Source organism: Bradyrhizobium diversitatis, from assembly GCF_016031635.1.
GTDB lineage: Bacteria > Pseudomonadota > Alphaproteobacteria > Rhizobiales > Xanthobacteraceae > Bradyrhizobium > Bradyrhizobium diversitatis.
Genome location: NZ_JACEGD010000015.1, coordinates 1 through 57671 on the forward strand (window position 1 = coordinate 1; position 57671 = coordinate 57671).

The window sequence follows — 57671 nt, forward strand, 5'->3', positions numbered from 1 at the left end:
GCTGCTGAGGTCGGCAAGGCCAACAGAAGCGGCCCACGCGGCTGTCGATCTCAACCCTCGTTCACCCAGACAATAGGCCAGCATCAGCCGAAGTAACGACACCGCATCTGGAATTTGGCGCCGCCGCACGAAAGCCTTCGTCTGGCGCGCGCTTATCTCAAGCTGCGCAGCCCCGCCGAGCTGCGTAACCACTCTCGTCCAGTCCTCGTTCAGAAGCGATTCGTCTGCCATCCCGCTTTGGAATCACGTGTGATTCCAACACTCAAGAATAAACTTAACGCCTATGCGGTCTTCCCTGCGCCCTCTTTCATTTTGAGGGTGAGGCATCGACGCAAAGCTCGGGCCAAACGCGCCGCGAGGATGCGAAGCTGCGTCTGCGATGGAAGATGCGAGCAAAAGAAACGATGGTGCCGACCGCGCATTCCGTCATTGCGAGCGCAGCGAAGCAATCCAGGGTCTCTCCGCGGTGGGATTCTGGATTGCTTCGCTGCGCTCGCAATGACGATGTTGGGACAGCTGCGCACGAGAACACCGCGCTCGTGCCCCGGACGCAGCGCAGCGTCTCTTCGACGATGCGCTGCAGAGCCGGGGCCCATGCATCGGCGAGTGCTATGGCCTGCTGGGTCCCGGCTCTGCGCCGCAACGCTAAGGGCGTTGCAGCGCGTCCGGGACACTGGACTCACTTATAGATACCGCGACAGCTCGGCCTTGAACTGCCCGTACACCGCATCCTCGATCTGGCTGCGTGTGATGCCGATGTCGCGCAGGGCGCGGTCGTCGAGCTCGCTCAGCGTCTTGACGGCGGAGCGACGCTCCAGGCGATCGAACAGTGCATGCACGGCGTTGGCGAGCGCGCTGAAAAATCCGCCCGTCGAGGATGGGCGTAAACTCCGCCCGGCAGTTTGCGATATCGTGGTCATTTTTCTTCTCCGGCCTGTCGTCCGCGCGGCGAAGCCAATGCCGTTGGCGCGGACGCTTGTGGGCGCCTGTACCTCATTTGCCGTCGAATTGCTCGCGCTCTTCTCGGCTCAATCGCGGGTCTTGATGGAACTTAAATGCTCCGGTACATACCTCGGAGCAAGCAAAACATTGCTCTCGGTGCAATAATGTCCAAGTTCGAGTACGTGAAGCTTGCCGATGCCATTGCGGCCGATATCACTAACGGCACGTTAAGGCCCGGCGACCGGCTGCCGCCGCAGCGCAATTTTGCCTATGACCGTGGCATCGCGGTCTCGACCGCGAGCCGGGTTTATACGGAATTGCTCCGCCGCGGCCTCGTGGTCGGCGAGGTCGGCCGCGGCACCTTCATCTCCGGCGACATCAGGCGCCAGGTCGAGACGATGCGCGAGCCGGCCGAGGCACGCATCAATTTCGAGGTCAATTACCCGCTGCTGCCCCAGCAATGGGCGATGATCGCCAAGAGCCTTGCGGGGCTCGAGCGCATCGACGCGCTCGAATCCGCGCTGCGCGTTTCGACCAGCACCGGCACCAGGAGCGCGCGCGTTGCTGCCGCCGCCTATCTCGCGCGCAAGGATTTTACGCCGCAGGCGGACCAGATCTTCTTCACCGCCAACGGCAAGCAATCGCTCGCGGCCGCGCTTGCGGCGCTCGTTCCAACCGGCGGCCGCTGCGGCGTCGAGGCGCTGACCTATCCATACGTCAAGAGCATCGCCGCGCGGTTAGGTGTGACGCTAGTCCCGATTCCGATGGACGAGCACGGCGTGCGGCCGGATGCGATCCAGAAGGCGCATCGCGAGGCGCACCTGTCGGCGCTGTATCTCCAGCCCATCATCCAGAATCCGCTCGGCGTCACCATGAACGCGACGCGGCGCGCCGACATCATGCGCGTCGCCGAAAAGCTCGATCTTCCCATCATCGAGGACACCGTCTACGGCTTCCTCGCCGACGATACGCCGCTGGCCGCGCTCGGGCCGGACCGCTGCATCGTGATCGACAGCCTGTCCAAGAAGGTCGCGCCCGGCCTCGCGCTCGGCATCCTGGTCGCGCCGCCCCACTTGCGCGAAAGCGTCATGAGCGCGGTCCGCACCGGGGGGTGGATCGCCTCCGGACACGCGCTGGCGGCCGGGCAGCGGCTGATGGCCGACGGCACCGTCGCCGAGCTGACGCGCCTGAAGCGCATCGACGCGGCGCGCCGCCAGCAGACCGCCGCAAGACTTCTGGCCGGCTACCAGCTCGCCGCGGACGCGCGCTCCTATCATCTCTGGCTGACACTGCCGCCGCACTGGCGCTCGCAGACCTTCGTCGCCGCGGCGGCAAGGCGCGGCATCGCGCTGACGCCGTCCTCGACCTTCGCGATCGCGCATGGTCATGCACCAAACGCGGTGCGGCTCGCCCTCGCCCCGCCGTCGCCCGAGCAGCTCGATTCCGGCCTGCGCACGATCGCCTCGCTGCTCGGCACCAAGGAAGAGGATTTCGACTCGACGGAGTAGCGATCCGCCCAGAGCGTTTTCAAGCGAAGTGGCTACCGGTTCGCGTGAAGAAAACGCGTCAAAACAAGAATCCAGAGCCCCGTTCCGATTCCATCGGAACGGGAAAGGCTTTCTAAGGCAGCACGGACCGTGGTAACTGATCGAAACTGTAGCTCCGCGGCTTGTTGCGCCACACGAAGCCGCCGACCTGCCAGGCGAACAGCGCCGCGAAGCCGAGGATGAACAGCGCGCCGGCGAACTCGCCGATCAGAAGCGCGCGGATCAACAGCCCCGCCATCGCCACCGTCAGCACCGCCAGGAAAGCCAGCGCCGCCACATAGGTCTTGCGGCCCAAGCCGGCGGTCAATTCGGCCCGGCTGCCGGCCTGCGCCATCCGCGCATGCAGCGCGAGAATGAAATCGCGGAAGCCGCTGTCCTGCGGCGCCATCAGCGCCGCGGTCTGCCAGCTCGTCGAGAGGATCGCGATGCGCCCGCCGCCGGTGCGGCTGACATCGGCACGGAAGCGGTGCTGCTGCATCGAGACCGGCCGGAACGACAGCCGGATCGCCGAGATCTCGTCGTAGCGCCACAGGCCGGAGCGTCCGGCGATGTGCCAGGACAAACCCTCCTCCGTCAGCTCGAAACGATGCGCCGACCCGATCAGCGAGGCCTTGTAGGCGTAGCTCGTGGCCGCATCGGCTTCGGCTCCCGGCATATCGATCACAGGTCCTATTCGCGATTCGCTTGCGCGATCGCCCTCGCCCATCCTACAAGCGAGGCATGGCTGAGACGACGTTTTTTCCGCGCCGCCTGATTCTCGGCGCCGCTATGATCTCCGGCGTGCTGCTCGCGCTCGCGGTCCACATGCTGGGCGCGCGCTATGGCCTCGATCTCGGCGGCCTCTGGCGCTCCGACACGCATGAGTTCATGCCGACGGGCGCGGCGATCGCCTGGTGGCTGATCGCGACCGTCGGCTTCTCCGGCGGCTATTTCACGGCGAGCCTGATGCAGAGCGCCGTCTCCGGACAGATCCCGCAGCGGATGCGGCAATTCCTGATCGCGGTCGGCGTGCTCTTGCTTGCGGGAGCGGGCCAGGCGGCCTCTGCGCCGAGCCCGATCCCGACCGTCTCGGGCGTGCTGGCCGGGCTCGCCGCGCTCTGCCTCGGTGCCGTGATGGCGTTTTGCGGCGCGCATTTCGCGCTGCGCCGCGGCTGACCCCTTACGCCGATGCGCGCAGTCGCGGGCGGTCGAGCATCATTGCCACGTCCGACGCCGGCCGCGGCTCGCTGAACAGATAACCCTGCGCCTGAGTGCAGCCTTCGCGCCGGAGCAGCTCGAGCTGCACGTCGTTCTCGACGCCTTCCGCCGTAGTGACGATGCCAAGGCTGCGGCCGAGGCCGGTCACCGCACGGATGATCGCCATGGAATCTTCGCGCGTCGCCAGCTCCGACACGAAGGAGCGGTCGATCTTGATCTTGTCGAACGGGAAGCTCCGCAGATAGCTCAGCGACGAATAGCCGGTGCCGAAATCGTCGAGCGAGATCCGCACGCCCATGGCGCGCAGCTCATGGAGGGTCGCGAGCGTCGCCTCGCTGTTCTGGAGCAGCACCGATTCGGTGATCTCGAGCTCGAGACGGCGCGCATCAATTCCCGAGGCGGCCAATGCGTCGGTCACGGACGCGATCAGGTTCGGGCTCTTGAACTGCACCGGCGACAAATTGACGGCGACATCGACGTCGTCGGGCCAAGTGACTGCGTCGGTGCAGGCGGAGCGCAGCACGAACTCACCGAGCTGAACGATGAGCCCGGTCTCCTCGGCGAGCGGAATGAAGTTGATGGGCGCGATCAGCCCGCGCTGCGGATGGTTCCAGCGCAACAGCGCCTCGAAGGCAACGACGCGACCGCTGGCGACGTCACGGATCGGCTGATAATAGACCTGAAACTCGTCGCGTTGCAGCGCCGCGCGCAGATCCATTTCCAGGAGGCGCCGCGCTTGAGCGCGCGCATCCATGCCGGTCTCGAAGAAGCGATAGGTGCCGCGGCCATCCGCCTTGGCGCGGTAGAGCGCAAGATCAGCGTTCTTCAGGAGCTCGTCCGGATTGCTGCCGTCCTGCGGCGACAGCGAGATGCCGATCGAGACGCCGATCACGATCTGATGGTCGTCGATCTCGTAAGGCGCCGAGATCACCTCGACGAGGCGCCCGGCAAGGGACCTCGCAGCGGTCTCCTCGGACCGCCCGATCTGGACCACCGCGAACTCGTCGCCACCCAGCCGCGCCACGGTGTCGTGCTCGCCGACGGTGGCCTTCAGCCTGCGGCCGACCTCCTTGAGCAGCGCATCGCCGATGGGATGGCCGAGCGAGTCGTTGATGTCCTTGAAGTGATCGAGATCGAGACAAAGCACGGCGAGCTGGTCGCCCGATTTGGTCCGACGCAGTCCCTGCTCGAGCTCTTCGTGAAACAGCACCCGGTTCGGCAGGCTGGTCAGCGCATCATGGCGGGCCATGTGCGAGATCTTGGCCTGTGCCTCCAGCCATTCGGTGATGTCCTCGAAGGTCGCAACCCAGCCGCCGCCCTGCATCGGCTGGTTGACGACCCGGATGGAGCGGCCGAACCGGCTGACGACGTCGGTCGTGGTGCGGCCCTCGCGTGCGTCGGCGACGAGGCGCGCGAAGAATTCATCGGCGTCGCCCTGCCACTGGCCCTTTGCCTGCTCTTCCCTGAGCACGTCGACCAGTAGCCGACCGGTGAGCAGGATGTCGGTACGACGGAGCATCGCGGCGTAGCGCTCGTTGAACAGGATGATCTTGCCGTCGGCGTCGAACATGCACAGCCCCTGCGACATGTTCTCGAGAGCGCTGTCCAACACGATCTGCTGGCGGCCCAATTCACCCTTGGCGCGGCGGTCGAGCAGCGCGGCCACGAGCGCAATGGCGATGATCGCGACCGCAGCGCCGGCGGTGAGGAAGGACAGCGAGGCCGGTGGAATGGAGAGCCCGCTGATCGCGAGCGTCGGGTCCGGCGTCAGCAGCACTGCGCCCATCGCGGTGAAGTGATGCGCGACGATGGCGACCGTGAGCAAGGCAGTCGCGCTCAGGGCATGACGAATGTCGTCGCCTCGGGCTGCCACGAACAGCGCGAGCGCTGCGAAGATGATGCCGAACAGCACCGAGGCGGCAACCGTGCTTCCGATCCAATCCACCCGTGCCGGCATCTCCAGGGCCGCCATGCCGGTGTAATGCATCGCCGCGACACCCGTGCCGACGATGGCGCCGCCGAGAACGATCCACACCGGGCGCGAGGACGCTACGGCGATGCTCAGCCCCACGAAGGTCACGGAGATCGCAAGCATCAACGAGAGAATTGTCACCGGGATGTTGTAGGCGCCGGCGCCGCCCGGCCCGTAGGCAAGCATCGCGATGAAATGCGTCGCCCAGATGCCACATCCGCTGACGGCCGCATCCAGGGCGATCCAGGCCAGACGCCCGGGGCCGTGCGTGGCGCGTGCGCGCTGAAACAGGCTGATCGCAGCCGCGCTGGCGAGCAGACACACTGCGCCGCCAAGCGCGACGAGTCGCCAATCATGCTCGTCGGTTAGACAGTAGAGAACTTGATACATTACCGGCCCCTATCGACTCGCACTTGAGCCGACAGTGGTGGACGATCGGTAACCGGCTACAAGCCTGTTCGGGGATTGGTGAATGGAAGATGTCTGTGATCGCTCACATTGTTGATCCTCGCGCCGGCGCACCGAGGCCGATCATCCCGGCTGGATGCCCCGCTTTCGCGGGGCATGACAGCGGATGAAGCGAGAAACAACGCGCCGCGCGGGCCACCGTGCGGCGCTTGTCAGCTGGACGCCCTCAGCTCGCCGCGCGCAGATTCACCTTGCTCTCGGCGAGCGTCGTCAGCTTCTTGTCGGTCGCCTTCTCCTCCTCCAGCGTCTTGGCGAGGATGCTGGCGCAGTCGTTGCGGCCGAGCTGCTTGGCCCAGGCGATCAGGCTGCCGTAGCGCACGATCTCGTAGTGTTCGGCGGCCTGCGCCGCGTTGATCAGTGCCGCGTCGAGCACCGCCTTGTCGGCGACTTCGCCGGCGGTCTCGTCGGCTTCCTCGATGATGCCGTCGATGGCCGGGCAGTCGACCGCCTTCACGGCGACGCCGTGCATCTTGAACACTTCCTCAAGTCGAGCGACGTGCTGCTTGGTTTCCTCGAGGTGCGTCAAAAAGCCCTGTTTCAGCTGCGGATCGGTGGCCTTGCTTGCCATCTTCGGCAGCGCCTTGGTGAGCTGCTGCTCGGCGTAATAGATGTCCTGAAGCTGATGCACGAACAGGTCGTTCATGGTTTTGATGTCTTTTGTGAACAGTCCCATCGTTCCGATCCTCTCGGGGTTTCGGGAACATGGAGGCGCCGGCTTGCACGAAAAGCCGCATATTCCACCATGTTCGATTGCTGATGAAGCCTAACGAGCACGCGGCATCGACGTTCCAGGAAGCGCCGAAGCCGCTTGCGCTGGAACAATGCGGACGGCGCCAGGATTTGAAATCATGTCGGCGCCCCAAACGCGCGAGCGGAGCCGGTTTCACGACTCATATGCTTAACGCGCATCCGATGTGAACCGCGTATGACAAAAGTGGCCGTCCAATGCAGAACCTATTGTTGTCAAGGGCTGCACAAGCCGCTGATTTTGCCTTAAATGAGCTTGATCATGCCTAGCGATCGATGCCTGTCTTTGGCCATGATCGCGTCCGACCGGCCAATGCCTGGCCCGGTCGGTCTTTGCCCCCCGCCGGGAGGATGAATGCACGGACTGCTGCCCGCGCTGAAACGCGGCTTCAAGAGATGGATCGGCTGGCGACGGCTCGGAATTGCCGCGAGCATCTTCATCATCGCCTTCGCGATCACCACGCTGGTGCGGACCCTCAAGGGCATCGATACCGGCGTCATCCTGACTGCGTTGACCGAGATTCCCCGCGGCAGTATCGGCCTGGCGGCGATCTGCGTCTTCTTCGCGTTCTGCACGCTGACCTTCTACGACTTTTTTGCGCTGCGAACGATCGGCAAGAAGCACGTGCCCTATCGCATCGCGGCGCTCTCCAGCTTCACGTCCTATTCGATCGGACACAACATCGGCGCGACGGTATTCACCGGCGGCGCGATCCGTTTCCGGATCTATTCGGACTACGGGCTCAACGCGATCGACGTCGCCAAGATCTGCTTCCTGTCGGGCCTGACCTTCTGGCTCGGTAACATCTTCGTGCTTTCGATCGGCATGGCCATCCATCCGGATGCGGCCTCCTCGATGGATCAGCTCCCCTCCTCGCTCAACCGGTTGATCGCCCTCGGCGGCCTCGCATCGATCGGCGCCTATCTGGTCTGGCTCTGCATGGGCGAGAAGCGCCGCGAGCTCGGCCAGAAAGGCTGGAAGGTGGTGCTGCCCTCCGCACCGCTGACCCTGGTGCAGATCCTGATCGGCGTCGTCGATCTCGGCTTCTGCGCCACGGCAATGTACCTCTTGATGCCGGCCAATCCGCCGATCGACTTCATGTCGCTCGCGGTCGTGTTCATCCTGGCGACCCTGATCGGCTTTGCCAGCCACGCCCCCGGCTCGATCGGCGTGTTCGATGCCGCCATGCTGGTGGCGCTGCCCCAGTTCGGCCGCGAGGAACTTCTCGCCACGCTGCTGGTGTTCCGTATTCTCTATTTCGTGATCCCGTTCGGCCTTGCCATCTCGATCATGGGCACGCGCGAGCTCTGGATGAACGTGGTCGAGCCCTGGCAGGAGCGGCGGCGGCTGGCGGAGGCCTGCGCGCAGGCCAATCTGCCCAAGCAGGTGACACCGATGGAGCGGGAGCGGTTGCTGCGGCAGGCCAACAAGCGCTAAGGCAGCCGGCGCAGACAAAGGTTGCGGGCGGCGGAGCAATGCTCTCTTATTTCCGCCTCAACTTTGCCGTTGAAGACCCGGGCCATGATCCCTTTATCCCTTCGCACTCTCGCCGCGGGCGCTCTGCTGCTTTCCGGGCTTTTGACTGCCTTGCCGTCCGAGCGCGCCGCCGCACAGGATGCCGGCGCCATGCAGATCGATTGGGAGGTGCGTAACCGCTTCCGGCTGTTTCGCGAGGAGCGCGACTTCCTGCTCCACGTCGAGAACGCGCGCAACCGCAGCATCCTCGCCGCCGAGCAATCGCTGGAGCTGCAGAGCGAAGGCCGCGGCTGGGCCCGCAACATGGTCAACCGGCTCTGCATCGACCTCCAGGGCCGGGTCAACCAGCCCTGTACCCGCGACAACGTCAAAGAGAACTACATCACCCCGATCGACCATCCGGTGACGGTACGTCTGACCGGCGCGGTGCCGGTCGGCGCCACCTGCGCCTGGTCGTTCGACGACGGCGACGGTCCGCAACAATCGACCTTCGACTGCGCCGAGCCGATCAATCTGCGCGTCCGCTACGGCAGGCAGACGGTCGCGACCGTCGATGTCTCCGCCGGCTCCGATCCGACCCAGCGCCTCCAGACCGAGATCCGTGTCCGCGACATTTTCGTCGCCGGCCTCGGGGACAGCATCGCCTCCGGCGAGGGCAATCCGGACCGGCCGCTGGCACTCTCGGACGAAGGATTTTGCTTCCGCTCCTATCTCGGTACCGCAGGCGCACAGTACTACCGGCCGAGCCGCCACGGCTTCAAGGGCGGCCGCGCCTGCGAGGCGCCGGATACGCTCGCCAACTGGCAGCGCTACAGTGCGCTCTGGTTCAACGCGCCCTGCCACCGCTCGCTCTATAGTTACCAGGCCCGCACCGCGCTGGCGCTCGCGGTGCGCTACACCCACATCGCCGTGACCTTCCTGCCGCTCGCCTGCACCGGCGCCAGCATTGCCGACGGGCTGCTTGGCTCGCAGCGCGCCCGCGAATGCCCGCCCGGCAAGACCGGCGTCTGCAACACCAGCGTGAACGCGCAGGTCGCCGAGCTGCGCGAAGCGCTCACCGCGGCAAAGAAGCGCCAGCCCGATCGGACGCTCGATCTCGTGCTGCTTTCGGTCGGCGCCAACGACGTCTACTTCTCCGGCCTCGTCGCCGACGTCATCGTCGATACCGCGACCGAGCGGACGCTATTCCGCCGCTCCGGCGTGATGGCGAGCGTCGATGATTCCCGCGATGCGCTGACGCGGGAGCTGCCGCAAAGCTTCGTCAAGCTGCGCGAGGCGTTGAAGCCGCTCGTCGGCGGCGACCTCTCACGCGTCGTCTACGTCTCCTATGCCAATCCTGCGCTCGCCGACGGCGGCGTTCCCTGCCGCGGCGGCCGCGCCGGCTTCGACATCCATCCGTCCTTCAACGCCGATCCGCAGCGCCTCGCCCGCGTCTCCACCTTCGTCGACACCGAATTCCTGCCGCAGCTGAAAGGGCTCGCCACCTGCACCCGCGGTGCGCTGTGCCGCGATCCCGAAGCCGACCGCATGACCTTCGTCGATGCGCACCAGGCCACGTTCGCCGATCATGGCTTCTGCGCCCATTCGGGCAATGACCCCGAATTCGACCGGGCCTGCTTTGCCGAGAACGGGCAAAGCTTCAATCCGGACATTGTCAGCGCAGCGAGCCAGCCCATGCTGTGCGGCCGCGGCGCCTCGGAATATCGCGCCTACCTGCCCCGCGCGCGCTGGATCCGCGACGCCAATGACAGCTATTTCGCGGCGATGACCTATCCGCAGGGCCTGCCGGCCGCGAGCCAGCCGACCGACATTCACGACGCGACCTGGGGCGTGCTCTCCGCCGTCTACGGCGGCGCGGTGCATCCGAGCGCCGAAGGCCACGCCGCGATGGCGGATGCCGCGCTGCCGGCCGCGAGCGCCGTGCTGGGGCTCGATGCCGTACCGCCGAACGTGACGCGGGGATTCCTGCCGCAGCTATTGCCAAGCGCACAGCAGTAGCAAAGACGACGGTATTGTAGCCCGGATGAACCAAAGCGACATCCGTGACAACTCTCTCCCCGCAGATCGCTTCGCTCATGCGGGCTACGCTGCCGCTACACCCGTCATTGCGAGCGCAGCGAAGCAATCCAGATTCTCTCCGCGGAAGGACACTGGATTGCTTCGTCGCAAGAGCTCCTCGCAATGACGAGCCCGTGACGCGCATTCTCACTCTCTCACAATCGCTCCCCCAAACCCGCCGTTCCATCGATCCAAAGACGGCATCGATCGATACTCCCTTGAACTTGGACACTTTGCCGCGCGCGCCTCTAGGACTCGCCTCGAGGAAATGTTCGAGTTCTAAGGAGGCGCATGATGAGCGCAGTGTTGTCCGCAGCGGACGTGAGGCGGTCTCGCGTCAGGCTGTTCATCGTGACCATGTTGTTCCTGGTCACCACGGTCAACTATGCTGACCGCGCCACTCTCTCGATCGCAGGCCCTGCGCTCTCCAAGGAGTTGCATCTCGATCCCGTCGCCATGGGCTGGATCTTCTCGGCCTTCGGCTGGTCCTATGTGATCGCGCAGGTCCCGGGCGGCTGGCTGCTCGACCGCTACGGCTCGCGCCTCGTATACGCCTTCAGCATCATCATCTGGTCGCTGTTCACGCTGATGCAGGGCTGGGTCGGCTTCCTCAGCGCCGGCGCGGCCGTCGTCGTGCTGTTTGCGCTACGCCTCCTCGTCGGCGTCGCGGAAGCACCGTCGTTTCCTGCCAATGCCCGCATCGTCGCGGCGTGGTTTCCCGGCAACGAGCGCGGCACCGCGTCGGCCTTCTTCAATTCGGGACAGTACTTCGCGACTGTGATCTTCGCGCCGCTGATGGGCTGGATCGCGCACGCCTATGGCTGGCGCTTCGTGTTCTTCGTGATGGGGGCGCTCGGCATCGTCATGGGTCTCGCCTGGATCAAGACCATCTATGGTCCGAAGGAGCATCCTTCGATCAACGAGGCCGAGTTCGACTACATCAGGAACGGCGGTGCGCTGGTCGATCTCGATGCGCCCAGGAACGATCTGAGGCAGGAGCGCGCAGCGCAATCCGGCTCCGGGTGGGACCACATCCGCCAGTTGCTCTCAAACCGCATGATGCTCGGCGTCTATCTCGGCCAGTACTGCATCAACACGCTGACCTATTTCTTCTTGACCTGGTTCCCGGTCTACCTCGTCAAGGAGCGCGGGCTGTCGATCCTGCAAGCCGGTTTCGTCGCGACGCTTCCTGCGCTGTGCGGCTTCATCGGCGGCGTGCTCGGCGGCATCATCTCCGATGCGATCCTGCGCGGGACCGGCTCGCTGACCATGGCGCGAAAGATCCCGATCGTCGGCGGCATGCTGCTGTCGATGTCGATCATCGCCTGCAACTATGTCGACGGACAGGCGCTCGTGGTCGGCTTCATGGCGCTTGCCTTCTTCGGCAAGGGCATCGGCGCGCTCGGCTGGGCCGTCGTCTCCGACACGTCGCCGAAGGAGGCCGGCGGCGTCTCCGGCGGCCTGTTCAACACCTTCGGCAATCTCTCCTCGATCACCACTCCGATCGTGATCGGCTACATCCTGGCCGCGACCGGCTCGTTCAACGGCGCGCTGGTGTTCGTCGGCCTCAACGCGCTGGTGGCGGCGTTCGCCTATCTCGTCATCGTCGGCAAGATCGAGCGGGTGGTGCTCAAAGGTTCCTCCTGAGGGCTCTCACGGGAGCTTGACCAGGCAACTTGCGGCGGCTCACCAGCCGCCGTCTTTGTATTGGGGGTGATCGATGCTAGAAGTGCCGGGGAAACGCCTTATCCATCTAAGGCATGTATCGATGTTCGACCTCAACCAACTCCGCTGCTTCGTCACCGTGGCGGAGGAGCTGCATTTCGGCCGCGCCGCCGCGCGACTGAACATGACGCAGCCGCCGCTGTCCCGGCAGATCCAGGTGCTCGAACACATCATCGATGCGTCGCTGCTCGAACGCACCAGCCGCTCGGTGCGCCTCACCCCTGCCGGGCGCAGCTTCCTGCCGGAGGCGCGGCGCATCCTCAAGCTTGCGGAAAGCGCCTCGCAAGTCGCCCGCCGCATCGCGCTCGGCAAGATCGGCTCGCTCAAGATCGGCTTCACCGCGGCCGCCGCCTACGGCTTCCTGCCCGAGCTCGTCGCCGCCTGCCGCGCCAAGCTGCCCGAAGTCGATTTTTCGTTGAAGGAGATGGTGTCCGGCGACCAGTTCGAGGCGCTGACCTCCGGCCAGATCGATGCCGGCCTGCTGAGGCCGCCGATCGCGCGTCCCGAGCTTGCCAGCCGCCGCGTCGTCGCAGAGCCGCTGCTCGCGGCGATCCCGAGGAAGCATCCGCTGGCGAACGCCGACAGCATCGCCATCAAGGATTTCGACGACCAGCCCTTCGTGATGTACTCGCCCTATGAGAGCCGCTACTTCCACGACCTCCTGGTGGCGCAGTTCACCCGCGCCGACGTGCTGCCGCGCTACGTCCAGCATCTCAGCCAGATCCACTCGATCCTCGCGATGGTGCGCGCCGGCCTCGGGCTTGCCATCGTGCCGGCCGCCGCCGCGAACCTGAAGATCTCCGACGTGCGGCTGCGGCCGCTGAAGCTGCGCAGCCGCGTGCCCGTCGAACTGTTCATGGTCTGGCGGCGCGAGGACGAGAATCCGCTGCTGGCGGCGCTGGTCAAAACCGCCGGCGAATTATCCTCCGCGGAGCTGCCGGAGGATTGATGCTCAAGCCGCATCGGTCGATATAGGATTTGGCTTGGACGCGCATCGAACGGTCTCCTAAACCACGGCGCATGGACGCGCAGGCTTTGCGTCCTCCGCAACACGCACGAAGGGAGCAGCGCCCGTGAGCAAGATGACCCCGCAGGACATGGCCCGAAAGATCGGATCCGGCCTCCTGTCCTTCCCCGTCACGCCGTTCAGGGCGGACTACTCCTTCGACGAGGCGACCTACCGCGCCAACATGGACTGGCTGTGCGGCTACGACGTTGCCGGCCTGTTCGCCGCCGGCGGCACCGGCGAGTTCTTCTCACTAACGCCATCTGAGGTCCCGCAGATCGTCAAGGTCGCCGTCGAGGAGACCAAGGGGCGCGTGCCCGTGCTTGCCGGCACCGGCTACGGCACCGCGATCGCGCGCGAGATCGCCATCGGTGCGGAAAAGGCCGGCGCCGACGGCCTCCTGCTGCTGCCGCCCTATCTCACCCATTCCGAGCAGGACGGCCTCGCTGCCCATGTCGAGGCGGTCTGTGCCGCCGTGAAGATCGGCGTCATCGTCTACAACCGCGACAACGCCATCCTCCAGCCCGACACGCTTGCGCGCCTCGCCGAGCGCTGCCCGAACCTGGTCGGCTACAAGGACGGCATCGGCGACATCGAGCTGATGACCCGCGTCTACACCAGGCTCGGCGACCGCCTCACCTATATCGGCGGCCTGCCGACCGCGGAGACGTTCGCGCTGCCCTATCTCGACATGGGCGTGACGACCTATTCCTCCGCGGTGTTCAACTTCGTGCCGGAGTTCGCCACCAGCTTCTACGCCGCGGTGCGCAGGCGCGACCATGAGACCATCCATGCCGGCCTGAAGAACTTCATCCTGCCGCTGATCGCAATCCGCAACCGCAGGAAGGGCTATGCGGTCTCGATCATCAAGGCCGGAATGAAGGTGATCGGCCGCGATTCCGGCCCGGTCCGGCCGCCGCTGACCGACCTCACCGAGCAGGAGATGGCGGAGCTGACCGCACTGGTGAAGAATCTGCCCGCCATCCGATCGACACAACAGGCGGCAGAATAATCCGATAGACGGGGGAGGAGCGCGCGATGGCCCGGATCGATATCTCTGGCGCACCTGTCGTCACCGCGATGCAGGTGATCCCGGTCGCGGGCCGCGACAGCATGCTCCTCAACCTCAGCGGCGCGCATGCGCCGTTCTTCACCCGCAACATCGTCATCCTCACCGACAATTCCGGTCACACCGGCGTCGGCGAGGTGCCGGGCGGACAGAAGATATGGCAGACGCTGCAGGATGCCCGCGATCTCGTCATCGGCAAGACCGTCGGCGCGATGAACAACATCCTCGCCGACGTCCGCACCGCCTTCGCTGAGCGCGACGCCGGCGGCCGCGGCAAGCAGACCTTCGACCTGCGCGTGATGATCCACGCGGTCACGGCGATCGAATCCGCACTGCTTGATTTGCTGGGCCAGCATCTCGGCCTTCCGGTCGCAGCCCTGCTCGGCGAAGGCCAGCAGCGCAAGAGCGTCGAGACGCTCGGCTATCTGTTCTTCGTCGGCGATCGGCGCAAGTCGAAGCTCGACTATGTCGCGGGCGAGAGCGGCAAGGCGGAATGGTTCAACCTGCGCCACCAGGAGGCGCTGACGCCCGAGACCGTGGTGCGGCTCGCGGAAGCGACCCACGACCACTACGGCTTCGCCGACTTCAAGCTCAAGGGCGGCGTGCTCCGCGGCGAGCAGGAGATCGAGGCCGTCACCGCGATTGCCAAGCGCTTCCCGAACGCGCGCGTCACGCTGGACCCGAACGGCGCCTGGTCGCTGGACGAGGCCGTCAGGCTCTGCAAGGGCATGCACGGCATCCTCGCCTATGCCGAGGATCCCTGCGGCGCCGAGGCCGGCTTCTCCGGCCGCGAGATCATGGCCGAGTTCCGCCGCGCCACGGGGCTGCCGACGGCGACCAACATGATCGCCACCGATTGGCGGCAGCTCTCCCATGCGCTCCGCCTGGGCGCGGTGGACATCCCCCTCGCCGATCCCCATTTCTGGACCATGCAAGGCTCTGTGCGCGTGGCCCAGACCTGCCGCGACAACGGCCTGACCTGGGGCTCGCACTCCAACAATCACTTTGACATCTCGCTCGCCATGTTCACTCATGTCGGCGCCGCCGCCCCCGGCAAGGTCACCGCGATCGATACCCACTGGATCTGGCAGGACGGCCAGGCGCTGACGAAAGAGCCGCTCCAGATCAGGGGCGGCAAGATTGCAGTGCCCGATCGTCCCGGCCTCGGCATCGAAATCGACCGTGCCGCCATCGAGGCTGCGCATGAGCTCTACAAGAAGCATGGACTCGGCGCCCGGGATGACGCTATGGCCATGCAGGATCTGATCCCGGGCTGGACCTTCGACGACAAGCGTCCGTGCCTCGTGCGATAAGAAACGTCAGGCATGATCCCGGGAAAGTGGACACCGGTTTTCCGATAGGATCATGTCCCTTGAACATGGAGGAAAAGATGACAGCGATCCTGAAGAACTTCATCGGCGGCGAATGGGTCGACGGCTCCGGCGTCACCAGGAACATCAACCCCTCCAACACCAACGACCTCGTCGGCGAATACGCCAAGGCCGACAAGGCGCAGACCGAGAAGGCGATCGCCGCCGCGAAGGCCGCCTTCCCGGCCTGGGCGCGCTCGACCCCGCAGGAGCGCTATGACGCGCTGAACAAGATTTCGCTCGAAATTCTATCCCGCAAGGAAGAGCTCGGCCGCCTGCTCGCCCGCGAGGAAGGCAAGACCTTGCCGGAAGGCATCGGCGAGGTCGCCCGCGCCGGCCAGATCTTCGCGTTCTTCGCCGGCGAAGCGCTGCGCCTGATCGGCGAGAAGGGCGCCTCCGTCCGTCCCGGCCTCGACGTCGAGCTCACCCGCGAGCCGGTCGGCGTCGTCGGCATGATCACGCCCTGGAATTTTCCGATCGCGATTCCCGCCTGGAAGATCGCGCCGGCGCTCTGCTACGGCAACACCGTCGTGTTCAAGCCGGCCGAGCTGGTGCCCGGGTCTGGCCATGCGCTCGCCGAGATCATCACCCGCTCCGGGATTCCGGCCGGCGTGTTCAACCTCGTGGTCGGCTCCGGCTCCGTGGTCGGCCAGACGCTGCTCGAGCATCCCGACGTCGCCGCGATCTCCTTCACCGGCTCGGTGCAAACGGGGCGCAAGATCGCGCAGGCCTGCGTGCTGTCGAACCCCATGAAGAAATTCCAGCTCGAGATGGGCGGCAAGAATCCGCTGGTCGTGCTCGACGACGCCGACCTCAAGACCGCCGTCGAGGTTGCCGTCAACGGCGCCTATTTCTCCACCGGCCAGCGCTGCACCGCCTCCTCCCGCCTGATCGTCACCGACGGCATCCACGACCGCTTCGTTGCGGCGATGGCCGAGCGGCTGAAGGGCCTGTCGGTGGACGACGCGCTCAAGGCCGGCGTGCACATCGGCCCCGTCGTCGACCAGAGCCAGCTCGACCAGGACCTGCGCTACATCAAGATCGGCCAGGACGAGGGCGCCAAGCTCGCCTTCGGCGGCGAGCTGCTCAAGCGCGAGAACCCCGGTCACTATCTGCAGCCGGCGCTGTTCACCGAAGCCAGCAACAACATGCGCATCGCGCGTGAGGAGATTTTCGGCCCCGTCGCCGCCGTCATCCGCGCCAAGAACTACGAGGAGGCGCTGGCGATCTCCAACGACACCGAGTTCGGCCTCGCCTCCGGCATCTGCACCACCAGCCTGAAATACGCTTCGCACTACAAGCGCAACAGCGAGTCCGGCATGGTGATGGTCAATCTGCCGACCGCCGGCGTCGACTATCACGTGCCGTTCGGCGGCCGCAAGGGCTCGAGCTACGGCGCCCGCGAGCAGGGCTCCTATGCCCGCGAGTTCTACACGACGGTGAAGACGGCCTATACGTTCCCGGGCTGAGATATCGTAGGGTGGGTTAGCGCAGCGTAACCCACCTCTTCTGCTTCCGCGGACACAGATATTGGTGGGTTACGCTGCGCTAACCCACCCTACAAATCCGGAGTCCTTGCATGGACCAGGACGTCGCAGCGAAAGAGAAGCCCCGCTACATCAAGCTCAACGAGCGCGACAATGTCGCGATCGTGGTCAATGATTTCGGGCTTCCCGCCGGCTCCCGCTTCGCCAGCGGACTGACGTTGCGCGCCTTCGTGCCGCAAGGGCACAAGACGGCGCTGGTCGACATCGCGCAAGGCGCGCCAATCATCCGCTATGGCGAGATCATCGGCTACGCGCTGTCGCCGATCCTCGCCGGCGAATGGGTGGACGAGGCACGCATCCGCATGCCGGAGGCTCCTGCCCTCGACAAGCTCGAGATCTCCACCGCCGTCCCCGCGCCGTTGCCGCCGCTCGAAGGTTTCACCTTCGAGGGTTATCGCAATCCGGACGGCTCGGTCGGCACCAAGAACATCCTTGGCATCTCCTCCTCCGTGCAATGCGTCAAGGGCACGATGGAATATGCGGTCAAGCGCATCCGCGCCGAACTGCTGCCGATGTATCCGAACGTCGACGACGTCGTGCCGCTGACCCATGCCTATGGCTGCGGCGTCGCCATCAATGCGCCCGACGCGGTGGTGCCGATCCGCACCCTGCAGAACCTCGCGCTCAATCCGAATTTCGGCGGCGAGATCCTGGTCGTCGGCCTCGGCTGCGAGAAGCTGGCGCCGGAACGGCTGGTGCCGGAGGGCGTGGGCGATGCCATCGTGCGCATGCAGGACGAAGCCTTCGACGGCTTCGGCGCCATCGTCGATGCGATCATGACCCAGGCCGAGGCCCGGCTGAAGGTGCTCAACGCCCGCAAGCGCGAGACCTGCCCGGCCTCCGATCTCGTCATCGGCCTGCAATGCGGCGGCAGCGACGCCTTCTCCGGCGTCACCGCGAATCCCGCCGTCGGCTTCGCCGCCGACCTCCTGGTGCGCGCCGGCGCCACCGTGATGTTCTCGGAAGTCACCGAGGTGCGTGACGCCATCCAGTTGCTTACCCGGCGCGCGATCAACGAGGATGTCGGCCGCGCGCTGGTGCGCGAGATGGCCTGGTACGATTCCTATCTCGCCCGCGGCGGCGCCGACCGCAGCGCCAACACCACGCCGGGCAACAAGAAGGGCGGCCTCGCCAACATCGTCGAGAAATCACTGGGCTCGATCGTGAAGTCCGGCTCGAGCGCGATCACCGGCGTGCTCTCGCCCGGCGAGAAGGCGACGCAGAAGGGCATGCTGTTCGCGGCAACGCCCGCCTCCGACTTCATCTGCGGCACGCTGCAGCTCGCGTCGGGCATGACGCTGCAAGTGTTCACCACCGGCCGCGGCACGCCCTATGGCCTCGCGGCTGCGCCCGTGATCAAGGTCGCGACGCGCAGCGAGCTCGCGCGGCGCTGGAAGGACCTGATCGACTTCGATTCAGGCAGCATCGCCACCGGAGAGAAGACCATCGAGGAATGCGGCTGGGACCTGTTCCGCCTGATCCTCGATGTCGCCTCCGGCCGCACCAAGCCGTGGTCGGACCGCTGGGGCATCCACAACGATCTCACGCTGTTCAATCCGGCGCCGGTGACCTGAGGCCCCTCACTGACCATCGATCAGGTGCATGTCGCCCAGAGTGACGGGCAGGCTGCGCGTGATGAGATCCGCGATCGCTGCGCGCAACCGTTCTCCTGAAGCCGGACCGCCAAACGTCTCGTTGACCGGTCCGCTCGGGCCGGCAATCCGCACGGTCCCGGTATTGTCGAGCGGCGCAGCCGCCCGCTTCTCGATCACGTCGAACGTCTTGCCGTCGATGACGCGAACTTCGTACAGCGCGTGGATCAGGCCGTAATCGGCCAGCAGCGTCCGGTATTCGGCGAGCCCGACGCCCTCGACGTTGCGTCCATTGCCGAGCTTCGATCTCGCCCGGGTGATGACGATATACGCGTCCAACCCCTGCGGCGCGATATCGCTGCGAACCAATTCCTTGAACGGATCGCCGCGCAGGAGGTTGACGGGCGCAACCGCCGAATCCCTGACGGCAGCGAAGGCCGCGCGCCTGTAATTCACCGGCTGCACGCGAAAGCGTCCGCTCAAGAGCCGCGTCACCTGCTGAACGATCAGCTCGTCCAGTCCCCACGCGCTGATCGAAGCGCTTTGCGCGACGTTGCCGAGCCCGGTCAGGCCGGCTCGCGTGAGGCTCATTTCCTCGCCGATCGCCGAGACGATGCCCACGGTCTTGATCGCCTGGATGCGGCTGGCGCGCGTCTCGAACGCCGCGGCGGCGCCGAGTGCGACGCAGGCTGCAGCGAGGCCAATCCATAGAAATGCAGTGCGGCGCATGGCGGCTCATCGAATCCTGAAATCGAACGAGTAGGATGCTCCAAGGCCGACCGTCGTCTGGTTCGACGATCCCCGCAGCTTCACCAGCGGACTGTCCGCGACGTCGCCGAGCAGCTTCTCGTATTCGACATAGGCGTGGACCTCCCACTGCGGATTGATGCGATAGGAGATCTGGCTGCCGAAGCCGACAGAATGCGCGCCGCCTCTGGCATCGTAGACCGGCAACCCCGATGCCAGGGCTTGCGTGGCGTCGACGCCGAAATAGGGCGCGGTCGCGTTGGTGCTCTTCCAGGTGAAGCGGGGACCGGCCGAGATCGTCAGCCGTTGGATGAGCGGGACGATGACGTCGGCCGAGACGTCGGCCACGGTGCCGGTATGGCCGCCGAAGCCTTGGCGCAGCTCGCTGCGCAGGCGCAGCCAGTCGACCGGATAATATTCGACGAAACCGCCGAGCTCGTAGGCGGTGTCGACATTGCCGAGGCCGGTCAGCTCGGAATATTTGTCGCTCTTGCGCGAGGAGACGTATTTGAACGCAGGCCCGGCGCGAAAATTGCCGACGTCGAGTAGCGCAATGCTGGCGCTGTCGCGCGGACCGCGAAACTGGTCGATCGATCCGGCGCGGCGGATCGTGAAGATCGGGATCGGAAGAAACTTGCTGTTTTTCGATCCGACGAAGTCAGGCGTGTATTCGCCGCCGATGCCGACCATGACGGTCCAGTTTCCAGACGGTGAAGGCAGCATCGGCAGTTCGAACGGTGGTGCTGGCAGCGTGAACGCGCTCTGCGCCGATACAGATTGCGCAGTCGTCAAGATCGCACCGAGCGCGGCGAGACAGGCAGTCGTCCGCCGCGCGGTCGCCGTGAGGCGGAGAGCGGCTTCTTCGAAAAACATCATTGCGGGGTCCCCGGACCGGCCTTGCGGGCCTGGTCGACTCGTGTGGTTCAGAGCCACAGCATGTGGTCCGGCAAAATTGCCCCAAGATTGCAAGGCGAGAGCCGTCGTCCGAGACGTCGCGCGCCAGGCGCCGCCGGATCAACATTGCCCGAACATTGCCGCGCCGCAGCCGCGCCCTCAAATCTTGACGGGCGGTGCCCGCGAACTCTCCCGTTCCTGCCTTTTATTCGCCAAGCTCGCTACCCTAATGGAACCCTAGCGCACGAGCCGAAACGCCAGGCGTCGGCCAGGGAGCGTCACGGTCAGGGTTTTGTTGCCCCAGCAGAGTCAAGGACGACCCGCGTGCGTTCCCTCGTGATCGAAGACGAACCGCAGATCGGCGCCTATATCAGCCGGCTGCTCGGGCAACTGCACGGTATCGTCGACATCATCGGCTCGATTGCGGAGGCCAGCCAAGCGCTGGAGAACTTCAAATATGACCTCGCGATCGTCGACCGGATGCTGCCCGACGGAGATGCACTCCAGGTGGTCACGGCACTGAGCCGGTTGGCTGAACGGCCCGCGATCATCATGCTGACGTCCAAGGACACGAAGGAGGACGTCGTCGACGGCCTCAACGGCGGCGCCGACGACTACCTCGGCAAGCCGTTCGAGCCTCAGGAGCTGATTGCGCGCGTGCGCGCCGTGTTGCGACGGCCCCGGCTGCTCGCGCCCTCCGTGCTCTCGCTCGGCAATGTCGAGCTGCATCTCGGCAGCAACGAAGTCGTGGTCGCCGACAGGAAGATCCTGCTGCGGCGGCGCGAGGCACTGATCCTCGCCGCCCTCCTGATGCGCCGCGACCGCGTCATCACCCGCGCCGCCCTGATCGAGGAGATCTACGGTTTCGACGACGAGATCGAATCCAACACGCTCGAAGCGCAGGTCTCGCGCCTGAGGAAGAAGCTGGCCGCATTCGGCGGCGACGTCGAGATCCGCAGCATGCGGGGCATCGGGTACATCCTGCGGCTGGCGACACCGCGATGAGATCGATCGCCCGGACGTTTGCATTCTCGCTCGGCATCGCCGCCACGGCGATCTTTCTGATCATGGTCGCGATCTTCGTCTCGAGGTACCCGCTGGAGGAGCGCGAATTCAGGGCTTGCCGGGTCGTGGCCGCCGTTCTCGATCGCGCCACTGATATCGATGGGCAAAACCTGACGGTACGTCCGACTCCCGCGCTCGAGGAATTGAAGGCGGACAGCCCGAACCTCTGGTACGTCGTGTCGGTGGGCGATCTCGTCAGCGAGTACGGCAGCGAGCACCGGCCACCGCTTCCGTTCGCGTTCCCCTATCGCGGGCCCGTCGGCCTGTCGGTCTTCAGCACCCCCGACCAGAACAACACGTTTTGTCTCGCCGTTGCGCAACGGGGCTCCTTGCGGCTCACGACGATGGTCGGCGAGCCTCAGGTCCGCTTCGGACGAATGGCCGGGAACTTCCTCGTCAACAGGATTTTTTCGATCATGCTGGTGGCGCTGGCCTTTGCGGCGACCGTCGCCATCGGTTCAGCGCTTGCTGCACGTTTCGTCTCGCGCGGCATCGAACGGGTCGCGCACCGCGCGCTCGCGATCGATCCCTCGGCCCCGCAAGGTTTGATATCGCTGTCCGAAGTCCCCTCCGAGTTGAAGCCCCTGGTCGAGGCGCTGAACCGCGCCTTCGGCGAGATCGATGCCTATATCCGGATGCAGCGCCGCTTTCTCGGCAATGCAGCCCATCAGCTCCGCACGCCACTGACGCTGCTGCGCGCCAAGATCGACGACGTGCCCGATCCGGCCCTGAAGGCCGAGCTGGTGCGCGACGTCCGCCGCCTGACCTCGTTGGTCTCGGCCATGCTTGACCTCGCGCGCCTGCAAAATCACGCGATCGCGAAGCGGCCGATCGATCTTGCCCGGATCACGCTGGATGTGCTGGCCGATTTCAGCCCCTCGGCGCTCGACGCCGGCATCGAACTTGCGCTGGAGCAGGACGGGAAAGGTCCATTCATGGTGCAGGGCGTGGACGCTGCGGTCCGCAGCGCGCTTGCCAATCTCGTCGGCAACGCGCTCATCCATGCCCATGGCGCGCGGCGCATCGTCGCCACGCTCGGCCGCGACCGTATCTCGATTCACGATGACGGCGCAGGCCTGCCCGATGGCGCCCAACACGGGCTGACCGAGCCATTTCAGACCGGCAGCGCCGCGAGTGATGGCGCGGGGCTTGGCCTGTCGATCGTCCGTGAGATCATGGCTGCCCATGGCGGCGAGTTGATCATCTCTTCCGCGCCCGGCCGCGGCACGACGATGAGCCTGCGCTTTCCCGCAGCCACCGCTCCGGTCAAATCTCCGCAGCTTGACCTGCAAGAACATTGAGCTGGTTGTCGTCGTTCCGGGACGCACGACGTGCGAACTCTGGTGCGCGCGCACCTGAGAATCTCGCGCAACACCCCGCGATTCCGGGTTCGACGCTGCCGCGCCGCCCCGGAACGACATCGAAGATTGATGGCGGCTACGTCATGCTGCCCGGCATGAAGCAGCGCACGCGCGGATGACCGTCGACATAGTGCTTCCAGACCATGGTGCGGCCGAACTTGTTCGGCACGGTGATCACGGCACCGTCGGGCACCACGACCCATTCGTCGTCGATCCGCACGCGGTAGCGGCCGCGATCCGACTCCCAATCGACGTCGGCAATGACGTAGCCGTCGGCATCCGAGCAGCACTGCCCGAATTCGCTGTGCAGACTCTCGAACCAGGGTTTTAGCGGCGAGTTGGCGTAGCGGCCGTCGTCGCGCGCCAGCGCCGAAGCCGCGAGCAGCGTCGTCAACCCCAGCAGCGTGGCCGCACCTGATATGGCAGGTCTCATGTCGTCTCCGCGGTCGAAGTGATTGCCGCGAGGCAAACGCTGCCGTCCACCCTCCGCGTGGTACGCGACGGGCGTGGAGACGGCGACTCGCTCCCCCAGCAGCTTTGCCGACAGCTATGCAAATCCGGCGCCAGCGCGCATTCCGGGGAACTACTGGAGCGAAGCCGGCACACGGTCGCCATTCGGCGAACGTGGCCGCGCAGACCGTCGCCCATGCGGGAAATGACCGGGCGTCGAAGCTACCGCCGATCAGGCAGCGCAGTGCTTTGCGGGCCTTACTGCTTCGGTGCCGGCGCCATCATGCCGCCGCCCTTCTTCGTCGCGGGCGCCGACGGCTTCGCTGCGGCGGCTTGCGCAGGCAGATACTTCGCGACGATGGCGGGATCGATCTGGGCGATGTTGGCGTCAGGCAGACGCGTCCAGGTCTCGTCCTTGCCGAGCAGCGCGATGCCGAGATAGCCGCGCAGCGTCAGGGTCTGGCCGTCGGGACTGATCCGCATGTTGGCCTTCCAGATCTGGCCGTCGCGCGGATTGAGCACGTTGCCGCCTTCGTACTTCAATCCTTCACGCTTCATGTTGCGGACGAAGGAGATGCCGAGCACCCGGGCGTTCTTGCGATCGTCGGTGCATTTGCTGCAGACCTCGTTCGGGTCGTCGGTCGGCCGCGGAAAGGTCTTGGCGATCACGCCTTCGAAGACGCCGTTGTGGTCGATGAAGAGGAACCATCCGACCGTCCTGCCGTCTTCCACCTTCTGCCAGAGGCCCGCCGCCGTGGGCTCGGCGCTCTGCGCCGCACACGGGCCCACCGTCGCGAGCGACAATGCCAGCGCGAGAAAGGAGAGCAGCCGAAAGCTGGAAAAAATCCGCATTAGATCACCTTGTTATTCCACGACCGGAATGGCCGCAGACTACGGCGATTTCGCGAACGGTTCCAGCACCAGAAACATGGGGCACCGCCTCCCCGCTACGTTCCCTCAGTTGACACCGAGCTTCTTTTGCAGGCTGGAGGACGACGTCGTGTACTGGAACACGAGCCGCTTCTCCGGATAGACGTAGCGATGGGCTTTTTGCGACATCAGCGCGCCCTCGTGGAAGCCGCACAGGATCAACTTGAGCTTGCCCGGATAGGTGTTGATGTCGCCGATGGCGAAGATGCCTGATACGTTGGTCTCGAACGCGGAGGTCTCGACCGGCACCAGATTGTTCTCCAGCGCAATGCCCCAGTTCGCGACCGGGCCGAGCTTCATGGTCAGCCCGAAGAACGGCAGCATGGTATCGCAGGCGATTTCGCTCACGCTGTTGTCATTGCCCTTGATGGTCGCGCCGGTGAGCTTGCCGTCAGCGCCGGAGAGCGCGGTGACCTGGCCGAGGCGCAGATCCATCTTGCCGCCGGCAACCAGCGCGCGCATCTGCTCGACGCTGTGGGGGGCGGCGCGAAATTCGTCGCGTCGGTGCAACAGCGTGATGCGCTTGGCCAAGGGATGCAGGTTGAGCGTCCAGTCGAGCGCTGAATCGCCGCCGCCGACGATCAGCACGTTCTTGTCGCGGAACGTCTCCATCTTGCGCACGGCGTAATGGACTGAAGTGCCTTCATAGGCCTCGATGCCCGGCACCGGCGGACGCTTGGGCTGGAACGAGCCGCCGCCGGCCGCGATCACCACCACCTTGCATTCGAACACCTTGCCGGCATCGGTGGTGCAGCGGAAGGCGGGATCGCCGATCTTCTCCACGGTCTCGACCATCTCGCCGAGATGGAAGGTTGGGTGAAACGGCTTGATCTGCTCCATCAGCGCGTCGGTGAGTCCCTGCCCGGAGACATGCGGAATGCCGGGAATGTCGTAGATCGGCTTTTCCGGATAGAGCTCGGCACACTGGCCGCCGACCTTGTCGAGGATGTCGACAAAATGCGTCTTCATGTCGAGAAGGCCGAGCTCGAAGGCGGCGAACAGACCGCAAGGGCCGGCGCCAATAATCAGCACATCGGTTTTGATCACGTCGCTCATGTCGTCTCTTTTTTGGTCGTTATCGGTTGGACGGCGCCCGTCGGGCAGAGGTGACCCTGCCTGTCTAGCCAACGGGGATGGAACAGGGAAGGCATAAAAGCGGGAGCGCCCCGCAGCCGCGCCCACTTGCCGGGCCAAAATAACTGGGTTGTAACGAGGTTGGATATGACGGAGATCAATCGGTGAACGCACCAGCCCGCCTCGAATTTACGCCGCGCCTTGAGGACTTTCCGTTTCGCCTCAGCGACAACGTCCGCTTCGGCGATCTCGATCCCAACCAGCACGTCAACAATGCGGTCTACGCCACCTATTTCGAGACCGGCCGTGTCACGCTGATGAAGCTTCCCGAATACGGGCTGACCCCGCCGGGCCTCGCCTGGATCATGGTCCGGCTCGACATGCATTTTCGCGCCGAGTTGCACTGGCCCAATACGATCGAGCTTGGCCTTGGCGTGGTGAAGCTTGGACGGACGTCCGTGACCTTCGAACAGGTCGTGTTCTCGAACGGGACGTGCATTGCGTCAGCGACGTCGGTCGGCGTCCTGCTCGACGAGGCCACGCGGCGACCCGCGCCACTGACCGCAGAGGTGATCGAGAAGCTCAGACCCTGGCACAAGCGCGGCATCGAGGTCGCGGCACCGCGCAGTTGATATAGCGAGGGACGATCAGGCCTGACGTTCCGGCGTTGCCACCACGAGACCGTCGAGCTCGTCGGAAACCTTGATCTGGCAGGACAGGCGCGAATTCGGGCGCACGTCGAAGCCGAAGTCGAGCATGTCCTCTTCCATCGGCGTCGGGCTGCCGACCTTCTCGCGCCAGGCTTCGTCGACATAGACATGGCAGGTCGCGCAGGCGCAGGCCCCGCCGCATTCGGCCTCGATACCGGGAATGCTGTTGCGGATCGCGGCTTCCATCACGGTTGCACCGTTCTCGATTTCTACCGTGCGGGTTTCGCCCTTGTGGTCGACAAAGTGAATCTTGGCCATGTGTGCTCGTACTGCCGCGGTGCTGGGAATGAAGGAGGTCCGGGCTGTCCTATAACGGGTCGGTTAGCCCGGCGCCATAGCGTTTTGATGCGAAGAATGAATCCCGCTTTGCGGGAAGAAAACGCGTCAAAACAAAAGACTAGGGGCCCGTCTCCGACCGTATCGGCTTACGGCTTCAGGATCGCCTCGATGGCGGCGCGGGCCTCGCTCACCGCCTCTTTCAGAGCGGCGAAGGCGTGGGACCGGCCATGGCCGGTCCGGATCGCACACTCCAGGCTGGCTGCGGCATCGGCCACCGCAAAGGCGCCTATCCCGCGCGCCGAACCTTTGAGCTTGTGCGCGAGCGCGCCGGCATCGGCCGGACTCGCAGCCATCGCCGCGAGCAGGCGGCCCGCCTGCTCGGCGAACATCGCCAGCACTTCTCGCTCCAGTGCAATGTCGCTGAGCGTCATCCGGGAGAGGTGATCGAGGTCGAGCGGACTGTCGATTGGTGCAAGCGGGGGCGAAGGCATCCAGTCCATCCGTTGCAGTTCAGGCGTCATGGCGCAGGCCCCTGCATCGCGCGGCGGCCGCCGGTCCGGCGGTCAGGTTCCCCTCAGCCAAGCACGAAAATGGTTAACGAAATGTTCGAGCCGTTTGACGCAGATCCGCCCGCTTGTTGACGGAAAGTTGCCGCAATCTGACGAGTTCGGTGGAGAATTGCATTTATTGCTAAGGCGTTAGAACGCGATCCTGTTAACGATGATTAAGATTGTCTTAATCGCGGGCATTTCATTCGCGACGCTCTGCCAATAGGATGTTGCGGAAATTGGCGGACAAGCCGTCCGGGTGGGGACGGCTCGGAGATCCGCGCAAGCGGCATGATCCGGTCTGTGGGCTTGCGCCGAGCGCAGGGCTCGCGGGGGGGACGCGTACAAGTAACGAGGGCTCGGACTGAACATGGCGAACACTCCGAAAAAGGTCAAAGACCCCACAGAAGTTGCGCTTTCTGCGATCCAGGAAGCCCTGAACATCAGTGACACGGCTGCCGATACCAGCCGCAACGCCACCGCGCGCAACGAAGCGGCGCCCCCGGTGCCGCCCGCGCCCCCGATCTTCGATGAGCCGAGCTTCGAGCCGCGACCGGCCGCCAATGAGCGGGCGACCGTGTTCGATACGGTCGAGGAGCCGCTCTCATCGCGCCGCGCCGCGAATGACGACCGCGAGACCATCGGCCAGCTGCTCCAGGCGCTTCAGAAGGGCCGCCCTGCCCGCAGCGTCTATACCTTCGCCACCATCTTCGCCGCCGTCTGGCTCGCCGCCTGCGCCGCGCTGACCGTCGGCTTCCTGCCCTCGATCCAGGCCGCCCTGGGCCAGAGCGGTGGCGTTCTCGTCATCGCAGGCCTGATCGCGATGGTCTTCGCGCCGATCATGCTGTTCTACTTCCTCGCCAGCCTCGTCTGGCGCGGTCAGGAAATGCGCATGATCGCGCAGGCGATGGCGCAGGTCGCGATCCGCTTCTCCGAGCCCGAAGGCTCGGCCTCCGATTCCATGGTCACGGTCGGCCAGGCCATCCGCCGCGAGGTCGCGGCGATGGGCGACGGCATCGAGCGCGCGATTGCGCGCGCCGGCGAGCTCGAGACGCTGGTCGCCAACGAGGTCGCCGCGCTGGAGCGCGCCTATAGCGACAACGAGGTGCGCATCCGCGCCCTGCTCCAGGACATCGCGCATCAGCGCGACAATCTGGTCGGCCAGGCCGAGCAGGTCCGCAGCGCCATCTCCGGCGTGCAGATCGATCTGCGCCACGACATCGCGCTGATCTCCGATGCGATCGCCTCCCGCGTCGACGAGGTTGCCAAGTCCATCACCGGCGCGCTCGAAGAGCGCGGCGCCCACATCACCAGTGCCTTGAGCAATGCCGGCGACAACATGATCCTGGCGCTCGGCGAGCGCGGCGGCGACCTGCTCGACCGCCTCGAGGAAGCCAGCAACGAGACCACGCGCGCCGTGCTCGACGCCAGCGAGCGGCTGACCACCAGCCTCAACTTCAAGACCGGCCACGTCCACGACGAGTTCGTCGATCTCGCCGACCGCGTCCACGAGATGTTGAACGAACGCATCGACCGCATCACCGGCGAGTTCGAGCAGCGTTCCGCCGCGATCGTCGACGGCATCTCCGAGCGCACCGAGCAGGTGCACGATTCCCTGAAGAATTCGTCGGACTCGCTGCTGCTCGAGCTCGAGCTGCGCTCCAACGACATCTCTGCCAAGATCGACGACGCCGGCAACCGCCTCGCCGGCCACATCATGACGAGCGGCGACAAGGCGAGCGAGGCGCTCGACGCCACCGTCAACACCCTGGTCGCCAAGGTCGTCAGCCAGACCGAGACCGCGCACGATTCGCTGTCGCTGCAGATGAGCGCCTTCGACGAGCTGGTGAGGAACCAGGGCACCGAGCTGGTCGAGAAGTTCGCCCGCGACTCCGGCACGCTGGGCGCGCTGATCACGCGCCACATCTCCGAGTTCGACCGCACCGTGAAGACCTTCGGCGGCGAGATCGTCGAGCGCATGGGCCAGCGCACGCAGGACATCGCCGAGACGCTGAAGACCTATGTCGACAATTTCGATACCCGCTTCACGGCGAACGGCGGCGAGATCACGGCGGTGCTCGACCAGCGCCTCGTGCAATTCGAGACCACGGTCGGCGAACGCGTCAGCAATCTCGACACCTCGCTGAACGGCAAGATCGCCAGCCTCGACGGCACGATCGAGGGCCACATCAGGACCTTCGACGAGCAGCTCGTGGGCCGGGTCGCCGCGCTCGAACAGTCGTTCGACAGCCGCGCGAAGTCCATGACCGAAACCATCGACGGACGCATCAACACGCTGGCGACGTCGCTGACCGACGGTGCCGCGCAGGCGATCCAGTCGATCGACAGCCGCCTCACCTACCTCACGACCTCGCTGACCGACGGCGCATCCCAGACCATCCAGTCGATCGACACGCGGCTGACGCATCTCACGACGACGCTCACCGGCGGCGCGACGCAGGCGCTCGAATCCATCGATTCCCGCCTCACCTACCTGACCACCGCCGTGACCAACGGCGCCTCGCAGGCGGTGCAGTCGATCGACACGCGCCTGACGCTGCTGAGCTCGACGCTCACGGACGGCACCGCGCAGGCGATCGAGGCGGTCGACCGCCGTATCACCGGCGTCACCGAGATCATCGACGGACGCAGCACGCATCTGACCGACACGGTCACGGCGCGCTTCCAGGAGATCCATCAGGCCATCGAGACCAAGGTCGGCTCGGTCGCCAGCGACATCGACGTGCGCGTGGCGCAGTTCGAGGACCTGCTCGGCTCCCGCGTCGAGGCCGTCGCCGGCCGCATCGAGAGCAGCGGACGCCAGGCCAGCGAGGACATGATGTCCCGCGCCGAGATGATCTCGACCGCGATCCGCTCGCATGTCGAGGACGCCGAACGCTCGCTCACCAACCTCGTCGTCAACACCAGCGAGACGATCCAGACCGGCGCGCGCACCGCTCAGCAGTCGCTGCTGACGGTCTCCTCCGACGTCAATGCCCAGCTCAGGATGACCTCGGCCGAGGTCGAGCAGGCGCTGACCGCGGTCGGCACCGGTGCGGCGAACTCGATCCTGACCAGCGCCCGCGAAGCGCAGTCGACGCTGGTCGCGGCATCGGGCGATGCCTCCAACCAGATCAAGGGGCTCGCGACCGACGTCGAACGCACGCTGTCGGCAGCAGGCGCTGCCACCGCAGCCTCGATCCTGGCCGGCGCCCGCGAGGTGCAGACCACCCTCGTCACCGCTTCCTCGGACGCGGCCAACCAGGTCAAGACTCTCACCGCCGACGTGCAGCGTTCGCTCACCATGGCCGGCACCACCACGGCGGAATCGATCACCGCCGGCGCCCGCGATGCGCAGAGCGCGCTGGTCGCGGCTTCGACCGAGACCGCCAACCAGATCAAGGCGCTGTCCTCGGACGTGCAGCGCTCGCTGACGATGGCGGGCACCTCCACCGCCGAGACCATCATGAGCGGCGCCCGCGAGGCCCAGAGCACGCTGGTCACGGCATCCTCGGATGCGGCGAGCCAGGTCAAGTCGCTCGCGGCCGAAATGCATCGTTCGCTCTCGCAGGTCGGCCAGTCGACCGCCGAGACGATCACCACCAGCGCCCGTGACGCCCAGAGCACTCTTCTTGCTGTCTCCGCAGAACAAACCAGCCAGGTCCGTTCGCTCGCGGCCGAGATGCAGCGCGCGCTGGCGACCGCCGGCGGCGCCACCATCGAGGCGCTCACCAGCGGCGTTCGCGAGGCCCAGGGCTCGCTGATCTCCGCCTCGAGCGATGCGGCGAGCCAGATCAAGTCGCTGACGACGGACATCGAGCGCACGCTGACCGCGGTCGGCGCCGACACCGCCTCGACCATCCTCAGCAGCGCGCGTGAGGCGCAGATCTCGCTGACCTCGACCTCGGCCGACGCCGCGAGCCAGATCCGCACGATCTCGACCGAGATCGAGCGCACGCTGAGCGCGGCGGCCGCCAACGCGACCAACGACATCCAGACCAGCGCGCTCAACGCCCAGAACGCGCTCATCTCGGCCTCCAACGAGGCGAGCTCGCGGGTCAAGTCGAGCTCGGCCGACGTCGAGCGCTCGGTGCTCGCCGCCAGCAGCAGCTTCGGCCAGGCCATGACCGGCAAGACCGACGAGATCGTCACCTATGTGCAGCAGCAGGCCGACCGCCTGTCGAACATGATCGACGCCAAGCGCGGCGCGCTTGTCGACGCGATCGGCTCCAAGACCAGCCAGCTCACGCTCGACATCGACCGCGTCACCTCCGATGCGCTGAAGTCGATCGAGACGCGCGGCCAGGCCTTCTCGCAGACCATGATGGGCAACGGCTCGGAAGTCGCCCGCACCATCAACGCAGCGAGCGAGATCGCCACCAGCGCGGTCGGCAAGTCGCTCAAGGACCTCGAGCAGGCCTCGCGTTCCGCGATCGACCAGTCGCGCCAGGTCTCGATCGCGGCCGTCACCGAGATGCAGGAGACCAGCAAGATCCTGCGCACCGACACGGTGGCCCTGTTCGAGCGTCTGCGCGAAGGCAACATCCTGCTCCAGGAGGTGCTGACCGGTGCGCACGACAACCTCAACTCGCTCGAGCGGGCGCTGGTGACGCGCGTCGCCGACTTCGTCTCGGCGATGAACGACGTCACCTCGCGCAATGGCGCGGCGACGCAGAACCTGGAAGAGCAGCTCAACGTCTTCAATAGCAAGACCACGAAGGCGCTGCAGGATCTCGGCGAGCTGTCGATCCAGTTCGACAAGCACGGCCAGGCGCTGGTCGAGGCCGCGCAGGTGGTCGAGCAGAGCAACAAGAACACCACCGCCTCGCTCGCCGAACGCAAGCAGGCGCTGGAATCGCTCGTCACCACCATCGACCTGCGCACTGCCGATCTCGACCAGCGGCTGTCGCGCTTCACCGGACTGCTCGATGAATCCCTTGCGGCCGCCGAAGAGCGCGCTCGCGACATCGCCCGCGTGGTCGCCGAGACCGCCGGCGCAGGCTCGGCCGCGATCACCCGCCAGTTCGAGGCGGTGCGCGCGGCCTCCGAGGAGGAGCACCGCCAGACCATCGAGGCGATGCACGACATCTACCGCCAGACCACGGACGAGGCGGATGCGATGTTCAAGCAGTCGACCGAGAAGTTCACCAACCTCGTCTCCAGCATGAAGCAGATGGCCTTCGAGATGCACAACGAGCTCGAAGCCACCCGCAACGAGCTGCGCCGCGGCGTGCTCGAGATGCCGCAGGAGGCTGCCGAGAGCACCGCGCAGATGCGCAAGGTGATCGTCGACCAGATCGAGGCCCTCGCCGAGCTCAACCGCATCGTGGCCCAGCATGGCCGCGGCCTCGACGTCACCACCGCGGGCCGCGCTTCTGTCGCCGTCCAGCGTCAGGAAGAGCCGATGATGGCGGCCGTCGGCGGCCGAGCTGCCGAGACGCGCATGCGCGACACCGGCAGCGCCTCGACGCTGCCGCCGCCGGACCTCGGCATGCCGGCTCCCTCGCGCCGCACCGAAGCGCCGCCGGTTGCACCTTCCAGCACCGACCAGGGCCGCGACGGCTGGCTGTCGGACCTGCTGAGCCGCACGGACGCCAACCAGGGCGCTCCGACCGGCCGTGAGCCCGCCCGCGGCCGCGCGGCACCCGCGCCGCTGCCGCAGGCCCCGCAGGGTGGCGGCAATCCGCTGGAATCGCTGTCGCTCGACATCGGCCGGCTGATGGACCGAAACCTCGCCGCCGAAATGTGGGACCGCTACCAGCGCGGCGAGAACAGGGCCTTCACCAAGCGCCTCTACACGCCCGCCGGCCAGAAGGCGTTCGACGAGGTCGCCCGCAAGTACCGCGCCGACCGCAACTTCAAGGGCACGGTCGACCGCTACGTCGCCGAGTTCGAGCGCCTGCTCGACGAAGTCGCCCGCGACGGCCGCGGCCCGCAGGAGCTGCGCGGCCACCTGACCTCGGAGACGGGGCTGGTGTACACGCTGCTCGCGCACGCGGCGGGCCGGCTGGGGTGAGCGGAAGCTCGCGAATCGCGAATAGCGAATGAAAACGGAGGCCGTGAGGCCTCCGTTTTTTGTTTGGGACACTCTCACGCGGAGCGCGAGCACACTCTCCAAACCGTCATTGCGAGGAGTTCTTGCGACGAAGCAATCCAGTCTGCCTCTGCGGAGACAACCTGGATTGCTTCGCTTCGCTCGCAATGACGGTGGAGAGAGCGTGCGCCTCTCCTCTCGTCCGATCTCACTCGTCTCTTACCGCCTCGGCACCGGCTTCAGCGGCTCGGGTGGCGGGGCGGGCTGCGATGAATTGCTCGCGCCGAACAGCACGCGGGTCGGGTTGCGGTCGAAATTGTTCACGGCGCGGCTGATGTCGCCGAGGGTGCGGCGGCCGTCGGCCATCAGCGCGCCGGAGCGCTTGTCGAAATCCTCGGCGAGCTCGCGGATCGACTTCACCGCCTGGAACAGTTCGCCGCCGTCCTTGCCGCCGGCGAGCGTGTTGAGGCCGAGCATGAGACTGTCGGCCTTGAGCATGACGCCGTCGACCTTGGCCATCACGGCGTCGATCTTCTCGGAATTGCGCGCCAGCGAGTTGGTGAAGGTCTCGAGGTTCTTCAGCGAGTTCTTCACCGATTCCTGATTGTCGGCGACGATCTTGTTGACGTTCTGCAGCGTGGCGCGGATCGCCTCGGTGACGTCCTGGAGCTTGTTGGGATCGGCGGTGAGCGTCGGGATGCCGTCCTGGTCGAGCGGCGGTGGGGCCGCGGCCTCGTCACCGCCCTTGAGCGAGATCGCGGCGACACCCGTGAGGCCCTGGAATTCGAGGCCGACCAAGGTGTCCTTGCGGATCGGCGCGTTGTTCTCGATCATGGCGAGTGCGACAACCCGCCGCGGGTTGTCCAGCTTCACGGAGACCACCTCGCCCACTCTGATACCGTTGAAGTTGACGCTGCCTCCGTTACGCAGGCCCGCCGCCGGCCCCTCGAACACGACGCGAAGAGGGCTGCGCTGCTTGGTGGTGTGCAGCGACTGGAACCACAGCACGAAGCCGATCGCCGCGGCGATCACCGCCAGCGTGAACGAGCCGATCAATACGTAATTCGCCCGCGTTTCCATCAGGTGCTCCGGCTACTCGACCCAGCTATTCAACCCAGCTACTCATCCCATGACCGCGCGGGCGCGCTTGCCATGAAAGTACTGCCTCAGCCAGGGATGCTGCGAGGCCTGCATGTCGGCGATCGACCCTGCCGCAATGATCTTACCGTTCCCTAAAACGGCGATGCGGTCACATGCGGTGTAAAGGCTGTCGAGATCGTGGGTTACCATGAAAACGGTCAGCCCCAAAGTGCGCTGGAGGGTCCTGACCAGCTCGTCGAAGTCGCCGGCGCCGATGGGGTCGAGGCCCGAGGTCGGCTCGTCCAGGAAGACGAGGTCCGGATCGAGCGACAGCGCGCGTGCCAGCGCCACGCGCTTGATCATGCCGCCGGAGAGCTCGGACGGGAAACGCTCGGCGACTTCGGGCTTGAGCCCGACCATGGTGAGCTTGGCCATGGTGATCTCGTCCATCAGCCGCTGCGAGACGCGCAAATATTCGCGCATCGGAAACTGGATGTTCTGCCCGACGGTGAGCGAAGAAAACAGCGCGCCCTGCTGGAACAGCACGCCCCAGCGCCGCTCGACGTTACGCCGCTGCGACGTGCTGGAGGAATCGAGGTCGACGCCGAACACCTCGATCGAGCCGGCAATTTTCGGCACCAGACCGATGATCGTGCGCGTCAACGCGGATTTGCCCGCACCCGATGGGCCGACAAATCCCAAAATCTCGCCGCGCTTGACGTCGAGATTGAGCCCGTCGAGCACGCGCGTCGTGCCGAACTGCACGGTGATGTCGCGGACGCGGATGATGGGGTCCTGAATCTCGCTTTGAGCTTCTTTTGCCATCGTCACATCCCGATCGAGGCGAAGAAGATGGCGAACACGCCGTCCATGACGATGACGAAGAAGATGCCCTTCACCACCGACGCCGTGGTGTGCTGACCGAGCGATTCCGCGCTGCCCTGCACGGCGAGCCCTTCGACGCAGGCGACGATGCCGATCACCGCGGCCATCACCGGCGCCTTCACCATGCCGACGATGAAATGATCGATCGAGATGGCGTCGCGCAAGCGCAGCAGGAAGGCTTCGGGTTCGACCCCGCCATAGAGCCAGGCAACCAGACCGCCGCCGTAAAGCGCAGCCATCGCGCCGAGGAAAGCGAGGATCGGCAGCGCCAGCACCAGCGCCAGCATGCGCGGCAGCACCAGGACCTCGATCGGATCGAAGCCCATGGTGCGCAGCGCGTCGATCTCCTCGCGCATCTTCATCGAGCCGAGCTCGGCGGTATAGGCGCTGCCGGAGCGGCCCGCGACCATGATCGCGACCAGCAGCACGCCGATCTCGCGCAGCACCAGGACGCCCAGCATGTCGACCACGAAGATGTCGGCGCCGAAGCGGCGGAAATGGAAGATGCCTTGTTGGGCGATGATGCAGCCGATCAGAAAGGTGATCAGCACGATGATCGGCACCGCGCGCCAGCAGACCTGCTCCATGTGGTGCACGGTGGAGGTCAGGCGGAACGAGCGCGGGTGGATCAAGACGCGAATCCCCGCCGCGAGCACCGCGCCGAGCATGTCGACGAGGCCTGTCACGGTCCCGGCTACACCGGCCACGGTCCGGCCGATCTGCTCCAGCATGCCGGAGATGGTGATCGTGCTGCTGTCGACCTCCTGGGTCGCCCGCACCCGCCGCACCTCGTCCACGAGGCTGGAATAATTGGCGGAGAGGCCCGCGATCTGCGCCTCGACAGGGCCCTGGGTCAGGCTGCGGCGCAGCCGCTCGATCAGCCAGGCGCCGAAAGTATCGAGCTTGGCGACCTCGGAGACGTCGATAAAGATGTTTTGCGGGGTGCCTGCGAGCTTCTCGGCGTCGGCCACCATCCGTTCCAGGACCGGCGCGAAGCTCGCGGTCCAGGTCCCGGTAGCGCAAAGTGCCAGCGCGTTGCCCTTTGCAATCCGTTCGAGCTTCGGATCGCTGCTCAAGATATCCGCTCCCGTACCGGGGCGGAGAAAATCAGATTGTTGCGCACGCGCCCTTACCCAGAGAAGGTATCCCCAAGTGGTTAATGTTAGTTCCTACAGGTAACTAGCAGGTTCAGATTTCGCCAGAGTTCAAAATGACTTCCATGAAATTTGCAACCTTGGCGGCGCGAATCGAGCGCTTCCCGATCGCGGGCAGCTTCACGATCAGCCGGGGGGCCAAGACCGAGGCCGTCACGGTCGTGGCGGAGATCGGCCGGGACGGCCTGACCGGCCGCGGCGAGTGCGTGCCCTATGCCCGCTACGGCGAGACGCCCGAGGCGACGCTGGCCGCTATCCAGGCCATGCAGCAGGCCATCGCGGGCGGGCTCACCCGGCAGGCTCTCCAGGCCGACATGCCCCCCGGTGCGGCCCGCAACGCCCTGGATTGCGCCCTGATTGACCTCGATGCCAAGGCGGCAGGCCTGCGTGCCTGGAACCTGCTGAACCGCCCGACGCCCGGAGAGCGCACCACCGCCTACACGATCTCGTTAGCGGCCCCCGAAGCCATGGCCGCAGCGACCGCCAAGGCGGCGCACCGGCCGCTGCTCAAGATCAAGCTCGGCGGCGACGGCGATCCGGAGCGGATCGCAGCGGTGCGCAAGGCCGCCCCCGAATCGGAGCTGATCGTCGACGCCAACGAGGCATGGACCGAAGCCAATCTGGAAGCGAACCTAGCCGCCTGCGCCGCAGCCGGCGTCACCCTGGTGGAGCAGCCGTTGCCGGCAGGCAAGGACGAGGCGCTGGCGCGGATCAGGCGGCCGCTCGCGGTCTGCGCCGACGAGAGCGTGCATGACCGCGCCTCGCTCGCGCCCCTGCGCGAGCGCTACGATGCCGTGAACATCAAGCTCGACAAGACCGGCGGCCTCACCGAGGCGCTTGCCATGGCCGATGCCGCGCAGGCGCTCGGCTTCGAGATCATGATCGGCTGCATGGTCGCGACCTCGCTGTCGATGGCCCCCGCCATGCTGATCACCCCGCAGGCGCGCTTCGTCGATCTCGACGGACCGCTGCTGCTCGCGCGCGACCGCGATCATGGGCTGCGTTATGACGGCAGCCTGGTCTATCCGCCGGACGCCTCGCTCTGGGGATAAGCCGTAACGCGATGCCGCGCCGACCAGATCAGCATGGCTCCGGCAGCGGCCATCGCGGCCATGACGTAATAGACACCATCACCGATGCGGGCATAGAGCGCGCCTGACGCAATCGAAGTCGCCGCGCCCAGGAGCCCGTTGCAGGCGGCGTAATAGCCCTGCCCGCGCGCGATCTGATGCGAAGGTACGCGCTGCACCAGGAGGTTCATGGTGCCGAGGATGGTCAGCCCGAAGCTGAAGCCGTGGCCGAGCTGGGCGATCGCGAGCAGCACGAGCGGCGGCTCGCTCGCGGTGACGATCCAGCGCAGCACGGCGATCAGGCCGCCGATGACCATCAGCGTGGACGGCTGCAGCGAGAAGCGCGGCGACAGCGCGAACACGACGATCTCGGCCATGATGCCCAGCGTCCACAGCACCGCGATGGTCAGCCCGCTGAGGCCTTGGAGCTGCCAGTCGATGGCCGAGAACGTGTAAAAAGCGATGTGACTGCTCTGGATCAGCGCCGCCGATGCGATCACGGCCCAGAAGGCTGCATCGCGCAGCAGCGGCTTGCCGGCATGCCGCTCCGGCGTCCTCCGCCCGGGATCGTCGAGCGGCTGCAGCAGCAGGCTCGCGAGAACCGCGACGACGGCCCAGGCCACGATGACCCAGATCAGGTCGCGCGGCGCAATGACGTCGACGAGATAGCCGCAGGCGAGCGAACCGGCCGCGAACGCCGCCGAGCCCCACAGCCGCAGGGGTCCATAGTCGAGCCCGTAGCGGGCAACGCCGCGCAACGCATAGGCATCGGTCAGCGGCATCGTCGGCGTCCACATCATGCAGGTCAGCGCGTAGATCAGGAACAGCGCCAGCGGCTGCTGCTGCAGGCCGACGGCCGCAAATCCGATCGCGGTGGCCAGCGCCGACACCATGATGGCGGCGCGAATGGCCTGTCGCTTTTCGGCAAACGCGGTCACTTGCGGCAGCGTGGTGAAGCGCGTGATCGCCGGCAGCGCGGCGATGATGCCGATCCAGGCCGCGTCGATGCCGATCGCCTTCAGCCAGACCGGGAAGAACGGCACATGCGTGCCCAGAACCGCAAAGAAGGCCGAATAGAACACGGCGAGGCTCACGGCGAATCGCCGCTTCGTCGCTGCCGCGATGGGGATTTGTGATTCGGACTGCATCAAACCAATTGCGATTCGGTCGATATCGTGGTGATCGTTACAGTAACGCGCACTGATTTGCGCGACGAGATTGTCATGGCCAACGAAGCATTCGCCCTCTCGCCCATGTCTGCCCGCGCGGCCGAGCCGAACGAGCAGGATTACGACGCGATCCGCGAAGCCTTCATGGAGACCGCGCGCGGCCGCTGGTTTCTCGGCGAATACGCCAGGCGCAACCGCAATGCCGACACGAGCATGGTGCTGGATGCGGTCGCAAGGATCGAAGAAACCCTTGCGGCACAGCGGCAACCCGTCGTCGAGGACCGCCTGCCCGAGGCGTTGGTCGAGATCCGCCGCGCCATCCGCGAGGCCGAGACGATCGCGATCGCGGCGTTCGATCCCGCGGCGATCGAGGCCAGCCTCGCGCCGATCCCGCGCGGGGTGCGCATCATCAAGGAGATCTCCTGGCGCTGGCGCGAGATCGGCGCCGACGGGCGAATCTGCGACCTCATTGATTCGCAGCTCGCCTCGATCGAGGCCGCCTGCGGACAGATTTCGACCATCGACCCCCGCGTCGAGCTCAAAGCCGCCTTCGATCTGCTGAGGGATCGTGTCGAGCAGCTTGACGGCGGCGCAACGCCGCAGGCCGCGCCGTCCGCCGACGCTACGCCAGCGCCGGCCGCCGCGCCCGCCGAGACGGCCAGCGAAGCCCCCGTGGCTTTTACGGAAACGCCGCAGGACATCGCAGCAACTCCCGAGCCCGAAGCAGCCGCTGAGAAGGCCGGCACCACCGAAGCGCTCGCCACGGCCGAGCAGGCTGTCGACGCTGCCGCCGTGCCGGAGACGGTTGCCGAAAGCGACATCGCGCCCGACCAGGCCGCAGTTGAGGACGTCGCTGTCGATGAGCCGATCGCCGAACCAGCCGCCTTCGCGGAGGCTGCCGATGCGTTCCCGCCCGATGCCGCCGCGGAAGCCGAGGACGAAGCCATCCTCGAGGCCATCGCGCTGGAGATGGCCGCGCCCGATCCGGAGTTCGACGAGATCGTCGAACCGGTCGAGCTGGCCGCGCCGATGCCGGAACCGATGGCCTCGGACGTCGCAGCGCCCGTTGCCGCCGAGCTTCCGGAGCCGATCGCTTCTGAGCCTGTCGTCGCGGAAGAGCCCGCCGCGGACGCACCGATCGCGATGGACTCACTCGCGCGCCTCACCGACGCGATTGCCGAAGCCGCCGCCGAGGTGATGGAGCAGCAGGCCCCGGCCATGGCAGCCACGGCAACGTTCGCCGCAGCGTCGACCGCGACGCTGCCGATGCCCTCGCCCCTGTCCACGTCCTCACCCGAGCCCTCGCTCGGCGCCACCATCCTCGCCAGCGGCATCCTGCAAAAGCCCCGCGCGCCGGCCAACGACCCACTCGCCCCGATCCGCCGCATGACCCAGGCCGAGAAGATCGCGTTCTTCTCGTAAGGGGGCAAGTTTCTTCCGCGCCGTTCACTCTCGTGGCCCGGACAAGCGAAGCGCAGATCCGGGACCCAGACGCCACGAGTTCTGCTGCACATGGGCCCCGGCTCAGCAGTTGAACCGGACGATGCTTTGCATCGCCGGGGAAGCGCTGCGCTGCGTCCGGGGCACGAGGCGAGCATTGAGGCGCGCGCTCTCTCCGCGCTGCGCTCGCAATGACGCGCTGAGGCAGCGAGCGTCGCTCTGTCGCCGTCATCCTGAGGTGCGAGGCGTACGATGCGCAGCATCGTGCGGCGAGCCTCGAAGGATAGACGGCCCCGATGCAACCGGGCCGTCGCCCTTCGAGGCTTGCTCAGCGCACCTCAGGGTGACGGTGATGGAACGGAGAAACGCATCAGTGTATGTAAGCCCATCAGACGCTGGTCCTCACACCATGCCCTCCACCGAAGACACCCTCATCCTCTGGCGCCCCATCGGTCCCAAAGAGCTCCAGCTGATCCAGCAATCCGGCATGCGCGCGTTCCCGCCGCGCCTGCCTGACCAGCCGATCTTCTATCCGGTGCTGACCGAGGAATACGCCATCAAGATCGCGCGTGACTGGAATGTCCCGGCGAGCGGATCGGGCTTCGTGACCCGTTTCGCAGTCAAGCGCAGCTTCATCGAGAAATACGATGTGCAGGAAGCCGGCGGACGATCGCATCTGGAGTACTGGATTCCGGCCGAGGACCTCGACGCGTTCAATGCCGCAATCGTCGGCCTGATCGAGATCGTCCGCAGCTTTCCCTAACGCCGCGCGATCAGCGGCCGCTTACCCGCAATTCCAGATCGGCCCGATCGGTGTTCGCGTCCAGCACGGACCGAAGCTGCCGCCATTGTAGCGGCCGCCGTTGAAGCCTGGCCGGCCGAAATAGTGCCACTCGCCATCCCAGCGGTAATATTGCGGAACCGGGTCGATGTACCAATGGCGCCGGTCGTTGCGCGCAAGGCGCCGCATCGCGTCCTTCTGCTTGTAGAGCGGAATGCTGTTGCTCAGCGGCTGCCGATAGCCCGGCAGGAAGCCGTAACCCTTCCAGACCGGCTTGGGACGCTTTTGCGCGGCCTCAGCGGGCGCAACAGCCGGCAGCAGACACAGGATGATGGCAACGAATAGACACATGAGGCGCGACATGAATCGACGATAGACGCTCGCCTGCTGGAAGGCCATTCAAATTCGAGTGCTGGATGAATGGAGCCATGCGCACGATCGTCGCACAAGACGATCGCACTCGCCTTGCAGCAAGCGGTGCCTCGATCGAACGCGGCTCCGCTAGCTGATCACGCCCTTGCGGAGCAGGAAGCAGCCATAGCCTCTGCTGTCGCCGACCTGCACGACACCAAAGCCTGCCGCCGCCGCACGATAGAAATCCGCCCGTGACAGCTTGCCGGGAATGACGGGGCGGCCGGTGGCGCGCGCGATCTCCGCCAGCACCGCATGCTGCACCTCGGGCACGCGGTCGGGATCGTCGACCGGCATCATCACGCGCACCGGATCGGGATCGAAATCGTCGAGCGGATAGACCGACATGATGGCTCGGATGGCGACCTCCATGCTCATGCCCGGCAGCTGGATCAGGCGCTGCGACGTCGTGCTTTGCGCGATACGGGTGGCCGGGTGATTGGCATCGACGAATACGAGGTCGTCGCCATGGCCCATGGAGGCGAGCAGCCAGAGAAGGTCGGGCGTCAGGATCGGATCGATCGATTTCAGCATGTGGCGGACTATCCTCCCAATCGATCGCTAACCATAGCAGGTTCCAAGCGTGATTCAGATCACGTACGCGGCCCTGATGATAGGAATCACGGACCACAGGCTCGAACGCGGCCAAGCTTGCTCGCAACCAATCTCGCATCGAGATGAGTGCCAAAGGAGCACGCCATGTTCCGCTTAAAGCCTTTCCTGATGACGGCGAGCCTGCTGGGAAGCCTGTTCGGCTTTGCCTGCGGGCCGGTTTCCGCGCAAGTCGCTCCGGTCGCGCCGGCCCCCACCGCCCTGCAAGGCCCCGAGCAGCGGGTGGCGCTGGTGATCGGCAATGCGAACTACCAGAACGCGCCGCAGCTTGCGAACCCCGACGACGACGCGCAGTCGATGGCGCAGTTCCTGAACTCCGCCGGCTTCGAGGTCGTCGCAGCGACCGATTTGACCCAGAACGACATGCTCCGCGTCGTCCAGGACTTTTCCGCCAAGGTCGCCTCGCGCGGTCCCAACACGGTGGCGATGATCTATTACGCCGGTCACGGCGTGCAGCTCGCCGGCGAGAACTATCTCGTTCCCGTCGACGCCAAGGTCTCCAGCCCGACCGAGCTCCTCAACAATTCGGTGCGCCTCGTCGACGTGATGTCGACGCTGGAGACGATCCCGAGCCGCATGCGCATCGTCATTCTCGATGCCTGCCGCAACAACCCGTTCCCCGAGGTCAACGATGCCGGCCGCGGCCTTGCGATCGTCGATGCGCCGAACGGATCGATCGTCGGCTACTCGACTGCGCCGGGCGCCGAGGCGCTCGACGGCACGGGCGGTCACAGCCCCTATACGCAGGCGTTCCTGAACGTCGCGCGCGAGCCCAATGTGCCGATCGAGCAGCTGTTCAAGCGCGTGCGCCTGCAGGTCAACCAGACCACCAGCGGCGCGCAGATCCCGTGGGAGAGCTCCTCGCTGACGAGTGACTTCACCTTCTTCGGCGACACCGCGGTGGCCGCCAACCGCGCGCCGGTGAAGGCGCCTGTCGTGCAGATGGCCTCCAGCCTGCCGAGCCGTTCGACACGCCAGGCCTATGACTACGTCGTGTCCGAGGGCCGTCCCGAGTACTATCAGGAGTTCATCCGGATGTATCCGCACGACCCGCTGTGCGACCATATCCGCTGGCTGCTCAACAACATCCTGATCTCGCAGGCCTGGCACAAGGCGGTGCTCGCGAACTCGCCGCTTGCCTATAAGAGCTTCTACGACAGCTACGGCAACAGCCCCTATGCGCAGGTCGCGCTGAAGCTGCAGGCGCAGCCGAAGCAGATTCCCCTGATGCAGGCGACCAAGTTCCTGGCGCCGCAGACCATTGTGCCGACCCTCAAGATCGGCAATCTCGGCCAGCCCAAATACGTGCCGCTGATGCAGCAGGGTCATGGTGGGTCGCAGACGGGCGGCAACCTGCCGGTCGTGCAGAAGCCGGTCGACGGCAACGGCAGCGTCCTCGGCAAGCTCGGCAATGGCGGCCAGATCGTCACCCTGCCCGCGCCGAGCAACACGAGCAAGAGCATTGGCGGCATCGGCAAGATCGTGACGCTGCCCGCGACCAACACCAAGCCGGGCGCCGGCAACCGCATTCCCGGCAAGGTCGTGAGCATGCCGGTGAAGATCGGCAAGGGCGGATCGAAGATCGACGCGAAGCCGGTCAATGGTCAGACGCAGAACCGCCCGATCCGCATCACCAACGGCAACACCGGCTTCGTGAAGCCCAACGGCGCCCCGGTGAACAAGGTGCAGGTCCTGAACAATCGTCCGCAGTTCAATGCGATGCCGAACCGCATGGTCAACAGCAACGACAACTTCCGGCAATCGATGAACCAGGCGCCGAACATGAACGGCGGCGGCAACCGTCGCGGCGGCTTCATGCGCTGATCGTACGGAAGGCAGACGCGACAAAGGGGCAGAGCCGCAATGCTCTGCCCCTTCTTCATGTCAGCTCTTGAGCATCGTCATTCCGGGATGCGCCGCAAGGCGCAGGCCCGGAATCCATCGGGCGGCAGAGTCGGCGGAGAAATAGATTCTCAGATGCGCAATTGCGCATCGTAGCTCTCGCTTCGCGTGCCCCGGATGACGGCTAGGCCACCAGCTCGGCGAACAGATCGGCGTCGACGTTCCCGCCGGAGAGCACGATGACGACGTTCTTCCCGGCGACATCGAGGCGTCCCGCGAGCAGCGCGGCAAGGCCCACCGCGCCGCCGGGCTCCACCACGAGCTTGAGTTCGCGATAGGCAAACGCGACGGCCGCGCCGACTTCCTTGTCCGATGCCGTGACGCCGCGCGCGAGCAGCTTGCTGTTGATCGCAAAGGTCATCTCGCCGGGCATCAAGGCCATCAGCGCATCGCAGATGGTGCGGCCCGCCGGTGGATGCGGCTCGCGGTGGCCGGCCGTCAGCGAAATGCCGTGATCGTCGAATGCCTCCGGCTCGGCCACCACGATCTCGGCCTGCGGATAGCGCGCCTTCACGGCGGTCGCGACGCCCGCGATCAGGCCGCCGCCTGAGGCCGGCGCCACCACGATATCAGGGGCGAGACCGAGGCTCGCCATGTCCTCGGCGATCTCGCGGCCGGCGGTGCCCTGCCCTGCGATCACGAAGGGATCGTCATAGGGCTTCACCAGCGTCGCACCGCGCTTCTCGGCAATGCCGCGCGAGATCGCCTCGCGATCGTCCTTGTCGCGATCGTAGAGCACGACCTCGGCGCCGTAGGATCTGGTGCGCTCGCGCTTCGACAGCGGCGCGTCCGCCGGCATCACGATGGTGGCCTGCATGTCGAGGATCTTTGCCGCGGCTGCCACGCCCTGGGCATGGTTGCCCGAGGAGAACGCAACCACGCCACCGGCGCGCTTGTCCTGCGGGATCGAGAACACCTTGTTGAAGGCGCCGCGGAACTTGAACGAGCCGGTGCGCTGGAGCATCTCCGGCTTCAGGAAGACCTTCGCGCCGACACGCTCGTTGAGCACAGGGAAGGACAACAGCGGGGTGCGGATGGCGTAAGGCGCGATCACGCGCGCTGCGGCATCGATGTCGGCGGGGCCGACCGGGAGGAGCTGTTCGGTCATGGCGGAATGGTATCGCGGCCGACGAGGCCCCGGCAAGACACCTCCGCGCGAGGATTCCCAAAACGTTCTCGATCGATCGAGATGGCCTTAGGCGACGAAGCGCGGCTGTTCCGTCACGTTCCCGCCGGGCAGCACCGCGCCAACCGCCCTGATGCTGTCGATAAAGATCCGCGCCGAGGCTTCCCAGGTGTAGTTGGCGGCGAACGCGACGCAGTCCTGCCGACAGACGTCGAGCGCGGCGAAGCAGGCACTGCCCAGATCGTGATCGAGCGCGCCCACCGGCGCATCGCCGATCACGTCGCGGGGGCCTTTCACCGGAAAGGCCGCCACCGGCAGCCCGCTGGCGAGCGCTTCCAGGAGGACGAGGCCGAACGTGTCGGTCTTGCTGGGGAACACGAACACGTCGGCGGCCGCGTAGATGTCCGCCAGCGCCTCGCCCTGCTTCTCGCCGAGGAAGATCGCATCGGGATAGGCCTCCTCCAGCGAGGCCCGCGCCGGGCCGTCACCGACGATGACCTTGGTGCCGGGCAGATCGAGGTCGAGGAAAGCCTCGAGATTCTTCTCCACCGCGACCCGGCCCACCGACAGGAACACCGGTGCCGGCAGGCAGAGATCGATGGCACGGGGATGGAACAGGCCGGTATCGACCCCGCGCGGCCACAGCACGACATTGTCGAAACCGCGGTCGGTCAGCTCGCTGGCCAGCGCCGGGGTTGCCGCCATCACGGCACGGCTGGGCGCATGGAAACGGCGCAGCGCGTGCCAGATCAGCGAGCCCGGCACCGGCACGCGGGCGCGGACATATTCCGGGAAGCGGGTGTGGAAGCTGGTCGTGAACGGCAGCTTGCGCTGGCGGCAATAGCGGCGGACCATCAGTCCGATCGGCCCTTCCGTCGCGATGTGGATGCTGTCCGGACGCGCTTCCTCGATCAACCTTGCGATCCGGGCCGGGCGCGGCATTGCCAGCCGCACGTCGCGATAGCTCGGCATCGCGAAGGTGCGGAACGATTGCGGCGTCAGGAACGCGAATTCGACGCCAACACCTTCAACGCTAAGCCCTTTCGCGGCGTCGGCGAGCTTGGTCAGCGTCCGAACCACACCGTTGACTTGCGGGTGCCAGGCGTCGGTCGCGACCAGGATGCGCATCAGGCGGCCCTTGTCATGCAGCTCTTGCCGCGACCTGCGGGACCGCCGCCGGCCTTTGCAGATGATCCGCCCAGGTGATGATCTCGAAATGGCCGTCGTCATGCTCGACCAGGGCGGTGCAGCTCTCAACCCAGTCGCCGCAATTCATGTAGCGGATGCCGGCCTCGTCGCGGATCACGGCGTAGTGGATGTGGCCGCAGATCACGCCGTCGGCATCGTGGCGCCGCGCCTCGGCGGCGAGCGCCTGCTCGAACGCGCCGATATAGTTGACGGCGTTCTTGACCTTCTGCTTGGCCCATTGCGACAACGACCAATAGGGCACGCCGAACAGGCGGCGGAAGAAGTTGACGAGGCGATTCATCTGGATCGCGAAGTCGTAGGCCTTGTCGCCGAGATGGGCGAGCCAGCGCGCATTCTGCACCACGAGATCGAAGATGTCGCCGTGGATGACGAGATAGCGCTTGCCGTCGGTGCCGGTGTGAACCGTGTTCTCGACGACGTCGATGCCGCCGAAATGCGTGCCGTAATAGTTGCGCAGGAACTCGTCGTGATTGCCGGGGATGTAGATGATCTTGGCGCCCTTGCGCGCCTTGCGCAGCAGCTTCTGGACGAGGTCGTTGTGCGACTGCGGCCAGTGCCAGCTCGATTTCAGCGCCCAGCCATCGACGATATCGCCGACGAGATAGATCGTGTCGGCATCGTGGTAGCGCAGGAAGTCGAGCAGTAGATCGGCTTGAGAACCGCGGGCTCCGAGATGGACGTCGGAGATGAACAAGGTGCGAAAGCGCCGCTCCGGGCTCTCGTCACTCACAGCGTAACTTCCCATGCGCCAGCCTGTAACAATGTCCCGTGACAGGGGGATGACCGATTGAACCTAGAGGCACCTCAGCTACGAATCAAACTTCGCCTCGCCCTCCCCGCGAATATCAGTCGCATGCGACAATCAGGCGACACGGCGCCGCAGAAGGTGATCGTCATGCCCGGGCTTGTCCTGGCTTGTCCCGGGCATCCACGTTCTTCGTGCTGCGTGGCAAGCGTGGATGGCCGGGACAGGCCCGGCCATGACGATGTGGGGCTAGCGTGCCCCCAAAGTGCACCGCCGCGGCGCTCCCGCGCGCGGCAGCCTCAGTAGAACCTGTGGAAATGATGGATCGGCCCATGGCCGTGGCCGACGCTGAAGCGGTCGGCGGCGCCGATCGCGGCGCTGATCCAGGCCTTGGCATTGCGCACGGCGTTTTCCAGATCCTCGCCCCTGGCCAGTCCCGCAGCGATCGCCGAGGACAGCGAGCAGCCGGTGCCATGGGTGTTGCGGGTGGCGATGCGCGGCGCGGCGAGCGCGATCGTGCTGTCCGCACCGACCAGATAGTCGATGCTCTCCGCGCCCTCGCCATGCCCGCCCTTGACCAGGACGGCGCGGCAGCCGAGCGCCAGCAGGCGGCGCCCCTGGCTTTCGATCTCGGCCTCGCTTGCCGCGACCGGCTCGTCGAGCAGAGCCGCGGCCTCCGGCAGGTTGGGCGTGATCACGGCGGCGAGCGGTATCAGCCTGGTGCGCAGGGCGTCGACGGCTTCCGCAGCCAGCAGGCGGTCGCCGGAGGTCGCGACCATGACGGGATCGAGCACGACGTGCCGGGGCGCCCAGCGCGACAGCGCGGCGGCGATGGCATCGATGCTGGCGACCTGCGCCACCATGCCGATCTTCACCGCGCCGATGTCGAGATCGGAGAACACCGCATCGATCTGTCCGGCGACGAACGCGGCCGGCACCGGGTGGATGCCGGTGACGCCGCGCGTGTTCTGCGCCGTCAGCGCCGTGATCACGGAGGCGCCGTAGACGCCGAGCGCGGCAAAGGTCTTCAGGTCCGCCTGGATGCCGGCGCCGCCGCTCGAATCGGAGCCGGCGATGGTGAGTGCGACCGGGGTCGTCATGACGATTTTCCGCGTTTTCGAGCCATGATCCGTCTTAGCAAGCTCGCGCCGAACCCAGCAAGTTCGCTTGCTAAATCCGGCCGGTTTTGGCCTATTAGCCGGAAGAATACGCTTTCGGAGTGCCCGCGATGGTTCCCTTCTTCGTCCAGATCAAATGCAAGCTCGGCCAGTCCTATGTGGTCGCCAACGCGCTCGCCGAAGCCGAGATCGCCTCCGAGATCTACTCCACGGCCGGCCAATACGACCTGCTGGTGAAGTTCTACGTCGACAAGGACACCGACATCGGCCATTTCGTGAACGAGAAGGTGCAGGTGCTGCCGGGCATCCAGGACACCCTCACCATCATCACTTTCAAGGCGTTCGGCACCGGTTAGCTTGAGCTAGCTGTCCAGCTTGCGTTTCGGCGGCGTCGGCCCGTCCACCGGCGGCAGCGATTTGAGGTACTCCGCCATCGCGGCGAGATCCGCGTCCGGCAATTGCGAGATGTTCTTGATCACGCGCGTCATCGCGCCGCCGGCGCTGTCGCCATCCGGCAATTCACCGGTCTTGAGGAAATAGGCGAGATCCTTCGCGCTCCACTCGCCAAGGCGCTTCTGCGTGATGTTGGGCACCCATCCCTCACCTTCCGGATTCGGACCGCCGGCAAAGCGCTGGCCGGCGATGATGCCGCCGAGCGCATTGCGCGGGCTGTGGCACTCGGCGCAATGGCCGAAGCTGTTGACGAGGTAGGCACCGCGATTCCACTGCGGCGACTTGCTGGCGTCGGCGACGAAGGGCTTGCCATCCATGAACAGGAACTTCCAGATGCCGATGTTGCGCCGGATGTCGAAGGGAAAGCTCACCTCGTGATCACGCACCTTGCCTGCAACCGGCGGCAGCGTTTTCAGATAGGCAAAGAGATCGAGCACGTCCTCCCGCCTCGCGTGCTGGTAGGAGGTGTAGGGAAAGGCCGGAAAGTAGTGCTGGCGCGATGGCGAGACCCCGTGCATCACCGCGTTGACGAAATCGGCGTCCGTCCATTTGCCGATGCCGTCGTTCGGATCGGGTGAGATGTTCGGCGCGTAGAACGTTCCGAACGGCGACTTGATCGCGACGCCGCCACCAAGCCTGAGGCGATCGGGCTGATTGGGAACGGCATGGCAGGACGCGCAGCCGCCGGCGTTGAACATCACCTCGCCATTGGCGAGATCGGGCGCGCGGCCCGGGATGGCGCTCGCAGCCGCCACCACCGGCGCACTGAGCCACCAATAAAGGCCGGCAGCGGCGACCGCGACGAGCAGCGCCACCAGAATTGTTCGTTGCAACATGCGCACCTATTCACTCGTTGCGGCGAACTTACGACCGATGTCGTCGCGGCTCCAGCCACGAAGAATTTAGCCCGCCCTGGCCGGAGGCCGGAATAAACTGAAATGCCGGCTGTTGGAAGTTTGGCAGCCCCTTCGGGTTCAACAGGGAGAATCTCATGAACAAGTCCGTCATTGCCGTGTTCGCGCTCGGTGCCGTTGCCTTTGCAGGGTCCGCCAACGCCGAAAAGCTGAAAGCAACGCTCGACGGCAAGGCCGAGGTGCCGGCGACGACCAGCAGCGCCACCGGAACGGCCGATCTCAACTATGATGCCGCCAGCAAGAAACTGTCCTGGACCGTCACCTATTCCGGCCTCTCCGGGCCCGCCACTGCGGCGCATTTCCACGGCCCTGCCGAGGCCGGCAAGAACGCAGGCGTTGCCGTCCCGATCCCGAACGCGGCCTCGAGCCCGGTCAAGGGCGAAGCGACCCTGACCGACGCGCAGGCCGCCGATCTGCTCGGCGGCAAGTACTACATCAACATCCACACCGCGGCGAACCCGGGCGGCGAGATCCGGGGACAGGTGACGAAGTAAGCCTCGAGGCGCTTCGTCGCGCGAAGGCCGGGCGCTGGAGGGGGCGTCCGGCCTTTTCGATTCCGGTGGGGCGTCAAGCCGCGTTCAGCGCCTGCGCGAGGTCGGCGATCAGGTCCGACGGGTTCTCGATGCCGATCGACAGTCGGATCGTGGAATCGAGGACGCCGATCTTGCGGCGGATGTCGGCGGGGACGCCGGAATGGGTCATGGTTGCGGGCAGGCTCGCAAGCGATTCCGTTCCGCCAAGGCTCACCGCCAGCTTGAGGATCTGCAGCGCGTTGAGGAACTTGACCGCCGCCTCCTTGCCGCCTTCGATATCGAAGGAGAAGGTGGATCCGGCGCCGAGACACTGCCTCGCAAACGCGCGCCCGGCCGGCGAGTCCTCCTCATGATGACCGAGGTAATGGACCTTGGCGACCTTCGGATGATCGCGCAGGAAATCCGCCACGAGGCGCGCATTGTCGTTGGCCTTCTCCATCCGCAGGCTCAGCGTCTCCAGCGAGCGGTTGATCATCCAGCAGGAATGCGGATCGAGCTGGGTCCCGATGGCGCCGCGCAAGGCCTTGATGCCTTTCATGATCGCCTTCGAGCCGAGCGCGGCGCCCGCGATCAGGTCGGAATGACCGCCGACATATTTGGTCAGCGAATACAGCGACAGGTCCGCGCCATGCTCGATCGGCCGCTGAAACACCGGTCCGAGCAGCGTATTGTCGCAGGCGATGACCGGTGTGTGCCCCTGCGCCTTTCCGATCGCGTCGGCAACACGGCGGATCATCGCGATGTCGACCAGGCCGTTGGTCGGATTGGCCGGCGTCTCGATCAGGATCATCGAGACCCGCCCCTTGCCCATGGCCTCCTCCGCAGCCTGCTTGACCGCCGTCTCGTCGATGCCGTCGGCAAAGCCGACGGCGCCGATCGACAGGCGCGCAAGCGTGTTCGTCAGCAGGGTTTCCGTCCCGCCATAGAGCGGCTGCGAGTGCAGGATGACGTCGCCGGGGCGAACGAAGGCCAGGATCGTGGTTGAGATGGCCGCCATGCCGGATGAGAACAGCGCACAACTCTCCGTGCGCTCGTAGATCGCGAGCCTGTCCTCGACGATTTCGCTGTTGGGATGATTGAAGCGCGAATAGACGAGGCCCGCGCCCATGCCTTCCGGCGGCTCGCGCCGGCCGGCGACGTAGTCGAAGAAGTCCTGCCCGTCCTCGGCCGTCTTGAACACGAAGGTGGAGGTCAGAAACACCGGCGGCTTGATGGCGCCTTCGGACAGTTGCGGATCATAGCCATAGGTCAGCATCAAGGTTTCCGGATGCAGCATATGGTTGCCGATATGGGTCTTGGACGGAAACGGTTTTGCCATGGCCTGTCTCGCTGTTGATACAATTCCGCGCCGGGCGTTGGAACTCATGATGTCATGAGGCAGTCAGGCGCGAGAGGCGCCGGCTCCAACAGCTCACATCGATGCTGCGGCGGCTGGTGCTGAAGATAACCGCTCTCGCGGCGATCCGTCAGGCCTTGCGAATAGAATTCCTGTTGCTGAACGGCAATGCAAAAGAGGGCGAGTGCTTTCGCGACCGCCCTCTTTTGGTCCTGTAGCCAGATGCAGCGAAGCGCGATCGGGACTGGCTCTATGCCCAGCTATTTCAACTTCACCCGATAGGTCTCGTGGCATTCGTTGCAGCGATCGTTGATCGTATTATAGGCCGTCTTCAGGCTCGCGACATCCTTGATCTTGCCCTTGACGTCGGCGATCGCCTTCTGCACCGGAGGAATCTTGGAGTCGAAATCGGCCTTGTTCTGCCAGATCTTTTGCGATGAACCATAGGTCGCGTTCACCACGTCCTGCTTGGGATTGATCTCGAAGGTCTTGGCGATCTTCGCGACATCGGCCTCGATGCTGGCGATGGCCTGATCGGCAGCTTTCTTGTCGAAGGGGATATCGCCCTTGCTCATCTTCTGCAGGACGCCATACTGGTTCTTGGCGATCGATTTCATAAGATTGTCCTGCTGGACGGCAATCTCCTGCTGCGCCATCACGGCCCCCGCGCCTAGCACAAGGACGCCCGCGACAATCATCGTCCGTTTCATTGGCTCGTTTCTCCGGCTCTCGAGATGTTCATGGAATGAGCTTCACGGGCTTCAGGGGAAGCCGGGACCCATCATGAGACCCATCATGGATAGAACCCCGCGGCGGGCGTTTATTCCCGCCCGCGGGGAAGATCACCGTTCACAGGCTGTGGCGGCGATGGTGCTCGTTGATTGCGATCCACACCCGCTCCGGCGTTGCCGGCATGTCGATGTGGTCGATCTTGTATTCGCGCCAGAGCGCGTCGACGATGGCGTTGACGATCGCCGGGCAGGAGCCGATCGCGCCGGCCTCGCCCGCCCCTTTCACCCCCATCGGATTGGTCTTGCAGGGGATGTTGTTGGTCTCGAACACGAAGGCCGGCCCGTCCGCCGCACGCGGCAGCGCGTAGTCCATGAAGGTCGCGGTGATGAGCTGGCCATCGGTGGCGCCATACACCACCTGCTCCATCAGCGCCTGGCCGATGCCCTGCATCGCGCCGCCATGGACCTGTCCCGCCAACAGCAGCGGATTGAGCGTCTTGCCGAAATCGTCGACGATCACGTAGTTGACGATCTTGATGATGCCGGTGGCCGGATCGATCTCGACCTCCGCGACATGGGTGCCGTTCGGATAGGTACCGTCGGCGCTGGCAAAGGTCGCGCTGCCGTTCAGCTTCGATGGATCGACGCCGGGCCGCTTGGCGAGATCGGCGAATGAGATCGAGCGGTCGGTGCCGGCGATGCGCACCACGCCCTCGGAGATCTCGAGGTCGCCCGCGCTGGCTTCCAGCGCCTGCGCCGCGATCTCCTTCAGCCTCGAACCGAGCTCGCGCGCGGCGCGCTCGACGCTGACGCCGCCGGAGGGGATCGACGCCGAGCCGCCGGTGCCGAGGCCCGTTGCGATCTCGTCGGTGTCGCCCTGGTGGATGTGGACGCGCTCGGGCGCGACGCCGAACTGCTCGGCGACGATCTGCGCATAGGCGGTCTGGTGTCCCTGCCCGCTCGATTGCGTTCCGATCAGGACGGTGACGTCGCCATTGGGATCGAGCCGCACATTGGCGGTCTCCTCGCCCATGGTGCCGCACACCTCGACATAGCTCGCAAGGCCGATGCCGCGGATCAGGCCATGCTTCTTGGCGAGCTTCGCGCGCTTGGGAAACTCCTTCCACTCGGCGATCTCCATCGCGCGCTTCAGATGCGCGGCGAAGTCGCCGGAATCATAGACCTTGCCGGTGGCCGTCTTGTAGGGCAGCGCCTTCGGCTGGATGAAATTCTTGCGACGGACCGCGTCCGGCGTCATATCGAGTTTTCGTGCGCAGGCATCGACCAGACGCTCGATGACATAGGCCGCCTCAGGCCGTCCCGCGCCGCGATAGGCGTCGACCGGCACGCTGTTGGTGAAGATGGTGCGCACCCGGCAGTGGAACGCCTGGATATCGTAGAGGCCCGGCAACATGCCGGCGCCGCCATGGGGAATGTAGGGCCCGAAGGTCGACAGATACGCGCCCATGTCGCCCATCAGGTCGCAATCCATCGCCAGAAACTTGCCGTCCTCGGCCAGCGCCATCTTCGCGGTGGTGACGTTGTCGCGGCCCTGCGCGTCGCCCATGAAATGCTCGGTGCGGTCGGCCGCCCATTTTACCGCCTTCTTCAGTTTCTTGGCCGCGACCGCCATCAGGGCGTATTCGCGGTACGGGAACAGCTTCGTGCCGAAGCCGCCGCCGACATCGGGGCAGATCACCCGCATCTTGTCGGTGGGGATGTTGAGCACGTTCTGGCACAGGATGTCGCGCAGCCGGTGACTGCCCTGGCTGCCGATGGTGAGCGTCAGGTGATCGCGTTTGGCATCGTATTCGCAGACCGCCGCGCGCGTCTCCATGAAGCTCGCGACCACGCGCGGATTGACGATCGAGATTTCGGCCACCGCATGCGCCTTGGCGAAGGCGGCTTCCGTCGCGGCCTTGTCGCCGATCGAGACATCGAACAACACGTTGCCGGGCTTGTCCGGCCAGACCTGCGCCGCCCCCTTCTTCACGGCGTTGACGACGCCGGTCACCGCCGGCAGCGGGCTCCATTTGACCTCGATCGCCTCGATCGCGTCGCGGGCCTGGTCGATGGTCTCGGCGACGACGAAGGCGATGGCATCGCCGACATGGCGCACCTCATCCTTGGCGAGGATCGGGTAAGGCGGGCCGGTGAACGGATCGGTCTCGAGATTGAACAGGCAGGGCAGATTGCCGAGATCCGCAACGTCCTCGGCGGTCAGAATCAGCGCGACGCCGGGCAGCCCGCGGGCCCGGCTCGCATCGATGGTGTATTTGGCATGCGCATGCGGCGAACGCAGCATCAAGCAGCGCAGCGCAGCCTGCGGCGCGTAATCGTCGGTGTAGCGGCCCTTGCCGCGGATGAGCGCGTCATCCTCCTTGCGCAGCACGCTTTGGCCAACGCCGAACTTGATGGGAGCCGCCATTGTCTTTTCCCGTTCTCATGGTTGTTTTGCGGGCCATATTGCCGTGGAAAAACTGGCAAGGCAAACGGGTTTAGGCATGCGCGTTGGCCGAAGGCCGAAGAGAGCGCCGCACACACGTCATGGCGCAGACTGTCGCATGGCTCTTGGAGGATAGGATCGCGCCGCAATACAAGGCCCTCCCCCTGAGAGCCCGCCAAAGGCGGGCATCTCGAAGGATCGGCCGCAAAGCGACCCGCCAAGCTCCTCGACGAGTCACATCCCACCACGGCTCAATAGATACCTCGTGCTATCTCTGAGCCTGTCGATGGCGCGCTCAGGTGCGATGGAGTCGATCTCACAGCGCGTCAGGCCGATATCCAAAAGCTCCCTGTCGCTCAGGTCCTGCAAGGTGGTTTGTGGGCGGTGGCGCCAGCGCCACTCCTGATATGCACGCCAGTATTGCGTGAGGAAGCCCCGCACATCTGGCGTCGTGACGAGGTCGAGGCGGAGCCTCGCGGCATCGCCCGCTGGGTCGGCCGTGCTGTTGGTCAGTTGGGGTGGCATCGGATGCTCCTGCTGTTGAGCCGGCAGGGAGCGTGGCCAAAGAAAAGGCCCCGTCCGATGCCGGCGGGGCCTGGTGGAAGATGTCGTCGAATTCCTAGCGCACGACTCCTCCCACCGCCCGGCCGAAGCGGGTGATGTGATTGCGGTTGAGTTTGCGCGACGATTTGATCATGAAGCGCTGATACCACGGCAATCGCGCAAAATCAAGAGATGTACGGATTCTGGTTGCAGCCTGGAGGCGAGCACCCCGCTCGTCTAACCGCGCACCAGCGACACCAGCCAGCTGCGGCCGAACAGGATGAGGATCGCGAGGGAATAGACGATGGTGCCGCCGACCGCGAGCAGAACCAGCATCAATTCGTCCCGGAAGTGCATCGCGCCCAACAAAGGACCACCGAAGCGCGCGATCAGCCAGAAGGCGACGGCGAGGATAATGCCGGTCAGCAAGAATTTCGCGAGCGACATCAGCCAGCCGCGATCCAGCACGAGGAAACCTCGCCGCACGGCGAAGAACAGCACCAGCAAGAGATTGGTCCAGACCCCGACGGCAGTTGCGAGCGCGAGGCCGATCTGCGCGAGCGATCCCATAAGGGCGACCTTCAGCGCGACGTTGACTGCGATGCCGGTCAGCGATGCGCGAACCGGCGTCGCCGTATCCTTGCGCGCATAGAAGGTCGCGACCGCACTGCGGATCAGAACGAAAGGAATGAGGCCGATGGCATAGGCCGCGAGTGTGCCGCCGGCGGCGACGGCATCGGCCTTCGAGAATGCGCCGCGGGCGAACAGCGCACGCATGATCTCGTCGGGCACGGTGAGGAAGGCCGCCACGAACGGGATCGAGAACAGCAGCGTGAAATCGAAGGCGCGACGTTGCGCCTTCATCGCGCCGTCATGGTCGTTGGCGGTGATCCGCCGTGACATCTCCGGCAACAGCACCGTGCCGATGGCGATGCCGATGACCCCGATCGGCAGCTGGTTGAGACGGTCGGCGTAGTAGAGCGCCGACAGCGCGCCTGCGGGCAGGAAGGTCGCGATGATGGTGTCGGCGAACAGCGCGACCTGCGTGCCCATCGAGCCCAGGGTCGCAGGTCCAAGCGCCTTGAAGAAGCCGCGGACGTCTCCGTCGAGCTTCAGCGGTGCGAAGCGCGGCAGGCCGCCGTGGCGGGCGAGATCGCCCGCCAGCAGGAAATATTGCAGGAAGCCCGAGATGAGCACGCCCCAGGCCGCGGCGTGGCCAGCGGTCGGAAACCACGCGGCGAGCGCCAGCGTCATCATCATCGCGACGTTGAGGAAGATCGACGCCGCCGCGGCGCTGGCAAAGCGCTGCATCACGTTGAGCATGCCGCCATAGAGCGTCACCAGCGTGATCAGCAGCAGATAGGGAAAGGTGATCCGGGTCAGCTCGATCGCGAGCTTGCGCTGCTCGGCGTCGTCGCTGAAGCCCGGCGCGAGGATGCTCATGGCCTGCGGCATGAACAGCCAGGCGACGATCAGCAGCACCACCTGCGAGGCCAGCAGCAACGTGAAGATGCGGTCGGCGAACAGGCTTGCCGCCGCCTCCCCCTTCTCGCCATGGACATGGGCATAGGCCGGCACCCAGGCCGCGTTGAAGGCGCCCTCGGCGAAGATCGCGCGGAAATGGTTGGGCAGCCGCAGCGCCACGAAAAAGGCATCGGCGACGGGACCGGCGCCGAGGATCGCCGCGAGCATGATGTCGCGGGCAAATCCCGTGACCCGCGAGAGCAGCGTGTATCCGCCAACCGTGAAGATGCGTCCGAGCATGCGTCCTTTGTAGAGCGTTATCGAGCGAGCGATAAGTCTGTCAGCTCCGATGAGGCGGAAAATCGGCCACTCGGCTGTCGCCTCTTCGAAGCGGCCCCCGATGATGGATCAGGTTCGGCTGAAGGGATCGAGGACCGTCACGCCGGCAGGTCTGAAGTCGGAGACGTTTCGGGTGACCACCGTAAAGCCATTTTCCAGCGCAGTGGCCGCGATCATGAGATCGGCGCTGTCGTTGCCAAGAGCAGCGCTGAGTGCGCCCCAACGACGTGCTGCGCGCAGATCGAATGGTACAATCCGCTCGCCATAGAGGTTCATCACCTGATCCAGCCAGGCAGCAAGCGCCGTCGCAAAGCCCGGATCAGCTGCGCGTTGTCGGACGATGCCGCGCTCGATCTCGCCAATGCTGACGACACTCAGAAAAAGATCGGCGGTACGTTGGCGCTCGAACCACCTGACGACCCCCGGATCACGTTCGCGTCTGCGCAACTCGGACAATATGACCGTGTCAATCAGAAACATCAGATTCCGGGCTCGCGCATCCGGACTTTCGCCCGCGGAAATTCTCGGTCATCCTGAGGGATCGCGAGCAGCACGTCCGCAAAGGAGGGAGCCTGGGCGCGCTCAAGGCGCCGCAAGCGCTCATACTCGTTGATGTCGACCACCATGACCGCGGGCGTGCCATGCTTGGTGACCACCTGCGGCGCGCGCCGCGCCGCCTCGACGACCTCGCTGAACCTATTTTTGGCGTCCTGTATGGACCACTGGCGCCGCGACATGGTCGACCCATTCTAGCTAGAAATTCTAGCTAGAATACAGAGCCCCCGGGTCGCCGTCAACGCGTGAAATCCGGCCTCCAAGTCACCCCGCCAGCGCGCCCTGCACGGCGGCGATGATTCGCTCCTGGTCGGCTTCGGTCACATAGGCATGCATCGGCAGGCTGATCACGTCCCGCGACAGGCTCTCGCAACCCGGCAGCCCGCCTTCCGCGACAGGATATTGCTTGTAGGCGGTCTGCTGATGCATCGACTTGCCGTAGTAGATCGCGGTCGGCACGCCCTGGGCCTTCAGCGCGGCGGCAAAGCCGTCGCGATCGGTCCCCTCAGGCAGACGGATGGTGTACTGCGCCCAGACCGAGGTATTGCCGGGGCTGAGGCGCGGCACGGTGACCACATTGGACAGGCCGCGCTCATAGCGCTCCGCGACCTTGTTGCGGGCGGCGATCTCGTCGTCAAAGATCCTCAGCTTCTCGATCAGCACCGCGGCCTGCATGGTGTCGATCCGGCCGGTCAGGCCGAGACGGACATTGTCGTACTTGTCCACGCCCTGCCCGTGCACGCGGATGCTGCGCAGCGTGGCCGCGAGCTCGTCGTCATCGGTGAAGATCGCGCCGCCGTCGCCGAAGCAGCCGAGCGGCTTGGCCGGGAAGAAGCTGGTCGCCGT

The 57671-nt window shown here is 65.5% G+C and carries 50 protein-coding genes and 1 pseudogene (1 of these 51 running past the window's edge); 20 read left to right on the forward strand and 31 right to left on the reverse strand.

All coding sequences use genetic code 11. The features are described 5' to 3' along the window. A pseudogene (locus H1B27_RS39805) lies at positions 1–231 on the reverse strand (hypothetical protein); the annotation flags it as partial. A gap of 452 nt (positions 232–683) precedes the next feature. Next, the gene (locus tag H1B27_RS17280; protein WP_061881970.1) at positions 684–920 is read right to left on the reverse strand and encodes a DUF1127 domain-containing protein; all 237 of its coding nucleotides are present in this window, start codon (positions 918–920) and stop codon (positions 684–686) included. Positions 921–1106: 186 nt separating this feature from the next. On the opposite strand from H1B27_RS17280, the gene H1B27_RS17285 reads away from it, so the two are divergent. Beyond that, positions 1107–2450 carry an aminotransferase-like domain-containing protein gene (locus tag H1B27_RS17285; RefSeq protein ID WP_061881971.1) on the forward strand — a complete coding sequence of 448 codons (1344 nt, stop codon included), beginning with the start codon at positions 1107–1109 and terminating at the stop codon, positions 2448–2450. Positions 2451–2562: 112 nt separating this feature from the next. Here the strand turns inward: H1B27_RS17285 and H1B27_RS17290 are convergent, their stop codons facing one another. Then, complete coding sequence (locus tag H1B27_RS17290) at positions 2563–3144, reverse strand: hypothetical protein (protein WP_197966855.1); 582 nt, start codon at positions 3142–3144, stop codon at positions 2563–2565. Between the two features lie 65 nt (positions 3145–3209). On the opposite strand from H1B27_RS17290, the gene H1B27_RS17295 reads away from it, so the two are divergent. Further along, positions 3210–3644, forward strand: coding sequence for a hypothetical protein (locus H1B27_RS17295; RefSeq protein ID WP_061881972.1), 435 nt, complete (start codon positions 3210–3212; stop codon positions 3642–3644). A 4-nt stretch (positions 3645–3648) separates the two neighbouring features. Here H1B27_RS17295 and H1B27_RS17300 read toward each other — a convergent pair whose 3' ends face one another. Both H1B27_RS17300 and H1B27_RS17305 read right to left on the reverse strand, forming a co-directional pair. Then, entirely contained in the window at positions 3649–6048 is a 2400-nt protein-coding gene (locus tag H1B27_RS17300; protein WP_197966856.1) for a bifunctional diguanylate cyclase/phosphodiesterase, read from the reverse strand. Positions 6049–6292: 244 nt separating this feature from the next. Then, positions 6293–6799 (reverse strand): YciE/YciF ferroxidase family protein, encoded by a 507-nt coding sequence (locus H1B27_RS17305; RefSeq protein ID WP_061881974.1) that lies wholly within the window; start codon positions 6797–6799, stop codon positions 6293–6295. 429 nt (positions 6800–7228) lie between these two features. On the opposite strand from H1B27_RS17305, the gene H1B27_RS17310 reads away from it, so the two are divergent. The 8 genes from H1B27_RS17310 to garD all read left to right on the forward strand — a co-directional run bounded on the left by H1B27_RS17310 (position 7229) and on the right by garD (position 18699). After that, positions 7229–8311 carry a lysylphosphatidylglycerol synthase transmembrane domain-containing protein gene (locus H1B27_RS17310; protein WP_197966857.1) on the forward strand — a complete coding sequence of 361 codons (1083 nt, stop codon included), beginning with the start codon at positions 7229–7231 and terminating at the stop codon, positions 8309–8311. Positions 8312–8395: 84 nt separating this feature from the next. Beyond that, positions 8396–10348 (forward strand): SGNH/GDSL hydrolase family protein, encoded by a 1953-nt coding sequence (locus tag H1B27_RS17315; RefSeq protein WP_061881976.1) that lies wholly within the window; start codon positions 8396–8398, stop codon positions 10346–10348. A gap of 354 nt (positions 10349–10702) precedes the next feature. After that, positions 10703–12055, forward strand: a complete 1353-nt coding sequence (locus H1B27_RS17320) for an MFS transporter (RefSeq protein WP_061881981.1) — start codon at positions 10703–10705, stop codon at positions 12053–12055. A 121-nt stretch (positions 12056–12176) separates the two neighbouring features. Continuing rightward, positions 12177–13082, forward strand: a complete 906-nt coding sequence (locus tag H1B27_RS17325) for a LysR family transcriptional regulator (protein ID WP_061881977.1) — start codon at positions 12177–12179, stop codon at positions 13080–13082. Between the two features lie 124 nt (positions 13083–13206). Then, complete coding sequence (gene kdgD, locus H1B27_RS17330; protein WP_197966858.1) at positions 13207–14151, forward strand: 5-dehydro-4-deoxyglucarate dehydratase; 945 nt, start codon at positions 13207–13209, stop codon at positions 14149–14151. A gap of 26 nt (positions 14152–14177) precedes the next feature. Continuing rightward, a complete protein-coding gene (gudD, locus tag H1B27_RS17335) occupies positions 14178–15521 on the forward strand; it encodes a glucarate dehydratase (protein WP_197966859.1) in 1344 nt (447 codons plus the stop codon). Positions 15522–15598: 77 nt separating this feature from the next. Further along, positions 15599–17047 carry an aldehyde dehydrogenase family protein gene (locus tag H1B27_RS17340; protein WP_197966860.1) on the forward strand — a complete coding sequence of 483 codons (1449 nt, stop codon included), beginning with the start codon at positions 15599–15601 and terminating at the stop codon, positions 17045–17047. A gap of 110 nt (positions 17048–17157) precedes the next feature. After that, a complete protein-coding gene (gene garD, locus H1B27_RS17345; RefSeq protein ID WP_197966861.1) occupies positions 17158–18699 on the forward strand; it encodes a galactarate dehydratase in 1542 nt (513 codons plus the stop codon). 6 nt (positions 18700–18705) lie between these two features. Here the strand turns inward: garD and H1B27_RS17350 are convergent, their stop codons facing one another. Beyond that, the gene (locus H1B27_RS17350) at positions 18706–19446 is read right to left on the reverse strand and encodes a hypothetical protein (RefSeq protein ID WP_197966862.1); all 741 of its coding nucleotides are present in this window, start codon (positions 19444–19446) and stop codon (positions 18706–18708) included. Between the two features lie 6 nt (positions 19447–19452). Beyond that, positions 19453–20340, reverse strand: a complete 888-nt coding sequence (locus tag H1B27_RS17355; protein WP_197966863.1) for a MipA/OmpV family protein — start codon at positions 20338–20340, stop codon at positions 19453–19455. Positions 20341–20682: 342 nt separating this feature from the next. On the opposite strand from H1B27_RS17355, the gene H1B27_RS17360 reads away from it, so the two are divergent. Further along, positions 20683–21363, forward strand: a complete 681-nt coding sequence (locus tag H1B27_RS17360; protein WP_197966864.1) for a response regulator transcription factor — start codon at positions 20683–20685, stop codon at positions 21361–21363. Beyond that, the gene (locus tag H1B27_RS17365; protein ID WP_197966865.1) at positions 21360–22724 is read left to right on the forward strand and encodes a sensor histidine kinase; all 1365 of its coding nucleotides are present in this window, start codon (positions 21360–21362) and stop codon (positions 22722–22724) included. Before H1B27_RS17360 ends, H1B27_RS17365 begins: the two co-directional genes overlap by 4 nt. Positions 22725–22860: 136 nt before the next feature. Here the strand turns inward: H1B27_RS17365 and H1B27_RS17370 are convergent, their stop codons facing one another. The 3 genes from H1B27_RS17370 to H1B27_RS17380 form a co-directional block, all read right to left on the reverse strand. Further along, positions 22861–23217, reverse strand: a complete 357-nt coding sequence (locus tag H1B27_RS17370) for a hypothetical protein (protein WP_061878901.1) — start codon at positions 23215–23217, stop codon at positions 22861–22863. 275 nt (positions 23218–23492) lie between these two features. Beyond that, a complete protein-coding gene (locus tag H1B27_RS17375; RefSeq protein WP_197966866.1) occupies positions 23493–24086 on the reverse strand; it encodes a DUF2147 domain-containing protein in 594 nt (197 codons plus the stop codon). A gap of 105 nt (positions 24087–24191) precedes the next feature. After that, complete coding sequence (locus H1B27_RS17380; RefSeq protein WP_197966867.1) at positions 24192–25220, reverse strand: NAD(P)/FAD-dependent oxidoreductase; 1029 nt, start codon at positions 25218–25220, stop codon at positions 24192–24194. Between the two features lie 182 nt (positions 25221–25402). Between H1B27_RS17380 and H1B27_RS17385 the strand changes: the two genes are divergently transcribed. After that, the gene (locus H1B27_RS17385; protein WP_197966868.1) at positions 25403–25870 is read left to right on the forward strand and encodes an acyl-CoA thioesterase; all 468 of its coding nucleotides are present in this window, start codon (positions 25403–25405) and stop codon (positions 25868–25870) included. A 15-nt stretch (positions 25871–25885) separates the two neighbouring features. On the opposite strand, the gene H1B27_RS17390 is transcribed toward H1B27_RS17385, so the two are convergent. Both H1B27_RS17390 and H1B27_RS17395 read right to left on the reverse strand, forming a co-directional pair. Then, a complete protein-coding gene (locus tag H1B27_RS17390; RefSeq protein ID WP_008143731.1) occupies positions 25886–26206 on the reverse strand; it encodes a 2Fe-2S iron-sulfur cluster-binding protein in 321 nt (106 codons plus the stop codon). 167 nt (positions 26207–26373) lie between these two features. Continuing rightward, a complete protein-coding gene (locus H1B27_RS17395) occupies positions 26374–26748 on the reverse strand; it encodes an Hpt domain-containing protein (protein ID WP_197966869.1) in 375 nt (124 codons plus the stop codon). A 397-nt stretch (positions 26749–27145) separates the two neighbouring features. Between H1B27_RS17395 and H1B27_RS17400 the strand changes: the two genes are divergently transcribed. After that, positions 27146–32791 (forward strand): apolipoprotein A-IV repeat region-like domain-containing protein, encoded by a 5646-nt coding sequence (locus H1B27_RS17400; RefSeq protein ID WP_197966870.1) that lies wholly within the window; start codon positions 27146–27148, stop codon positions 32789–32791. A gap of 237 nt (positions 32792–33028) precedes the next feature. Here H1B27_RS17400 and H1B27_RS17405 read toward each other — a convergent pair whose 3' ends face one another. From H1B27_RS17405 to H1B27_RS17415, 3 genes are read right to left on the reverse strand one after another with little or no spacing between them, the layout of a single operon-like run. Further along, positions 33029–33889 (reverse strand): MlaD family protein, encoded by an 861-nt coding sequence (locus tag H1B27_RS17405; RefSeq protein ID WP_197966871.1) that lies wholly within the window; start codon positions 33887–33889, stop codon positions 33029–33031. Positions 33890–33931: 42 nt separating this feature from the next. Continuing rightward, complete coding sequence (locus H1B27_RS17410) at positions 33932–34714, reverse strand: ABC transporter ATP-binding protein (protein WP_197966872.1); 783 nt, start codon at positions 34712–34714, stop codon at positions 33932–33934. A gap of 2 nt (positions 34715–34716) precedes the next feature. After that, positions 34717–35850, reverse strand: coding sequence for an MlaE family ABC transporter permease (locus H1B27_RS17415; RefSeq protein WP_197966873.1), 1134 nt, complete (start codon positions 35848–35850; stop codon positions 34717–34719). A 134-nt stretch (positions 35851–35984) separates the two neighbouring features. Between H1B27_RS17415 and dgcA the strand changes: the two genes are divergently transcribed. Then, a complete protein-coding gene (gene dgcA, locus H1B27_RS17420; protein ID WP_197966874.1) occupies positions 35985–36980 on the forward strand; it encodes an N-acetyl-D-Glu racemase DgcA in 996 nt (331 codons plus the stop codon). Here the strand turns inward: dgcA and H1B27_RS17425 are convergent. Further along, the gene (locus H1B27_RS17425) at positions 36950–38146 is read right to left on the reverse strand and encodes an MFS transporter (protein ID WP_061878892.1); all 1197 of its coding nucleotides are present in this window, start codon (positions 38144–38146) and stop codon (positions 36950–36952) included. The genes dgcA and H1B27_RS17425 overlap by 31 nt on opposite strands. A 75-nt stretch (positions 38147–38221) precedes the next feature. On the opposite strand from H1B27_RS17425, the gene H1B27_RS17430 reads away from it, so the two are divergent. After that, the gene (locus tag H1B27_RS17430) at positions 38222–39589 is read left to right on the forward strand and encodes a hypothetical protein (RefSeq protein ID WP_197966875.1); all 1368 of its coding nucleotides are present in this window, start codon (positions 38222–38224) and stop codon (positions 39587–39589) included. Between the two features lie 427 nt (positions 39590–40016). Further along, the gene (locus H1B27_RS17435; RefSeq protein ID WP_197966876.1) at positions 40017–40370 is read left to right on the forward strand and encodes an ADP-ribosylation/crystallin J1; all 354 of its coding nucleotides are present in this window, start codon (positions 40017–40019) and stop codon (positions 40368–40370) included. A gap of 21 nt (positions 40371–40391) precedes the next feature. Here the strand turns inward: H1B27_RS17435 and H1B27_RS17440 are convergent, their stop codons facing one another. After that, positions 40392–40787: a hypothetical protein gene (locus tag H1B27_RS17440; protein WP_156504947.1), complete on the reverse strand. Its 396-nt coding sequence runs from the start codon at positions 40785–40787 to the stop codon at positions 40392–40394. A 102-nt stretch (positions 40788–40889) separates the two neighbouring features. Next, a complete protein-coding gene (locus H1B27_RS17445) occupies positions 40890–41333 on the reverse strand; it encodes an RbsD/FucU family protein (protein WP_061878890.1) in 444 nt (147 codons plus the stop codon). Between the two features lie 165 nt (positions 41334–41498). Here H1B27_RS17445 and H1B27_RS17450 point away from each other — a divergent pair, with 165 nt between their 5' ends. Then, positions 41499–43235, forward strand: a complete 1737-nt coding sequence (locus H1B27_RS17450) for a caspase family protein (protein WP_197966877.1) — start codon at positions 41499–41501, stop codon at positions 43233–43235. Positions 43236–43437: 202 nt separating this feature from the next. Here the strand turns inward: H1B27_RS17450 and H1B27_RS17455 are convergent, their stop codons facing one another. From H1B27_RS17455 to thiD, 4 genes are all read right to left on the reverse strand, one after another. Continuing rightward, complete coding sequence (locus H1B27_RS17455; protein ID WP_197966878.1) at positions 43438–44421, reverse strand: threonine/serine dehydratase family protein; 984 nt, start codon at positions 44419–44421, stop codon at positions 43438–43440. Between the two features lie 87 nt (positions 44422–44508). Beyond that, the gene (locus H1B27_RS17460) at positions 44509–45567 is read right to left on the reverse strand and encodes a glycosyltransferase family 4 protein (protein WP_197966879.1); all 1059 of its coding nucleotides are present in this window, start codon (positions 45565–45567) and stop codon (positions 44509–44511) included. A 13-nt stretch (positions 45568–45580) separates the two neighbouring features. After that, the gene (locus H1B27_RS17465; RefSeq protein ID WP_124163966.1) at positions 45581–46393 is read right to left on the reverse strand and encodes a UDP-2,3-diacylglucosamine diphosphatase; all 813 of its coding nucleotides are present in this window, start codon (positions 46391–46393) and stop codon (positions 45581–45583) included. Between the two features lie 299 nt (positions 46394–46692). Then, positions 46693–47493: a bifunctional hydroxymethylpyrimidine kinase/phosphomethylpyrimidine kinase gene (gene thiD, locus H1B27_RS17470; RefSeq protein WP_197966880.1), complete on the reverse strand. Its 801-nt coding sequence runs from the start codon at positions 47491–47493 to the stop codon at positions 46693–46695. 128 nt (positions 47494–47621) lie between these two features. On the opposite strand from thiD, the gene H1B27_RS17475 reads away from it, so the two are divergent. Next, on the forward strand, positions 47622–47867 hold the full coding sequence (locus H1B27_RS17475) for an Lrp/AsnC ligand binding domain-containing protein (RefSeq protein WP_061878884.1): 246 nt from the start codon (positions 47622–47624) through the stop codon (positions 47865–47867). Positions 47868–47873: 6 nt separating this feature from the next. Here the strand turns inward: H1B27_RS17475 and H1B27_RS17480 are convergent, their stop codons facing one another. Continuing rightward, positions 47874–48800 (reverse strand): c-type cytochrome, encoded by a 927-nt coding sequence (locus tag H1B27_RS17480; protein WP_197966881.1) that lies wholly within the window; start codon positions 48798–48800, stop codon positions 47874–47876. 155 nt (positions 48801–48955) lie between these two features. On the opposite strand from H1B27_RS17480, the gene H1B27_RS17485 reads away from it, so the two are divergent. Beyond that, positions 48956–49372, forward strand: a complete 417-nt coding sequence (locus H1B27_RS17485) for a CHRD domain-containing protein (RefSeq protein ID WP_028182282.1) — start codon at positions 48956–48958, stop codon at positions 49370–49372. Positions 49373–49445: 73 nt separating this feature from the next. Here the strand turns inward: H1B27_RS17485 and H1B27_RS17490 are convergent, their stop codons facing one another. The 8 genes from H1B27_RS17490 to H1B27_RS17525 all read right to left on the reverse strand — a co-directional run. Then, positions 49446–50729 carry a cystathionine gamma-synthase family protein gene (locus H1B27_RS17490; RefSeq protein WP_061878882.1) on the reverse strand — a complete coding sequence of 428 codons (1284 nt, stop codon included), beginning with the start codon at positions 50727–50729 and terminating at the stop codon, positions 49446–49448. 278 nt (positions 50730–51007) lie between these two features. Then, positions 51008–51457, reverse strand: a complete 450-nt coding sequence (locus H1B27_RS17495; RefSeq protein WP_197966882.1) for a cytochrome c — start codon at positions 51455–51457, stop codon at positions 51008–51010. Between the two features lie 139 nt (positions 51458–51596). Next, entirely contained in the window at positions 51597–53906 is a 2310-nt protein-coding gene (locus H1B27_RS17500) for a xanthine dehydrogenase family protein molybdopterin-binding subunit (RefSeq protein WP_197966883.1), read from the reverse strand. A gap of 252 nt (positions 53907–54158) precedes the next feature. Next, positions 54159–54449 carry a DUF1127 domain-containing protein gene (locus H1B27_RS17505; RefSeq protein WP_197966884.1) on the reverse strand — a complete coding sequence of 97 codons (291 nt, stop codon included), beginning with the start codon at positions 54447–54449 and terminating at the stop codon, positions 54159–54161. 255 nt (positions 54450–54704) lie between these two features. Beyond that, positions 54705–56231: a murein biosynthesis integral membrane protein MurJ gene (gene murJ, locus H1B27_RS17510; protein WP_197966885.1), complete on the reverse strand. Its 1527-nt coding sequence runs from the start codon at positions 56229–56231 to the stop codon at positions 54705–54707. 108 nt (positions 56232–56339) lie between these two features. Further along, complete coding sequence (locus H1B27_RS17515) at positions 56340–56750, reverse strand: type II toxin-antitoxin system VapC family toxin (protein ID WP_197966886.1); 411 nt, start codon at positions 56748–56750, stop codon at positions 56340–56342. Then, positions 56750–57007, reverse strand: a complete 258-nt coding sequence (locus tag H1B27_RS17520) for a type II toxin-antitoxin system Phd/YefM family antitoxin (protein WP_061878876.1) — start codon at positions 57005–57007, stop codon at positions 56750–56752. The genes H1B27_RS17515 and H1B27_RS17520 overlap by 1 nt, the downstream gene beginning before the upstream one ends. Positions 57008–57089: 82 nt before the next feature. Then, positions 57090–57671, reverse strand: the 3' portion of a protein-coding gene (locus tag H1B27_RS17525) for a DegT/DnrJ/EryC1/StrS family aminotransferase (protein WP_197966887.1). It continues 570 nt past the right edge of the window; 582 of the gene's 1152 nt are visible here — the last part of the coding sequence; its start codon lies beyond the right edge, outside the window; it ends in the stop codon at positions 57090–57092.

Bases quoted from the DNA above. Each gene is read 5' to 3' on its own strand.
- H1B27_RS17280 (WP_061881970.1), bottom strand. From the start codon at position 920: ATGACCACGATATCGCAAACTGCCGGGCGGAGTTTACGCCCATCCTCG.
- H1B27_RS17285 (WP_061881971.1), top strand. From the start codon at position 1,107: ATGTCCAAGTTCGAGTACGTGAAGCTTGCCGATGCCATTGCGGCCGAT.
- H1B27_RS17290 (WP_197966855.1), bottom strand. From the start codon at position 3,144: ATGCCGGGAGCCGAAGCCGATGCGGCCACGAGCTACGCCTACAAGGCC.
- H1B27_RS17295 (WP_061881972.1), top strand. From the start codon at position 3,210: ATGGCTGAGACGACGTTTTTTCCGCGCCGCCTGATTCTCGGCGCCGCT.
- H1B27_RS17300 (WP_197966856.1), bottom strand. From the start codon at position 6,048: ATGTATCAAGTTCTCTACTGTCTAACCGACGAGCATGATTGGCGACTC.
- H1B27_RS17305 (WP_061881974.1), bottom strand. From the start codon at position 6,799: ATGGGACTGTTCACAAAAGACATCAAAACCATGAACGACCTGTTCGTG.
- H1B27_RS17310 (WP_197966857.1), top strand. From the start codon at position 7,229: ATGCACGGACTGCTGCCCGCGCTGAAACGCGGCTTCAAGAGATGGATC.
- H1B27_RS17315 (WP_061881976.1), top strand. From the start codon at position 8,396: ATGATCCCTTTATCCCTTCGCACTCTCGCCGCGGGCGCTCTGCTGCTT.
- H1B27_RS17320 (WP_061881981.1), top strand. From the start codon at position 10,703: ATGAGCGCAGTGTTGTCCGCAGCGGACGTGAGGCGGTCTCGCGTCAGG.
- H1B27_RS17325 (WP_061881977.1), top strand. From the start codon at position 12,177: ATGTTCGACCTCAACCAACTCCGCTGCTTCGTCACCGTGGCGGAGGAG.
- gudD (WP_197966859.1), top strand. From the start codon at position 14,178: ATGGCCCGGATCGATATCTCTGGCGCACCTGTCGTCACCGCGATGCAG.
- H1B27_RS17340 (WP_197966860.1), top strand. From the start codon at position 15,599: ATGACAGCGATCCTGAAGAACTTCATCGGCGGCGAATGGGTCGACGGC.
- garD (WP_197966861.1), top strand. From the start codon at position 17,158: ATGGACCAGGACGTCGCAGCGAAAGAGAAGCCCCGCTACATCAAGCTC.
- H1B27_RS17350 (WP_197966862.1), bottom strand. From the start codon at position 19,446: ATGCGCCGCACTGCATTTCTATGGATTGGCCTCGCTGCAGCCTGCGTC.
- H1B27_RS17355 (WP_197966863.1), bottom strand. From the start codon at position 20,340: ATGATGTTTTTCGAAGAAGCCGCTCTCCGCCTCACGGCGACCGCGCGG.
- H1B27_RS17365 (WP_197966865.1), top strand. From the start codon at position 21,360: ATGAGATCGATCGCCCGGACGTTTGCATTCTCGCTCGGCATCGCCGCC.
- H1B27_RS17370 (WP_061878901.1), bottom strand. From the start codon at position 23,217: ATGAGACCTGCCATATCAGGTGCGGCCACGCTGCTGGGGTTGACGACG.
- H1B27_RS17375 (WP_197966866.1), bottom strand. From the start codon at position 24,086: ATGCGGATTTTTTCCAGCTTTCGGCTGCTCTCCTTTCTCGCGCTGGCA.
- H1B27_RS17380 (WP_197966867.1), bottom strand. From the start codon at position 25,220: ATGAGCGACGTGATCAAAACCGATGTGCTGATTATTGGCGCCGGCCCT.
- H1B27_RS17390 (WP_008143731.1), bottom strand. From the start codon at position 26,206: ATGGCCAAGATTCACTTTGTCGACCACAAGGGCGAAACCCGCACGGTA.
- H1B27_RS17395 (WP_197966869.1), bottom strand. From the start codon at position 26,748: ATGACGCCTGAACTGCAACGGATGGACTGGATGCCTTCGCCCCCGCTT.
- H1B27_RS17400 (WP_197966870.1), top strand. From the start codon at position 27,146: ATGGCGAACACTCCGAAAAAGGTCAAAGACCCCACAGAAGTTGCGCTT.
- H1B27_RS17405 (WP_197966871.1), bottom strand. From the start codon at position 33,889: ATGGAAACGCGGGCGAATTACGTATTGATCGGCTCGTTCACGCTGGCG.
- H1B27_RS17410 (WP_197966872.1), bottom strand. From the start codon at position 34,714: ATGGCAAAAGAAGCTCAAAGCGAGATTCAGGACCCCATCATCCGCGTC.
- dgcA (WP_197966874.1), top strand. From the start codon at position 35,985: ATGACTTCCATGAAATTTGCAACCTTGGCGGCGCGAATCGAGCGCTTC.
- H1B27_RS17425 (WP_061878892.1), bottom strand. From the start codon at position 38,146: ATGCAGTCCGAATCACAAATCCCCATCGCGGCAGCGACGAAGCGGCGA.
- H1B27_RS17430 (WP_197966875.1), top strand. From the start codon at position 38,222: ATGGCCAACGAAGCATTCGCCCTCTCGCCCATGTCTGCCCGCGCGGCC.
- H1B27_RS17435 (WP_197966876.1), top strand. From the start codon at position 40,017: ATGCCCTCCACCGAAGACACCCTCATCCTCTGGCGCCCCATCGGTCCC.
- H1B27_RS17440 (WP_156504947.1), bottom strand. From the start codon at position 40,787: ATGGCCTTCCAGCAGGCGAGCGTCTATCGTCGATTCATGTCGCGCCTC.
- H1B27_RS17445 (WP_061878890.1), bottom strand. From the start codon at position 41,333: ATGCTGAAATCGATCGATCCGATCCTGACGCCCGACCTTCTCTGGCTG.
- H1B27_RS17450 (WP_197966877.1), top strand. From the start codon at position 41,499: ATGTTCCGCTTAAAGCCTTTCCTGATGACGGCGAGCCTGCTGGGAAGC.
- H1B27_RS17455 (WP_197966878.1), bottom strand. From the start codon at position 44,421: ATGACCGAACAGCTCCTCCCGGTCGGCCCCGCCGACATCGATGCCGCA.
- H1B27_RS17460 (WP_197966879.1), bottom strand. From the start codon at position 45,567: ATGCGCATCCTGGTCGCGACCGACGCCTGGCACCCGCAAGTCAACGGT.
- H1B27_RS17465 (WP_124163966.1), bottom strand. From the start codon at position 46,393: ATGGGAAGTTACGCTGTGAGTGACGAGAGCCCGGAGCGGCGCTTTCGC.
- thiD (WP_197966880.1), bottom strand. From the start codon at position 47,493: ATGACGACCCCGGTCGCACTCACCATCGCCGGCTCCGATTCGAGCGGC.
- H1B27_RS17475 (WP_061878884.1), top strand. From the start codon at position 47,622: ATGGTTCCCTTCTTCGTCCAGATCAAATGCAAGCTCGGCCAGTCCTAT.
- H1B27_RS17480 (WP_197966881.1), bottom strand. From the start codon at position 48,800: ATGTTGCAACGAACAATTCTGGTGGCGCTGCTCGTCGCGGTCGCCGCT.
- H1B27_RS17485 (WP_028182282.1), top strand. From the start codon at position 48,956: ATGAACAAGTCCGTCATTGCCGTGTTCGCGCTCGGTGCCGTTGCCTTT.
- H1B27_RS17490 (WP_061878882.1), bottom strand. From the start codon at position 50,729: ATGGCAAAACCGTTTCCGTCCAAGACCCATATCGGCAACCATATGCTG.
- H1B27_RS17495 (WP_197966882.1), bottom strand. From the start codon at position 51,457: ATGAAACGGACGATGATTGTCGCGGGCGTCCTTGTGCTAGGCGCGGGG.
- H1B27_RS17500 (WP_197966883.1), bottom strand. From the start codon at position 53,906: ATGGCGGCTCCCATCAAGTTCGGCGTTGGCCAAAGCGTGCTGCGCAAG.
- H1B27_RS17505 (WP_197966884.1), bottom strand. From the start codon at position 54,449: ATGCCACCCCAACTGACCAACAGCACGGCCGACCCAGCGGGCGATGCC.
- murJ (WP_197966885.1), bottom strand. From the start codon at position 56,231: ATGCTCGGACGCATCTTCACGGTTGGCGGATACACGCTGCTCTCGCGG.
- H1B27_RS17515 (WP_197966886.1), bottom strand. From the start codon at position 56,750: ATGTTTCTGATTGACACGGTCATATTGTCCGAGTTGCGCAGACGCGAA.
- H1B27_RS17520 (WP_061878876.1), bottom strand. From the start codon at position 57,007: ATGTCGCGGCGCCAGTGGTCCATACAGGACGCCAAAAATAGGTTCAGC.